Origin of the sequence: Thioalkalivibrio halophilus (assembly GCF_001995255.1) — a bacterium.
In the GTDB taxonomy this organism is placed as follows: domain Bacteria; phylum Pseudomonadota; class Gammaproteobacteria; order Ectothiorhodospirales; family Ectothiorhodospiraceae; genus Thioalkalivibrio; species Thioalkalivibrio halophilus.
In genome coordinates this window covers 1-54,724 of sequence record NZ_MUZR01000035.1, presented here as the reverse complement: position 1 = coordinate 54,724, position 54,724 = coordinate 1, and the positions used below count along the sequence as shown (strand labels likewise).

Genomic DNA, 54,724 nt, shown 5'->3' with positions numbered 1-54,724 from the left:
ATCAACCGGTTTCCGGACAGGACCCCCACCCGGACAATCTGGCGTTTGCCGAGACGCTGCTGGAGCGTTTCCGCGAGGATCCGTCTTCGGTCCCGGCGGCCTGGGCCGACTATTTCCGGGCCCTGGAGGATGCGGCACCGCAGGCGCGTGCGCCGGCGCGGGGCGAGGAGCGCCGCCGGCATACCGACCGCCCCGACCTCGAGCACGAGCGCCTGCAGATCCGCGTGCTGCAGTTCATCAACGCCTATCGTTACCTCGGGCATTTCGGCGCGCGTCTGGACCCGCTGGAGCGCGAGGCCCCGGTGGCGCCGCGCGAGCTGAGCCGCGAATACCACGGGCTGGAAGGCGTGGGCCCGGACATGACCTTCGACCCCGGCTCGCTGTTCCTCGACGGTCCGGCACCGCTGGACACCATCGAACAGGTCCTGCGCGAGACCTACTGCGCCAGTATCGGCGCGGAATACATGCACATCACGGCCACCGACGAGAAGCGCTGGCTGCAGGAGCGCCTGGAATCGGCGCACGGGCGCTTCGGCTTCGGCGACGACACGCGCCTGGCGATCCTCGAGCGCCTGACCGCTGCCGAGGGTCTGGAGCGTTATCTGCACAAGCGCTACGTGGGCCAGAAGCGTTTCTCGCTGGAGGGCGCGGAGAGCCTGATCCCGCTGCTCAATGCCCTGGTCCAGCGCGGTGGCGCCCGCGGCCTGACCGAGCTCGTGCTGGGCATGGCGCATCGTGGCCGTCTCAACGTGCTGGTGAACCTGCTGGGCAAATCGCCGGGCGAGCTCGCCGACGAGTTCGAAGGGCGCCCGCGCGACGATCGGGGTACCGGTGACGTCAAGTACCACATGGGGTTCTCCTCCGACGTGGAGACCCCCGGCGGGGCGGTGCATCTGGCGCTGGCCTTCAACCCCTCGCATCTGGAGATCGTGACGCCGGTCGTCGAGGGTTCGGTGCGCGCGCGTCAGGTGCGCCTGGGCGACCGCCAGGGCAACCGGGTGATGCCGGTGGTGATCCACGGCGATGCGGCCTTCGCCGGGCAGGGCGTGGTGATGGAAACCCTCAACATGTCGCAGACCCGCGGGTTCTCCACCAAGGGCACCGTGCACGTGGTCGTGAACAACCAGATCGGATTCACTACCAGCACGCTGAAGGATGCGCGTTCGACGCATTACGCGACCGATGTCGCCAAGATGGTGAATGCGCCCATCCTGCACGTGAACGGCGACGACCCCGAGGCGGTGGTCTTCGTCACCCAGATCGCACTGGATTACCGCATGCGGTTCGGCAAGGACGTGGTTATCGACCTGGTCTGCTATCGCCGTCAGGGGCACAACGAGGCCGACGAACCCGCCGCGACCCAGCCGCGCATGTATCACCGCATCCGCGACCTGCCGACTACCCGCGAGCGCTATGCCCGTCAGCTGATCGAGGAAGGCCTGACCGACGCGCAGCAGCAGGAGCAGATCCTCGCCGCCTACCGCGACCGGCTGGATGCCGGCGAGGCGGTGGCCGACTCGCTGCTGCGCGATCGCACCCGCGAGATCCGCGCGGGCGGCACCAACTGGGGCCCGTATCTGCATCAGCCCTGGGATCAGCCGGTCGATACCGGCGTCGACCGCGAGCGTCTGGCGACCGCGCTGGAACACCTGTCGACCCCGCCCGAGGGTTTCGAGCCGCATCCGCGAGTGCACAAGATCCTCGAGGCGAGGCGCCAGATGGCGCGCGGCGAACAGCCGCTGGACTGGGGTGCTGCGGAGACCCTGGCCTACGGCAGCCTGATCCAGGACGGCTATCGCGTGCGCCTGTCCGGACAGGACTCCGGGCGCGGGACCTTTTTCCATCGTCACAGCGTGCTGCACGAACGCAACACCGGCGACACCTACGTCCCGCTGCGCCGCCTGGACCCGGACCATCCGCGCTTCCTGGTCATCGACTCGCTGCTGTCCGAGGAGGCCGTGCTCGCGTTCGAATACGGTTATGCCACCGCGGCCCCCGAGGCGCTGGTGATCTGGGAGGCGCAGTTCGGCGACTTCGTCAACGGCGCTCAGGTGGTGATCGACCAGTTCATCTCCTCCGGCGAGCAGAAATGGGGGCGGCTGTGTGGCCTGACCCTGTTCCTGCCGCACGGCTACGAGGGCCAGGGACCGGAGCATTCCTCCGCGCGGCCCGAGCGCTTCCTGCAGCTGGCGGCGCAGGAGAACATGCAGGTCTGCGTGCCGACCACGCCGGCGCAGATCTTCCATCTGCTGCGCCGGCAGATGGTGCGCCCCTACCGCAAGCCGCTGGTGGTCATGACCCCCAAGAGCCTGCTGCGGCACCGCCAGGCCGTGTCCTCGCTGGAGGACCTCGCCGAAGGACGGTTCGAGACCGTGCTGGACGACCCGGAGGTGACCGATCCGCAGCAGGTCCGTCGGGTCCTGCTGACCAGCGGTCGCATCCACTACGATCTGGTCTCCACCCGCCAGACCGACGAACGCGAGGATGTCGCCGTGGTGCGCCTGGAGCAGTGCTACCCGTTCCCCTGCGACCGCATGCGCGAGGTGCTGGAGCGTTATCCGCAGGCCGAGGAATTCGTCTGGATCCAGGACGAGCCGGAAAACCAGGGCTATCTCGGCTTCGTGTATCCGCGCCTGGCCCCGCTGCTGGCCGAGCGCGGTCATGCCCTGCACGCGGTTGCGCGCCCGCCGGCGGCGGCCCCCGCGGTGGGCTATCCCGAGGTCCATCGTTCCCAGCACGAGGAGCTGCTGGAGCGCGCCTTCGGGCCGCTGAGTACCCGGGATCTCCCGCACCCGACCCCCTGAGTCCGTCCCGCAAAACCGCCGAACAAGGAAGCCCGATGTCCGCCGAGCAGACCCCGATCCAGGTTCCGCAACTCCCCGAATCCGTGGCCGATGCCACCGTGGTCGCCCTGCACAGGAAGCCGGGCGATGCCGTGCGCCGCGACGAACTGATCGCCGAGCTGGAGACCGACAAGGTCGTGCTGGAGGTCAACGCCCCCGCCGACGGAACCCTGGTCGACCTGGCCGTGGCCGAAGGCGACACCGTGCACGCCGATGACGTGCTCGGCCATCTGGGCCCGGCCCCGGCACAGGCCGCGGAAGAAGCGCCGGCGGCCGGGGAGCACGTCGAGCCCGAACCCGACCCCGCCTCGGCCGAGGCCGACGAGGCCGACGCGGGGGACGAAGGCCCCGAGCCCGAACCGGTCGCGGACGCCGGCTCGCCGCCCCCGCCGAGCCCGGCGGTACGCCGCCTGCTGCAGGAGGCCGGCCTGAGCGAGGATCAGGTGCGCGGCACCGGGCCCGATGGCCGTATCCAGCGCGAGGACGTGGAGCGCGCGCAACTGGCGGCGGGTTCCGGGGTCGGGGGCAAGGGCGATGACACGTCTCGTCGCCCGGCGGCCGACGACGCCGGACGCGACAGCGCGCGGGCTGCCGCTGGCGCGGAACCGCCCGCCGGCGGCCCGCGTGCGGCCGGCGAGCGCGGCACCGAGCGGGTGCCCATGAGCCGGCTTCGGGCGCGCATCGCCGAACGCCTGCTGGAGGCCAAGCAGTCCACCGCGATGCTGACCACCTTCAACGAGATCGACATGTCGCAGGCCATGGCCCTGCGCGGGCGCTACAAGGACCGCTTCGAGCAGACCCACGGCATCAAGCTCGGCTTCATGGGGCTGTTCGTGGTGGCCGCGACCCGGGCCCTGCAGCGCTTCCCGGTGATCAATGCCGCCCTCGACGGCGAAGAGATCGTCTACCACCACTACACCGATATCGGCATCGCGGTGTCGTCCCCGCGCGGGCTGGTGGTTCCGGTGCTGCGCGATACCGGCAACGCCTCCATTGCCGACATCGAACGCCGTATCCGCGACTTCGCCGAGCGAGCCGGCAGCGGCAAGCTGGATATCGACGAGCTGCGCGGCGGCACCTTCACCATCACCAACGGCGGGGTGTTTGGCTCGCTGTTCTCCACGCCCATCGTCAACCCGCCGCAGAGCGCGATCCTCGGCATGCACGCGATCCAGGAGCGCCCGGTGGCGGTGGATGGCGAGGTGGTGATCCGGCCGATGATGTACGTCGCCCTGTCCTACGACCACCGTCTGGTCGACGGGGCCGACGCCGTGCAGTTCCTGGTGGCCATCAAGGAGGCCATCGAGGACCCGGCGCGTCTGGTGCTGGACGTCTGAGGGAAACACTGATCAATATACACGCTCGCGCTCGAGTCGCTTTTGCGCGCGAACAAGGCGCGGTGACCGCCGTGCAGTCATTCTGCACAAGGGAGCCGCAACGCCGTGCGCGCACAAAAGCGGCCGAGCCCCTTCGGGGTTGGCACCCCGGGTTCCCCGATCCTGCGTTGCGGCCCTTGCCGGTAGAACCACTACCAGCTGTGCACCGCGCCTTGTCTCGCGGAACCCGGGGTGCCAACGCGAGCGTGTATATTGATCAGTGTTTCCCTGAGTCCGAACGCGGTTCAGCCCCGGGGCCGCGCCTGCAGCCAGAAGGTGACCGGCCCGTCGTTGGTCAGGCTCACCTGCATGTCGGCGCCGAACCGCCCGGTCGCGACCGGTTCGTGGCGCCGCTGCGCCCGCTGCAGCAGGTGGTGGAACAGGGCCTCGCCGCGTTCCGGCAGGGCGGCCGTGGTAAAGCTGGGGCGCATGCCCTTGCCGGTATCCGCCGCCAGGGTGAACTGCGGCACCAGCAGCAGCCCGCCGCCGGTCTCCCCCAGCGAGCGGTTCATGCGCCCTTCCTCGTCCGGGAACACGCGATAGCCCAGCAGGCGGTCGAGCATGCGCTCGACCGCCGATTCGTCGTCGTCCGGTTCCACCCCCACCAGCGCCAGCAGCCCGGTGCCGATCTCGCCGGTGATCTCCCCGGCGACCTCCACCCGCGCCCGGCTGACCCGCTGGATCAGGCTGATCATGCCCGCGCCCTGCCGCTGCCCGGTTCCAGCCCGCCCGCCAGGTGGGTCAGGCGATCGGTGGCGGCGACCAGCGCCCGCGCGATCCCCGGTTCGGCGGCCGAGTGCCCGGCGTCCGGGATGATCTGCAGATCCGCCTCGGGCCACGCCTGCGCGAGCGCCACCGCCTGCTCCACCGGGCACACCACGTCGTAGCGCCCGTGGACGATGAAGCCCGGGATGTCGCGCAGGCGTCGGGCATCGCGCTGCAGCTGGTCGGGTTCCAGGAAGGTGTCGTGGCTGAAGTAGTGGCACTCGATGCGTGCCAGGCTCAGGGCCACCTCCGGGTCCTCGAAGTGGTCGATCACGTCGTCGTTGGGGATCAGGCAGGAGGCATGCCCCTCCCAGGCCGACCACGCCTGCGCGGCCGCCTCGCGCACCGCCGGGTCCGGGTCGGTCAGGCGCCGGTGGTAGGCCGCCACCAGGTCGTCGCGTTCCGCCGCGGGGATGTGATCGCGATAGGCCGCCCAGGCCTCGGGGAACAGGCGGTCGGCCCCCGACTGGTAGAACCACTGGATGTCGCGCGGCCGGCACAGGAAGATCCCGCGCAGCACCAGGCCCAGCACCCGGCCGGGGTGCGTCTGCGCATAGGCCAGCCCCAGGGTGGAGCCCCAGGAGCCGCCGAACACCACCCAGCGCTCGATCCCCAGTTCCTCGCGCAGACGTTCGATGTCGGCCACGGCGTGCCAGGTGGTGTTGGCCTCCAGGCTGGCGTGCGGGGTGGAACGCCCGCAGCCGCGCTGGTCGAACAGCACGATGCGATAGCGCGCCGGATCAAAGAACCGCCGGTGCCACGGTTCGCAGCCGGAGCCGGGGCCGCCGTGCAGGAACACCGCCGGGATGCCCTCCGGGTTGCCGCATTCCTCGTAATACAGGCGGTGGCCGTCGCCGACCTCCAGGGTGCCGGTGGTATGGGGTTCGGTCGGGGGGTAGAACGCGTCCATGGCGAGCCTCGAATAACACCAGCCCCAAGTCTGGCCAAAAACGGCGCGGCTGTCAGTCGTCGTCGATCACCTTCCCGCGATAGACCCGGCGACCCTTCTTCTTTTCGGGTTCGGCGACATCGGTCGTACCCGGGGCGTCCGGTGTCTCCCCCGGCTCTGCGGCCGAACCTCCTTCCTGCGTGGTGTCGGCGTCCGCATCGGCCGCGGGGCGCGGGGACGCCGCCGGGGCGTTCAGATGCCCCCGCAGGGTCATCGCCGCAGCCTGCACCATGCTCGAGCGGCTGCGGCCGGCATAGTCCAGCAGAACCTCCATGAAATCCGGATCGGCGAACGAGAGGCGACCCGCCGCCGGGAACTCGCTGCGCAGGGCACGCTTGAGCTCGCCGGCGAGGGTCAGGGTCTTGCGGTCGTACATGTCGAGGTTCCGCGCGGTGTCCGTCCCGGTGCGCATGCAAGCCCGATGCCACGGCGACCGGTCCCGCTCATGACGGCCGGGTGCCCGATAACCGAGCGCGCGGGTGAATCGAGCTGGTGCAGGAGCCCGCGCGCTCAAGGGCAACCGCACCGCCCCGGTGCATCCCTCGCGGTCGGCGTCGGGGCTTGCGCGGGCCGCGCCCCGTCCCTATGTTGCGGGCATGGAAACACCGTCCGTTCCCCGCTCCATCCGTCGTCTGGCCGGCCAGGCGATCCGTGAGTTCGACATGATCCGCGACGGCGACCGCGTGCTGGTCGGCCTGTCCGGTGGCAAGGACTCGCTGACCCTGCTGTGGCTGCTGCACGAGCTGGCGCGTCGCGCGCCGGTGCATTTCGAGGTGGGCGCGGTGACCATCGACCCGGAGATCGACGGCTTCGACCCGGAGCGCCTGCAGGACTACCTCGGTGGCTACGGGATCCCGTACCACTTCGTCTCCGAGCCGATCGCCGAGCTGGCCGGCGAGCACATGGACAACGACTCCTTCTGCTCGTTCTGCTCGCGCATGAAACGCGGCCTGATGTACCGCACCGCGCGCGAGCACGGTTACAACGTGCTGGCGCTGGGGCAGCACCTGGACGACCTCGCCGAGAGCTTCCTGATGAGCGCGTTCCATGGCGGTCAGCTGCGCACCATGAAGGCCCATTACCGCATCGATGCCGGCGACCTGCGCGTGATCCGGCCGCTGGTCTACGTGCGCGAGCGCCAGACCCGCGACTTTGCCGAGGCGGCCGGACTGCCGGTCATCCTCGACAATTGCCCGGCCTGCTTCTCCATGCCCACCCGGCGCGAGCACATGAAGGCCCTGCTGGCACGCGAGGAGGGCGAGTTTGCCGAACTGTTTCGCAACCTGCGCACCACCCTGCGGCCACTGATGACCGAGGGGGGGATCCCGGGGCCGGATGATGCACCCGATGCCGCCGATGCTTCGCGGGCCGTGGATCCGGTGGCATCCGGGGAAACGGCCGATGGCTGAGCGACGGCAGCTGCGCGACCGCCTGATCGGGGTGATCCTGCGGGTGCTGGGGCGCCTGCCGCTGCGGGTCAACCACGCCCTGGGCGGTGTTCTGGGTACCCTGGTGTGGCTGCTGCCCACGCGCTCCGCACGGCTCACGCGCATCAACCTGGCGCTGTGCTTTCCGGACAAGGACGCGGCCTGGCACCGGCGCACCGCACGCCGTTCGCTGCAGGCCATGGCGCGCTCGCTGACCGAGTCGCCCTGGCTGTGGCGGGCCGGGCCCGAGCGCCTGGCGGGGCTGGCGGAGGCGCCGCCGTGCTACGCCCGGCTGCAGAGCCGAGAGCCCGGCCGTGCGCTGTTCCTGGCCACGCCGCATCTGGGCTCCTGGGAATTCGCCGGCCTGCACGCGGCCATGCACGGGCCGATGGCCTCGCTGTACAGCCCGCTTCCGACCCCCGAGATCGACCGGTGGGTGCGCAAGGCCCGTTCCGCCACCGGGGCGAAGCTGGCGCCGGCCGACCGCTCCGGGCTGCGCATCCTGCAGAAGGCGCGCGATGCCGGCGAGATCATCGGCGTGCTGCCCGACCAGAGCCCGAAGGGGGCGTCGGGCGTGCACGCGCCGTTTTTCGGCCGCCGGGCCCTGACCATGACCCTGCTGCCGCGCCTGCTGCGCGGGCGCGACGACCCTGTGGTGTTCCTGTTCGCCGAGCGCCTGCCGCGCGGGCGCGGCTTCCGCTACCACGAGATCGAGGCCGGCCCCGAGGTCCGCGACCCCGATTTCGTGCGTGCCGCCGCGGCGGTCAACCGCATCGTCGAGGACCTGGTAAGGCGCTGCCCGGAGCAGTACAACTGGGCCTACAAGCGCTTCCACCCACCGCCGCCGGGACATCCCCCGGTGTATGCCCGTCGCTGACGCGTCATGTCGTTCCCTGATTCCGTGGCCCGTCTGACCGCCCGCATCCCGTTGTCCCGCTGGCTGGCGCCGGGCTGGGCGCGGCGCCAGGCCGCCTCGCTGTCGGTGCCCGGGCTGCTGCTGGGCACGCTGTTCTTCGCCGCCTCGCTGTCGCCCAGCCTGATCCCGCGGACCTGGGAGATGCAGGGCATCCTGTCCGGGATCTCCCTGTCGGCGGGCTATCTGCTCGGGGTTTTCCTGCACTGGCTGTGGGCTTACCTCGAGCTGCCGGAGGCGGGCGAACGGGTGCACCGGATCATGGTGATCGTGGCCGCGGCGCTGTGTGCGGTGATCGCCGTCGGGTTCCTGATGCAGGCCGCCCAGTGGCAGAACTCGATCCGCGAGCTGATGGAGATGGACCCGGTGGACAGCGCCCATCCGTTCCGTACGGGCGTGATCGGTCTTGCGGTGTTCGCGGCGGCGCTGGCGGTGGGGCGGCTGTTCCTGCTCAGTTTCCGATTCGTTGCCGTGCGCCTGCGCCGCTTCATCCCGCGGCGGCTGGCGAACGTGACCGGCGTGATCGTAGCGCTGGCACTGTTCTGGGCGGTGATCGACGGGGTGCTGCTGGAATACGGCCTGCGCACCGCCGACAACACTTTCCGCCAGTTCGACGTGCGCATGGAAGCGGACGTGGAGCATCCCGGTGACTCGCAGCTCTCCGGCAGCGAGGAATCGCTCATCCGCTGGGAGGAGCTGGGGCAGCACGGCCGGCGCTACGTCGGCTTCACGCCCGACACCGAACAGATGAGCGAGTTCTTCGGCGAGCCCACGCCGGCCCCGTTGCGGGTATACGTGGGGCTGAACGCCGCGGAGACCATCGAGGAACGCGCCCGCCTGGCCCTGGACGAGCTCAAGCGTACCGATGCCTTCGACCGCTCGGTGCTGGTGCTGGCGACCCCTACCGGGCGCGGCTGGGTGGATCGCGATGCGATGCAGGCGGTGGAGTACCTGCATCGGGGCGACGTGGCCTCGGTGGCGGTGCAGTACTCCTACCTGCCGAGCTGGCTGTCGCTGATGTCGGAGTCGTCCTACGGGCTGGAGACCGCGCAGGCGGTCTTCGCCGAAGTCTATGGCCACTGGCGTGAGCTGCCGGTCGACGAACGCCCCGAGCTGTATCTCTACGGGCTCAGTCTGGGGGCACTGAACTCCGAACGCGCGGCGGATCTCTACGACATCGTCGGCGATCCGTTCTCCGGCGCCCTGTGGAGCGGCCCGCCGTTCCGCTCCGAGGCCTGGCGCGAGATCACCGCGCAGCGCGAGCCGGACTCGCCCGCGTGGCTGCCGCGTTTTCGCGACAGTTCCATCGTGCGGTTCACCAACCAGGATCCGCACCTGGAGATCCCCGGTGCCGAATGGGGGAGCATGCGCATCGTGTACCTGCAGTACGCCAGCGACCCCGTCACCTTCTTCGAGCCCGAGGCCTTTTACCGCCAGCCGGAATGGATGGAAGAACCGCGCGGCCCGGACGTGACCGACAAGCTGCAATGGTACCCGGTGGTGACCATGCTGCAGCTGGCGATCGACGTGGCCGCCGCGGATGATGCCCCGGTGGGCTACGGCCATGTGTATGCCCCGGAACACTATGTCTACGCCTGGCGCCACGTGACGGATCCCGAAGGCTGGTCGGAAGACGAGCTGCAGCGGCTGAAGGACCACCTGGGTGGTGGCTGAGCCGACGGTGTGGCGTCAGCCGACCTGGCCGTAGCGGGTCGCATCCCCCAGCCAGCGATCGATCAGCGCCCCGCCGCGCGGCGGGTCCTGCAGCAGGCCCTCGGCGATCCGGGTGGCGCGTGGCAGAAGGTCCTGATCGCGTGACCAGTCGGCCACGCGGAAGCTGCGGTCGCCGGTCTGGCGCGTGCCCAGCAGTTCCCCCGGGCCGCGCAGCTTCAGGTCCACCTCGGCAATCTCGAAACCGTCGTCGGTGCGGCGCATCGCCTCCAGTCGTTCGCGTGCGGTCTCGCCCAGCGGCGGGCGATACAGCAGCACGCAGGCGCTGGCGGCATTGCCGCGCCCAACCCGTCCGCGCAGCTGGTGCAGCTGCGACAGGCCCATGCGTTCGGCGTTCTCGATGACCATCAGGCTGGCGTTGGGCACGTCCACGCCGACCTCGATCACCGTGGTAGCCACCAGCAGGTCGATCTCGCCGCGCCGGAACCCCTCCATCACCTGATCGCGCTCGCTGCCCTTCATGCGGCCGTGGGCCAGCCCGATGCGCAGCCCCGGCAGGGCCTCGGCCAGGCGCTCGCGGGTGGCCTCGGCGGATTCGGCCTCCAGCTGCTCCGAGTCTTCCACCAGCGGACACACCCAGTAGGCCTGGGTGCCGTCGCCGCAGGCCACGCGGATGCGCTCGATCACCTCGTCGCGGCGCTCGTGGCTGATCAGCGCGGTGCGCACCGGCGTGCGCCCGGGCGGGCGCTCGTCGATGATCGAGGTCTCCAGCCCGGCATACAGGGTCATCGCCAGGGTGCGAGGGATGGGCGTGGCAGTCATGATCAGCTGGTGCGGGGTGCCCCCGTTGCCCTTCTCGCGCAGCGCCATGCGCTGATGCACGCCGAAGCGGTGCTGCTCGTCCACCACCGCCAGGCCCAGCCGGTGGAAGCGCACGTCTTCCTGGAACAGGGCGTGGGTGCCCACCGCGACCGGGCGGTCGCCGCTGGCCAGTTCGTTCAGCAGCTGGCCGCGCTCCCCGCGTGCCTGGCGCCCGCCCAGCCAGGCGATGGGGATGCCCATGGGCTCCAGCCAGGCCGCCAGGTTGCGGGCGTGCTGGCGTGCCAGCAGTTCGGTGGGGGCCATGAACGCGACCTGGTAGCCGGCCTCCACCGCGGCCAGGGCGGCGGCCACCGCCACCAGGGTTTTGCCGGAGCCCACGTCGCCCTGCAGCAGGCGGTTCATCGGCTGCTGGCGGGCGAGATCCGCGCGGATCTCGCCGATCACGCGCTGCTGGGCGCCGGTCAGCGGGAACGGCAGTCCGGCATGCAGGTGTTCCCACAGGTCGCCGGGCGGGTCCAGCGCCGGGGCGTGTTCGTCGGGTTCGGCACGGGCATGCTGCAGGCGCGCTAGCTGGTGCGCGACCAGCTCTTCCAGCGCGAGGCGGGTCTGCGCGGCGGAGCGCCCGTCGATGCCGGGTTCGAGCGCCGGGGCCTGCGCGTTGGGTGGCGGCTGGTGGAGGTCCTGCACGGCCTGCTGCAGCGGCGGCAGGCCTTCACGCTCCAGTTCCGGCAACAGGTCGGGCAGCTGCCGGATGCCAAGCAGGGCCTGGCGCACCAGCTTGCGCAGCAGCGGCTGGGACACACCCTCGGTGACCGGGTAGACCGGGGTCAGGCGCTGTTCCAGCGCCGGCGGGGCGTCCGGATCGACGATCTCGGTCTCCGGGTGCACGCATTCCAGCGCCCCGGGCACGCCGCGCGGTTCACCGAAGGCGCGGACCCGGGTACCGCTCGCCAGGCGTTTCTGCTGCGCGTTGCCGAAATGAAAGAAGCGCAGGGTAATGACGCCCTGACCGTCCCCCAGGGTCACCACCAGCATGCGCCGACGGCGGATCACGACCTCGCTGCGCTCGACCACGCCCTCGAACAGGGCGGCGCGGCCCGGGCGCAGACGGTCCAGCGGGGTGATGCGGGTGCGGTCCTCGAAGCGCAGCGGCAGATGGAACAGCAGATCCCCGCAGACGTGCAGGCCCAGCCGCGCCAGGCGTTCGGCCTGGCGCGGACCCACGCCGGTGAGTTCGGTCAGCGGGGCCTGCAGGTCCATCTGCAGTGCTCCGGGGCGCGGGGCCTCAGCCCCGCGGACACCAGGCGATGGCGTCCATCTCCACCTGTGCCCCCTTGGGCAGGGCGGCCACGCCGATCGCCGCGCGCGCCGGATAAGGCTCGCTGAAGTATTCGCTCATCAGCTCGTTGACCAGCGGGAAATGGGTCAGGTCGACGAGGTAGATGTTGAGCTTGGCGATATCGCCCAGGCGCGCGCCGGCGGCATCCAGCACTGCCGCCAGGTTGTCGAACACCCGGCGGATCTGCGCCTCGATGCCGCCGTCCACCAGGTCCATGGTGGCCGGGTCCAGCGGGATCTGGCCGGAGAGGTACAGGGTGTCGCCGGTGCGCACCGCCTGGGAGTAGGGGCCGATGGCGGCCGGGGCGGCGTCGGTCTGGATTACTTCGCGGGACATGGAACCTCCTGGTTATTCAGCGCCGGGAACCATACCGCGTCAGCCGCGCGGGCGCGAGATCCGCAGCACGTCCGGCAGGCGCCGCAGGCCGCGCATGATCTGCGCCAGGTGCTGGCGGTCGCGCACTGTCAGCTGGAAGGTCATGGCGGTGGAGTGGCCGTCCTGCTCGTTGAACGAGATGTGCTCGATGTTGGAGCCCTGGTCGGCGATGCAGGCAGCCATCTCGGCCAGCGCGCCGCGGCGGTTGGCAGTACGCGTGCGCACCGCAGCGGTGAACTGCAGGCCCGGTTCGTGCGACCACTCGAGGTCGATCCTGCGATCCGGACGTTCGCGGCCCTCGTGCAGGTTGCGGCAGTTTTCGCGATGGACCACCAGGCCGCGCCCGGCGCTCAGCTGACCGATGATTGGATCACCCGGGATGGGATAGCAGCAGCGGCCGTAGTTCAGGACCATGCCCTCGGTCCCGCGGATCGCCAGGGATGCGGTCTCGTGGCCGTCGGTCTCGCCCTCGATCTCGGCCGCCTCGCCGTCCAGGCCCACCAGCTGGCGTGCCACCAGCGAGGCCATGCGATTCCCCAGACCGATCTCGGCCAGCAGATCATCCAGCTCGGTGAGTTTCATGTTGTCCAGGAGCTGGTCCAGCTGTGCCGGGGAGATCCGCGCGAGGCTGGAATCCAGTGCCGCCAGGGATTTTTCCAGCAGGCGGCGGCCAAGGGCCCGCGCCTCGTCCTTCTGCATGGATTTCAGGCAGTGGCGGATGCCGGTGCGGGCCTTGCCGGTGACCACGAACGACAGCCAGGCCGGGTTGGGCCGGGCACCCTGCGCGGTGACGATCTCCACCGTCTGGCCGCTTTGCAGCCGGCTGGAGAGCGGCGCCAGCTGGCGGTCGATCTTGGCGGCCACGCAGCGGTTGCCGACGTCCGAGTGCACGGCATAGGCGAAGTCGATGGGCGTGGCGTTGCGCGGCAGGACCAGGATGTCGCCACCCGGGGTGAAGGTGTAGACCTCGTCGGGGAACAGGTCGACCTTCACGTTTTCCAGGAACTCGATCGAATTGCCCACGCTGTTCTGGATCTCGAGGACATCCTTGAGCCATTCGCGTGCGCGGCTCTGCGCCGTCTGCGCCAGCTCGCCCCCCGACTTGTACTGCCAGTGGGCGGCGATGCCGCTTTCCGCGACACGATCCATCTCGGTGGTGCGGATCTGCACCTCGATCGGGATGCCCTGCGGGCCGAACAGCACGGTGTGCAGTGACTGGTAGCCGTTGGACTTGGGGATCGCGATGTAGTCCTTGAAGCGCCCCGGCACCGGCTTGTACAGGTTGTGGACCACCCCCAGCGAGCGGTAGCAGGTGTCCATGTCGTCGACCACGATGCGGATCGCGAACACGTCGAACACATCTTCGAAGGTGTGCCGCTTCGAGCGCATCTTGCGGTAGATGCTGTACAGCGATTTCTCGCGTCCGGAGATCCGGCCCTCGATGCCCGCGGCCTCCATGCGCGAGCAGATCGCCTGCTCGATGTTGCGCATCGGCTCGCGGCGGTTGCCGCGGGCGTCCTGCATCGCGCGTTCCAGGACCGCGGACCGCCAGGGATGCCTGGCGACAAAGCCGAGGTGTTCCAGCTCGCGGCGCATGGCGTTCATCCCCAGGCGCTGCGCGATGGGGGCGTAGATCTCCAGGGTCTCGTTGGCGATGCGGCGCTTCTTGTCCGGGCGCATCACGCCCAGGGTGCGCATGTTGTGCAGGCGGTCGGCCAGCTTGACCAGGATCACCCGAATGTCGCGGGTGATCGCCAGCATCATCTTGCGGAAGTTCTCCGCCTGCGCCTCGGCCTTGGACTGGAACTGCAGGTGGGTCAGCTTGGAGACCCCGTCGACCAGCTCTGCGACTTCCTCGCCGAACTCGGCGTGGATGCGGTCCTTGCTGGTGGGGGTGTCCTCCATCACGTCATGGAGGATGGCCGCGCAGATCGCGCGGTGGTCCATGCGCATCTCGGCCATGGTGCGGGCCACGGCCAGGGGGTGGTAGATGTACGGCTCGCCGGTCTTGCGCGTCTGGCCCTCGTGGGCCTCGGCGCCGAATAGATACGCGCGATAGATCTCCTCGACCTGCTCGGGCTCCAGGTACGCCTCCAGCTCAGCGCACAGGTCGCTGATCAGGAAACGCGCGGAGCCCGAGGAAGCCGAGGAGACGGCCCCGGGCGCTGAAAGCCCAGCGGCCAAGGGCTCCACCTACCGTTCGTCGGCTTCGAGCTGTTCCAGGTGCCGGATCGTGGAGAAATCCAGCATCTGGTTCTGCGGACGCTCGTCGTGCTCGTCGAACACCTCGGCCCCGACCACGCCCGCTGCGATCTCGCGCAGGGCGATGACCGTTGGCTTGTCGTTGTTCTCGGGCACTCGGGGTTCCTTGCCGTGGGCGATGTGACGCGCGCGACGGGCGGCCATCATCACCAGCTCGAAGCGGTTGTCGACTTTTTCGAGGCAGTCCTCGACGGTTATGCGGGCCATGGTCTTGCTCCGGCTGTTGCGTCTGTTGCGTATGTCAGGCCGATGCCCGGGCACCGGCCAGCAGGTTGTTCAGGGTGTCCGCAGAGCGGATCTCCTGCTCCACCGTGCGCAGCCGGTTGGAGCGGAAGATGCTGGCGAGATCCCGCAGAGCCTGATCAAACTCCGCGTTGACCACGGTGTAGTCGTATTCGCGGTAATGCGTGCAGTCCGACTCGGCATCACGCAGGCGGCGTTCGATCACCTCCTCACTATCCTGACCACGGCCGCGCAGCCGACGTTCCAGTTCGGTGCGCGAAGGCGGCAGGATGAAGACCGAGCGGCAGTCCGGCACCGCGGCGCGGACCTGCCGGGCACCCTGCCAGTCGATCTCCAGGATCACGTCGAAACCGGCGTCCAGGCGTTCGTTCACGCTGGCCAGTGCGGTGCCGTAGAAGTTGTCGAACACCTTGGCGTGTTCCAGCAGCTTGCCGTCCTCGATCATGCCGAGGAAGGTCTCCGCCGAAACGAAATGGTAGTCGATGCCGTCGACCTCGCCCGGGCGCGGCTGACGCGTGGTGTGCGAGACCGAGACCTCGACGTCCTCGACGCTGTCCAGCAATGCGCCGACCAGACTGGTCTTGCCGGCACCCGAAGGTGCGGAAACGATGTACAGCGTGCCACGTGCGGGCCGGGAAGAAACGCTCATGCAGGCATCCGCCGAAGGAAGGACCGGGCGGTGCCGGATGCACCGCCCGACCGGAGAAATCGGGAAATGGTCGGAGTGAAAGGATTCGAACCTTCGACCCCTGCCTCCCGAAGGCAGTGCTCTACCAAGCTGAGCTACACTCCGACGCTGAGCTCGATATTATGCCGTGTTTGTTCGGGGTTGTCCATGCCCCGGGCGAACGCGGTGTCAGTGATCGCGGCCCACGGCGAAGCGGGCGATGTCCGCCAGGGCGCGGCGGTGGGGGGTGTCCGGCAGCCCGGCGATGGCGTCGATCGCCGCGTCGGTTTCGGCCTCCGCCCGCGCCCGGGCGTACTCCAGCGCGCCGGTGGAGTGCATGGCCGCGATCACCGCGTCGGTTTCCTCGCGCCCGCCCTGTTCGATCGCCCGGCGCACCACGGCCTTTTCGGCGTCGCTGCCCTCGCGCAGCACGTGGATCAGCGGCAGGGTCGGCTTGCCCTCGGCGAGGTCGTCGCCCAGCTGCTTGCCGGTCACCTCGGGGTCGGCCGAATAGTCGAGCACATCGTCGATCAGCTGGAACGCGGTGCCCAGGTGCATGCCGTAGCGCGCCAGCGCGGCCTCGTCGGCGGCGTCGCGCTGCGCGAGGATGCCGCCGATCTGGCAGGCCGCCTCGAACAGCTTGGCGGTCTTCGACTGGATCACGTCCATGTAGCGCGCCTCGTCGACATCCGCGTCGTGGCAGTTCATCAGCTGCATCACTTCGCCTTCCGCGATGACGTTGGTCGCGCGCGACAGGATCTCCATCACCCGCATCGAGTCGATCTCGACCATCATCTCGAAGGCGCGGGTGTAGAGGAAGTCACCCACCAGCACGGCGGCCTCGTTGCCGAAGATGTGGTTCGCGGTCTCGTTGCCGCGGCGCATTTCCGAGGCATCCACCACGTCGTCGTGCAGCAGGGTCGCGGTGTGGATGAACTCCACCAGCGCCGCCAGGGTGACGTGCTTGTCGCCCTCGTAACCGCAGGCCCGGGCCGACAGGGTCGCCAGCAACGGCCGCAGTCGCTTGCCGCCACTGTGGATGATGTAGTGTCCGAGCTGGTTGATCAGCACCACGGGGGAGCTGAGCCGGTCGCGGATGCAGGCGTCGACTGCCTGCATGTCGTCGGCAGCGAGCTCTCGGATGGCGTCTATGGACATGCGGTTCGGCAGGCCGGTGAGGGTGGGGTCGGTTTCGGCAGGCCCGCACGCGCGCGCCGCCTCCAGCAAATGAAGAGCCCGGCATGCTAGAAAGGGGGTGGCGGGGTGTCAAGCAATACGGGTGGCCGAAACGTTGACCCCCGGCGGGGGTGCTGCTAGCATTGCCGCCCTTTCGCGAGACCAGTCATCAGCACCTGGTCCATACAGGTCATCGCAACGGAGTCCCAGGGAAATGTACGCGATCATCGCAACAGGTGGTAAACAGTACCGCGTCGCCGAAGGTGACGTGATCCGCATCGAAAAGCTCGACGCCGAAGTCGGTTCCGAGGTCGATTTCGACCAGGTGCTGATGGTGGGTGCGGGTGACGATGTCCGCGTCGGGGCCCCGGTGGTCGATGGCGGCAAGGTCACCGCCAAAGTCGAGGACCACGGCCGCGGCGACAAGGTCCGCATCATCAAATTCCGGCGCCGCAAGCACAGCATGAAGCAGGCGGGCCACCGGCAGCACTACACCACCGTGCGCATCACCGGCATCGCCGGCTGAGCTGCGGCACGACAGTACTCGGGAGAACGAGAACATGGCACACAAGAAGGCAGGCGGCAGTTCCAAGAACGGGCGCGATTCCGAGAGTAAACGCCTTGGCGTCAAGCGGTTTGGCGGCCAGATCGTGAGCGCCGGCAACATCCTCGTGCGTCAGCGCGGTACGCAGTATCATCCCGGCGAGAACGTGGGTTGCGGCAAGGACCACACGCTGTTCGCCAAGGTGGATGGCGAGGTCGTGTTCAAGAAGGGCGGTCGTTTCAACCGCCGTTTCGTGACGGTCCAGCCGCAGCAGTAATCCGGCTGACCGCTACGCGGATCGCCGTAAAGCCCCGTTCTGCGGGGCTTTTTTTGTTTCTATCCCCTCCGGAGGCGAAGGATGCAGTTCATCGACGAGGCGAACATCGTGGTCAGGGCCGGCGATGGCGGTAATGGCTGCGTGAGCTTCCGCCGCGAGAAGTACATCCCCTTCGGCGGGCCGGATGGCGGCGACGGCGGGGACGGAGGTTCGGTGTGGCTGGTCGGGACCGAGCGCCTGAACACCCTGGCCGACTTCCGCTACCAGAAGCGTTTCGACGGGCCGCGCGGGAAAAACGGCATGGGTCAGAACCGCACCGGCGCGTCCGGCGAAGACCTCGAGATCGCGGTGCCGGTGGGCACCGTGGTGCGTGACGCGGAAACCGACGAGCTGCTGGGCGACATCACCGCGGACGGCCAGCGTCTGCTGGTCGCCCAGGGCGGCTATCACGGGCTCGGCAACACCCGCTACAAGAGCTCCACCAACCAGGCCCCGCGCCAGAGCAAGCCGGGCACGCCGGGCGAGCAGCGTCGCCTGCAGCTGGAACTGCGGGTGCTGGCCGACGTGGGGCTGCTGGGGCTGCCGAATGCCGGCAAATCGACCCTGCTGTCGCGCGCGTCGGCCGCGCGTCCGCGGGTGGCCGACTACCCGTTCACCACGCTTTATCCGCAACTGGGCGTGGTCAGCGTGGGGCCCGAGCAGAGCTTCGTGATGGCCGATATACCCGGGCTGATCGAGGGCGCGGCCGAGGGTGCCGGGCTGGGCACCCGCTTCCTCAAGCACCTGGGGCGCACCGAGCTGCTGCTGCACCTGGTGGACGTGGCCCCGCCGGACCCCGAAGCGGACCCGGTCACCGACATGCAGACCGCGCTCACCGAGCTGCAGCGGCACAGCGAAGAACTGGCGGCGCGCCCGCGCTGGCTGGTGCTCAACAAGTGCGAGCTGCTGGACGCGGAGGCGCTGGACGCGCTGGGCGAGCGCATGCAGGCGGCGCCCGGCGGCGACGTGCCGCAGTACCGCATCTCCGCCGCCACCGGCGACGGCGTGGACGGTCTGCTGCAGGCCGTGATGCGCGAAGTCGAGCGCCGGCGTCTCGACCCGGCGGAGGGCGAGCCGGAGGGCGAAGCATGAGCCGCGCCCTGCCGCAGGCGCGGCGCGTGGTGGTGAAGATCGGCAGCGCGCTGATTACCGCCGATGGCACCGGCCTCGACCGCCCGGCCCTGCAGGCCTGGGCCCGGCAGATGGCCGAACTGCGGGAGCAGGGGCTGGAGGTGATCCTGGTGTCCAGCGGGGCGGTGGCCGAAGGCATGTATCGCCTGGGCATGACCGAGCGGCCGCACCAGCTGCATCAGCTGCAGGCCTCGGCCGCGGTCGGTCAGATGGGGCTGGTGCAGGCCTACGAGCAGGAATTCGCGGCGCACGGGCTGCACGCCGCCCAGGTCCTGCTGACGCATGACGACCTGGCCGACCGCGAGCGCTACCTGAATGCGCGTTCGACCATGCAGGCCTTGCTGACCCTCGGCACCATCCCGGTGGTCAACGAGAACGACACCGTGGCCTACGAGGAGATCCGGCTGGGCGACAACGACACCCTGGCGGCGCTGGTCGCCAACCTGGTGGTGGCCGATCTGTTGCTGATCCTGACCGATCAGGAGGGCCTGTTCGACGCCGATCCGCGGCGTGACCCGCAGGCCCGGCGGATCGCCGAAGGCCGCGCCTCCGACGTGACGCTGCAGCAGTTCGTGGCTCCGGAGTTCGGGCGGCTGGGACGCGGCGGCATGGCCACCAAGCTGTACGCCGCGGAGCGTGCCGCGCGTTCCGGTACTCATACCGTGATCGCCTCGGGGCGCGAGGAGCGCGTGATGGCGCGGGTCCTGGCCGGCGAAGACGTGGGGACCTGGCTGCAGCCGGACCGCGAGCCGCTGGCCGCGCGCAAGCGCTGGATCGCCGACCAGCTGCATTCGCGCGGTGTGCTGCATCTCGACGAGGGTGCCGCGCGGGTGCTGCGCGAATCCGGTCGCAGCCTGCTGGCGGTGGGCGTGGCGCGGGTCGAGGGGGAATTCCGCCGCGGCGAGGTGGTGACCTGCGTGGCCCCGGATGGCTCCGGTGTTGCGCGTGGACTGGTCAACTACTCGGCGGCCGAGGTGGAGCGCATCCGCGGTCTGCGTGCCGATCAGATCGAGGCGGAGCTGGGCTATCAGTTCGAGCCGGAGCTGGTGCACCGCGACAACATGGTGCTGCTGTAGCGACACGCGCACGACATACGCACGCAAACGGGCCCGCCCCTTTGCACTGGGGCGGGCCCGTTCGGTCTTCAGGCTGCCGGCCGGGGCCCGCAGGCCCGGGGATCTTACGCCTGCAGGGCGCGGATCCGCTGGTTCAGGCGGCTCTTGTGCCGGGCCGCCTTGTTTTTGTGGATCAGGCCCTTGTTCGCGGTCTTGTCGATGATCGGGACCGCCTGGCTATACGCCTCGCGGGCAGCCTCGACGTCTCCCTGACGCAGCGGCTTGAGGACCGCCTTCATGTACGTACGGAAACGCGACCGCAGCGCCATGTTGTGGGCGCGGTTCTTCATGGACTGACGGGCCCTTTTACGGGCAGAAGCAATATTCGCCAAAACTCTATCCCTCGCGTGATTCGCCGGGTTCTCTGAAAGGCGACAAAGCATACTCGGGGCGCCGGTCAGGGTCAAGCTCGTCTTCGCCTGCAAGCAGGCTCCTACGCGAACCGGCCCCGGTCGCCCCCCGGAATGGAATCCCGGAGCCTGTGCGTCTACATTGCAGGCATCACAACACAAAAAGGAGCATGGAGATGAAATACCCCGCCGCCCGCAACAACGCCGTGGTCCCCGGCTTCGTGCTGGTGCTGCTGGCCCTGTTTGCCGCCAGCCTGGTCCTGGTCCCGCAGCAGGCGCGTGCCTTCGAGCCCGAGGCCAAGGTCGCCTACCACGCCGATTTCGCCGACCCGCGGCGCTTCTCGGCAATGCTCACCAGCATCAACAACATGGTCACCCATTACGAGCGCGAGTTCATCGAGGCGGACGTGCGGATCGTGTTCGTGTCCCACGGCATCCGTTTCATCGCCGATGATGACCTCGAAGACACCCCGTTCGAGGCCGACGAGGAATTGCTGGAGGAGCGCGAACGGCTGCAGAGCCGCCTGCGCACCCTGGCCAACACCTATGGTGTGACGCTGGAGCTGTGCGACATCACCCGCGGTGACATCGGCCTTCCGGAAGAGGATCTGATGGATGGCGTGGACATCGAGCTGGTGCCCTCCGGCGTGGTGCGCCTGACCGAGCTGCAGAACGACGAAGGCTTCGCCTACCTGAAGATCGAGTAATCCTCCCTTCCTCCTGACGGCTGCCCGCGGTTCCCCGGGACAGCCGTCGCCGGGCCTGGCGACGGGCGAGTCGGTTACACTCCGGTCCGCTCATTGTCTGTGTGGTGCCGGCTTCCGCATGAACCGACTGTTCCGATCCACCGCTGTGGTCAGCGGCATGACCATGATCTCGCGGATCATGGGCTATCTGCGCGACATGGTGCTGGCGGTGACCTTCGGGGCCAGCGCGGCCACCGACGCCTTCTTTGTCGCCTTCCGCATCCCCAATTTTCTGCGCCGGCTGTTCGCCGAGGGGGCCTTCAACCAGGCCTTCGTGCCGGTGTTTGCCGAATTCCGCGAGAAGCGCGGGCGCGAGGCCCTGCGCGATTTGCTGGACCATACCGCCGGGGCGCTGATGGCGGCAGTCTCGGTAATCACGCTGCTGGGCATCCTCGCGGCCCCGCTGCTGATCTGGGTCTTCGCGCCCGGGCTGGCGCAGGCGGAAGGCCGCCAGGACCTGGCGGCGGACATGCTGCGCATCACCTTCCCGTACCTGCTGTTCATCTCCCTGACGGCGATGGCGGCGGGCATCCTCAACAGCATCGGGCGCTTCGCGGTGCCGGCGTTCACTCCGGTGTTTCTCAACCTGGCGCTGATCGGCGCCGCGCTGTGGCTGGCGCCGATGTTCGCCGAACCGGTGGTCGCGCTGGCCTGGGGCGTGTTCATCGCCGGGGGGCTGCAGCTGGCTTTCCAGATCCCGTTTCTGTGGCGGGCCGGGCTGCTGCCACGGCCGCGTTTCCGCCGGGCGCACGAGGGCGTGCGCCGGATCGTCAAGCTGATGCTGCCCGCGATCCTCGGGACCTCGGTGGTGCAGATCAACCTGCTGGTGGACACCCTGATCGCCTCGTTCCTGGTGGCGGGTTCGATCTCCTGGCTGTATTTCGGCGATCGCTTCGTCGAACTGCCGCTGGCGCTGTTCGGCATCGCCATCGGCACGGTAATCCTTCCGCGCCTGGCGAAACAGTTCAACGAGGAGCGGCCCGAGGCCTTCGGCCGCACCCTGGACTGGGCGCTGCGCACGGCGATGCTGGTGGCCCTGCCGGCGATGGCCGGGCTGGTGGTGCTGGCGGTGCCGATCCTCGCGACGCTGATCCAGTATCAGGAGTTCACCCCGCACGACACCCACATGACCGCACTGGCGCTGGCCGCCTATTCGCTGGGGCTCCCGGGCTTCATCCTGATCAAGGTGCTCGCGCCGGGCTTCTTCGCCCGCCAGGACACGAAAACCCCGGTGCGCATCGCGATCATTGCCATGCTGTGGAACATGCTGCTCAACGGCCTGTTCGTGCTGCCGTGGTATCTGTCCGGGGTGCCGGGTGCGCATGCCGGGCTGGCGCTGGCGACCTCGGCCTCGGCCTACATCAACGCCGGGCTGCTGTACCGCGGCCTGCTGCGCGAAGGGATCTACCGGCCGGGACCGGCCCTGCGGCGCCTGCGCTACGGGCTGCCCGTGGCCCTGGCGGTGATGGTGGCGGTGCTGGTGGTGCTGTCGCCGGCGCTGGACGCGTGGACGGACTGGTCCATCCCCGAGCGCGGGACCGCGCTGACCGGGCTGATCGTCGCCGGGGTGGCCAGTCTCGGGGTGACGCTGTGGCTGGCCGGGCTGCGTCCGCGGCATTTCCTGTTGCGCGAGGCCTGATCTCGCGGGGCACGCCGGGTTATACTTGCCGTTTTTCCTGGATACGGGGCAATGCGGCTGATTCGAGGGCTGGGAAGGCCCGACGGTACGGATTCCGGGCTGACCGCGGTGCGTGGCGCCGTGGTGACCATCGGCAACTTCGATGGTCTGCACTGCGGGCATCAGGCGGTGGTGGATCGCCTGCTGGCGGCCGCGCGCGAGCATGCGGCGCCGTCGGTGCTGATGACCTTCGAGCCGCTGCCGCGCGAATATTTCGCCGAACACGCCGGGGCGCCCACGCCGCCGGGGCGGCTGCAGCGCCTGCGCGACCGTCTGGTGGCGCTGGACGGCCGCGGCCTGGACGCCGCCTGGGTGCTGCGTTTCGATGCCCGCCTGGCGGGGCTGCCGGCGCGCGACTTCCTCGAGGAGGTCCTGTACCGGCGGCTGGGCGCGCGCCACGTGCTGGTGGGCGATGATTTCCGCTTCGGCCGCGGGCGCGAGGGCGACAGCGCCCTGATGCGTGCCGAAGGGGAGCGGCTGGGCTTCAGCGTGGAGTCCACGCCCACGGTCAGCGATGCCGACGGGCGCATCAGCAGCACCCGGGTGCGCGCCGCCGCGCGCGAGGGCGGCTTCGACGAGGTCGCGCGGCTGCTTGGACGGCCGTACCGGCTGCATGGCCGGGTGGCGCATGGCGATCGCCTTGGGCGCACCATCGGCTTTCCCACCGCCAACGTGCGCCTGGGCCGCTGGCCGCTGGCGCTGCGCGGGGTGTATGCCGGCTGGCTGCAAGGCGCGGGCGGCGAACCGCTGGCTGCGGTGGCGAACATCGGCTGGCGGCCCACGGTGCAGGGCACCGAACAGCGCCTGGAGATCCATGTGCTGGACGCCGCCCCCGAGCTCTACGGCGCGCGCGTGGCGTTCGAACCGCGCGCGCTGGTTCGCGGCGAACAGCGCTTCGACGGGCTGGATGCCCTCAAGGCGCAGATCGCACGGGACGCCGACACGGCGCGTGAATGCCTGGCGGGCGATGAACCGGGCCGTGTGCCCCGTACCGTCTGCTGACACCGGTCGAAACTGCCGAATCCTTCAACTCCACAGCAACCGGCCCCGCGGGGCCCATCCGGAAGAGCCATGGCCAAGAAACAGGCACCGCCGAATCCCTACAAGGATACGCTCAACCTGCCGCAGACCGCCTTCCCCATGCGGGCGAACCTGGCAAAGCGCGAGCCGGAATGGCTGGAGCAGTGGCGGGCGGAGGACCGTTATCGCCGCCTGCGCGAGCACTGCGCCGGACGCCCGCGGTTCGTGCTGGCCGACGGCCCGCCGTACGCCAACGGCTCGATCCACGTCGGCCACGCGGTCAACAAGATCCTCAAGGACATTATCGTCAAGAGCCGCACGCTGGCGGGCTTCGACGCCCCCTACGTGCCGGGCTGGGACTGCCACGGCCTGCCGATCGAGCTGCAGGTGGAGCACAACATCGGCAAGCCGGGACACGAAGTGGACGCGGCCTCCTTCCGCGAGGCCTGCCGGGCGTATGCCGCCGAGCAGGTAGCGGGGCAGTCGGCCGACTTCCAGCGCCTGGGCGTGCTGGGGGACTGGGAGAACCCGTACCTGACCATGGACTACCAGGTCGAGGCGGACACCGTGCGCGCCCTCGCCCGTATCTACGAACGCGGCCATGTGCAGATGGGCGAGAAGCCCGTGCACTGGTGTGTGGACTGCGGTTCCGCACTGGCCGAGGCCGAGGTGGAGTACGAGGACAAGATCTCGCAGGCGATCGACGTGCGCTTCCGCGTGGTGGACGACGTGGACCTGGTGCGGCGTTTCTCCGGGGCGGATGCCGACGGTCCGGTGAGCGTGGTGATCTGGACCACCACGCCGTGGACCCTGCCGGCCAACCAGGCGGTGGCCGTGCACCCGGAGCTGGATTACGCGCTGGTGGAACTGGAACACGAGCGCCTTCTGCTGGCGGAGGGGCTGCTGGAGGACTGCCTGGCCCGCTACGACCTGGGCGAAGGCCGCGTGCTGGCACGCGTGAAGGGTGCCGCGCTGGAAGGCCTGGTGCTGCAGCACCCGTTCCTGGAGCGCGAGGTGCCGCTGATTCTCGGCGACCACGTGACCACCGAGGCTGGTACCGGCTGCGTGCATACCGCCCCCGGCCACGGTCAGGACGACTACGCCGTGGGCCTGCAGTACAACCTGCCGGTGGACAACCCGGTGGGCCCCGACGGGGTGTTCGTGGAGGGCACGCCGTATTTCGCCGGGCAGAACGTGCACCAGGCCAACGGCCACGTGATCGACGTGCTGCACGAGAAGGCCGCGCTGATCGTGGCGCGCAAACTCCACCACAGCTACCCGCACTGCTGGCGGCACAAGACCCCCATCATCTTCCGCGCCACGCCGCAGTGGTTCATCAGCATGGACCGCGAGGAACTGCGTGCCGACGCCCTGCGCGCGATCGGCGAGACCCGCTGGATGCCCGACTGGGGACAGGCGCGCATCCACGGCATGGTGGCCAACCGGCCCGACTGGTGCATCTCGCGTCAGCGCCACTGGGGCGTGCCAATCCCGTTCTTCCTGCATCGCAAGACCGGCCGCGTGCACCCGATGACCCCCGAACTCACCGAGCAGGTGGCTCGGCGGATCGAAGAGGAGGGTATCGAGGCCTGGTTCCGCCTGGAGCCGGAAGAACTGCTGGGCGAGGAGGCCGCCGAGTACGTCAAGCTCACCGACACCCTGGACGTGTGGTTCGACTCCGGCGTGCTGCACAGCACGGTGGTGGAGAAGCGCCCCGAGCTGGGCGGCCTGCCGGCGGATCTGTTCCTCGAGGGTTCCGACCAGCACCGCGGCTGGTTCCAGTCCAGCCTGCTGACCAGCGTGGCCATGCGCGGTGAGGCGCCCTACCGCGGGGTGCTGACCCACGGCTTCACCGTGGACGAGAACGGCGAGAAGATGTCGAAGTCGCGCGGCAATGTCGTCGCGCCGCAGGAGGTTGTCTCCACCCTGGGCGCGGACATCCTGCGCCTGTGGGTCGCGGCGACCGACTTCTCCGGCGAGATGGCGATCTCCGACAACATCCTCGACCGTACCGCCGATGCCTATCGCCGCATCCGCAACACCATGCGCTTTCTGCTCGGCAACCTCAGCGGGTTCGATCCGCAGGAGCACGCGGTGCCGCTGGACGAACTGCTGCCGCTGGACCGCTGGATCGTGGCCCGCGCGCTGCAGGTGCAGGAACAGGTCACCCGCTCGTACGACGAGTTCCTGTTCCACCCGATCTACCAGCGGGTGCACAACTTCTGCTCGGTGGAGCTGGGCAGCTTCTACCTCGACGTGATCAAGGACCGCCAGTACACCACGCCGGCGGACTCGCACGCGCGGCGTTCCGCGCAGACCGCGCTGTACCACGTGGCCGAGGCCCTGACCCGGTGGATCGCGCCGATCCTGACCTTCACCGCCGAGGAGATCTGGGAGCTGCTGCCGGGCGAACGCGCGGACTCCGTGCTGTTCGCCACCTGGTACGAGGGCCTGGCCCCGCTGCCGGAGGACGCGACGTTCAGCAGTGCCGACTGGGACCGTATCCTGGAGATGCGCACCCACGCCGCCCGCGCGCTGGAAACCGCCCGCAACGAGCAGCGCATCGGCGCCTCGCTGACCGCCGAGATCGACCTGCACGTGCCTGCCGATGCCCCGGTGCGCGCCCCGCTGGAACGCCTGGGTGACGAGGTGCGGTTCGTGTTCATTACCTCGGAGGTGCGCCTGAGCACCGAGCCCGCCCCGGCCGATGCGCATGTCGCGACCCTGGAGGACGGCACCGCGATCGGCGTGGTGGTGCACCGCAGTGAACACGCCAAGTGCGTGCGTTGCTGGCACCTGCGTCCCGATGTGGGCGAGAACCCGGCGCATCCGGAACTGTGCGGGCGCTGTGTGACCAACGTGGAGGGGCCGGGCGAGACCCGGCGGTTCGCATGAGACTGCCGGGGCATTCCGGACTGGCGCCGGGGCTCGCCCTGGCCGCGGTGGTGCTGGTCCTGGACCAGATCACCAAGTTCTGGGCCGAGCGCGCGCTCACCCAGTTCGCCTCAGTGGAAGTGGCCCCGTTCTTCAACTTCACCCTGCTGTACAACCCGGGGGCCGCGTTCAGCCTGCTGGCCGATGCCGGCGGCTGGGGCCGCTGGCTGCTGTCCGGGATCGCGATCGCCGCCGGGGTGCTGATCACCGTCTGGCTGGCGCGTCTGCCGCGCAATGCCTGGCTGACCATCGCCTCGCTGGGGCTGATCGTGGGCGGGGCCATCGGCAACCTGGTGGACCGCCTGCGCATCGGCAAGGTGGTGGATTTTCTCGATTTCCACTGGGCCGGTTATCACTGGCCCGCATTCAACGTCGCCGACATGGCGATCACCGTGGGCGCGGTGCTGCTGATCGTTGCCGCCTTTACCGAAGGCGAGGCCACCCGCCGCAGCTGACCCGCCCCGCGTCTGCAAGCGAACTGGAGCAAAGATGACGACCGTAGTAAAAGAAAAGCGCGTACGCATGCATTACCGGCTGGTGCTGGAAAACGGCCTGGTGGTGGATTCCACCGGCGAGGAACCCACCGAGCTGGAGGTCGGCGCCGGCGAGATCCTGCCCGGGCTGGAAGACCTGCTGATCGGCCTGCAGCCGGGCGATCAGCGGGAATTTGCGATCGAGGCCGGGACCATGTTCCCTTGGCCCGAGAAAGAGGCTTTCCAGTCGGTGCCCCGCAACCAGTTCCCGCCCGAGGCGGAGCTGGCAGAGGGTCAGATCTACGAGTTCACCAGCCCTTCGGCCGAGGCCGTGCCCGGCCGCATCAGCGAATTGAGCGAGGAGACCGTGACCGTGGACTTCAACCACCCGCTGGCGGGCAAGAACTTCACCTTCGAGGTGGAGATCCTGGAAGTGCACCCGGCGGACGAGTGATCCGCGAGGAGAACAGGCCATGAACATGCAGGTCCGGCTCGCCAACCCCCGCGGCTTCTGTGCCGGCGTCGAACGCGCCATCGAGATCGTGGAACGCGCCCTGGAGATCCACGGCGCCCCGCTGTACGTACGCCACGAGGTGGTGCACAACCGCCACGTGGTCGGGCGCCTGGAAGACGCCGGCGTGGTGTTCGTGGAAGAGCTGGACGAAGTGCCGGACGGGAACGTGGTCATCTTCTCCGCGCACGGCGTACCGCGCCGCGTGGAGGAAGAGGCCGAGCGCCGCGGCCTGACCGTGTTCGACGCCACCTGCCCGCTGGTGACCAAGGTCCACCTCGAGGTGTCGAAGCACGCCCGCGAGGGGCGCGAAGTGGTCCTCATCGGCCATGCCGGGCACCCCGAGGTGGAGGGCACCCTGGGCCAGTTCGACACCTCGAAGGGCGGGCGCATGATGCTGGTGGAAACCGTGGAAGACGTGGAACGCCTGGAGGTGAGCGAGCCCGACCGCCTGGCGTTCGTTTCGCAGACCACGCTGTCGATGGACGACACCGCCCACATCATCGACGCCCTCACCGCGCGCTTCCCCAACATCGAGGGGCCGCGCAAGATGGACATCTGCTACGCCACGCAGAACCGCCAGGACGCGGTGAAGACCCTCGCCGACGACTGCGACCTGCTGCTGGTGGTCGGCTCGAAGAACAGCTCCAACTCCAACCGCCTCGCCGAGATCGGCGCGCGCGCCGGCGTGCCGTCGTATCTGGTGGATGGAGCCACCGACATCGACCCCGCCTGGCTCGAAGGCCGCGACCGAATCGCCGTGACCGCCGGCGCCTCCGCCCCCGAACTGCTGGTGCAGGAAGTCATCGACTACCTGCGCGAGCGCGGCGTGAACGAGGTCAGCGAAGTCGCCGGCCAGGAAGAGACCATCACCTTCTCCATCCCCCCCGGCCTGCGCGACACCGCCTGACCCCGGTAGGAGCGGCCTCGGCCGCGAACAGGCTGCTCACCATTCGCGAGCAAGCTCGCTCCTGCAGCCCCCGCCCCGTAGGAACGGCCTTGGCCGCGAACTGGAGTTGTCCTAATCTGGACCCTTTCGGATTCGCTGCCCCGGTGCCCCATGCTTTCTCCCGAACAAACTTCGCAGCTCGAGCACCTCGCCAGAGAGCATGGCTGGGAGCTGCTGGTCCTGTTCGGCTCCACGGCGCGGGACGGCACCGGCCGGGACATCGACCTTGCCGTTCAGCCGGCGGAGATGCCAGGCCTGATGACCCAGGGCCGCTGGCAACGGCAACTGGAAGAGATCCTGGAACCCTGCCCGGTTGATCTGCTGGTTCTGAGCGAGGGTACTTCCCCGCTGACCCGGTTCGAGGTCTTCCGGGATGGCGTCTGCCTGTACGAAGCACAGGCCGGGCGCTTCCACGCCGAGCAGGACCGGGCCTTCTTCCTGCACGCCGACTCCGTACTCTTCCAGCAACACCGGATGGAGGGCACGGATGCCTCCTGATACCGCCGAGGTGATCGGGCGCAAGCTCGACATGCTCCATCGTTTCCTGACGGACATGGAGTATTACGCAGCTCTGGACGTGTCCGTGCAGAGGCAGGAGCACTATGCGATCGAACGCCTGCTTCAGCTTTTGTGTGAATCGGCGGCCGATATCGGGCTGCAACTCCTGCGCAGGGATGGAGACCGGCTGGCCTCGGCCTATCGCGAAGTTTTCATCGCTCTGCGCGACCGCCATGGCCTGGATGCCGGGCTGGCCGATCAGCTGGTGGACGCCTGCGCGATGCGCAACGTACTGACGCATCTTTATGACACGATCGATCTGGATCGCGTGATCGGCGCCGTGCCCGACGCCCTGGAGGTGTATTCCGCCTTTGCCAGCTGGGCCGGGGAGCGCGTCCGGTCGAGCCCGTAGTCATTCCTGCCGGGTATCGGTCTCCCGGGCGCCCCGGTGTACCCTGACCGCTTCAATCTCCCCGGAATATCTCGACCATGACCGAAACCACGCCCGCGCGCCACGACTTTCGCCTCAGCATCGTCTGCCCCGACCAGCACGGCATCGTGGCCCGGGTGGCCGAGGCCATTGCCGGCACCGACGGCTGGATCACCGAGGCCGCCCAGCACACCGACGCCGAGGCCGGCTGGTTCTTCATGCGCTGGGTCTTCGCCCTCGACCCCGCGCGCGAAGGCGAACTACGCGACCGCCTGCTGCATCTGGGCGAAGACATGCGCATGGACTGGGTCCTGGCCGACTCGCGCAGCCGCCAGCGCGTGGTGCTCATGGTCAGCCGCGAAGGACACTGCCTCAGCGACCTGCTCGCCCGCTGGAACGCCGGCGAGCTGCCCATGGACATCCCCGCCATCCTCTCCAACCACACCGACCACGAACCCCTGGCGCGCTGCTACGGCATCCCGTTCGAGCACATCCCCGTCCCGCGCGATGACCGCGCGAGCGCCTTCGCCCAACTGCAGGAACGCCTTGACGACCTGCAGCCCGACACCGTGGTGCTCGCCCGCTACATGCAGATCCTCCCGCCGTGGATGTGCGAGCGCTACCCGCAGCGCATCATCAACATCCACCACAGCTTCCTGCCCTCGTTCTCCGGCGCGCGCCCCTACCACCAGGCGCACACCCGCGGGGTCAAGCTGATCGGCGCCACCAGCCACTACGTGACCGAAGAACTGGACGCCGGCCCCATCATCGAACAGGACGTCACCCGGGTACGTCACGACGACAGCGTGCAGGACATGATCCGCAAGGGCCGCGACGTGGAACGCTGGGTCCTCGCCCGCGGCCTGCGCTACCACCTCGAAGGCCGCGTGCTCACCCACGGCAACAAGACCGTCGTCTTCGACTGAGCGCCCATCCTCGCGTTGTTCATTGTTTGGTTTTGTTCAATAATATTGAACAAGCTTAATCTTTGAACAGGCGCCCGGTCATGGATGGTTTACAGGAACAACAGCTTCTGGAACAGGCATGCGAATGCCTGGAAGGCGCGACCGGGCTGCACCCGCAGATCGAACGTGCATCATCCCTTTACCTGCGGGTTGCCCCGGAACGCACCCAGCGGTGCTTCGAGGTCCACACCGTGCCCCGTCTCACCCCGGCCAGCGTGAGCTGGATCGCCGCCCGTCTCGAGCCCGAATACCCCGTACTGATCGTCAGCGAGTATGTGAACCCGCGCCTGGCCGAACGCCTGAAGAGCATGGATATCGGCTATCTGGACCTGGCCGGAAACGCCTACATCAATGCCCCGCCGGTGTACGTCTACGTCCGGGGCAACAAGCCGGTGGCCGCGGAATCGGTGGACCGCGACCCGGCAGGCCGCGCTGCCTTCCAGAGCGCCGGCCTGCGCGTCGTCTTCGCCCTGCTGTGCGCTCCCCGTCTTCTCCACGCGACCTACCGCGAGATTGCCGATGCCGCCGGCGTCTCGCTCGGCAGTGCCAGCCGCAGTCTTCAGGCACTGCGCGACCAGGGCTTTCTCCTCGAAACGGGATCGCGAACCCGCCGTCTGCACAACCATCATGCCCTCATTCAACGGTGGACCCTCGCATACCCGGAACAACTGCGGCCCAGGACGTTACTCGGGCGTTACCGCGCCCCCGGGCCCGGGTGGTGGGAGCACGCCGACCTGGAACCGTACGGTGCCGTCTGGGGAGGGGAGGTCGCGGCCGCAAGGCTGACCGGATACCTGATCCCGGAGCGGGTTTCCATCCACACTCGCATGACCCCCAACCGGCTGATGGCCGCCTTCGGCCTGCGCAAGGATCCGGATGGAGACATCGAACTCCATCAGACCTTCTGGCCGCCGGAATGTCACACCGAGGGCCCGGAACTCGCGCCGCGACTGCTCGTCCATGCCGAACTCATGGCGAGCGGCGACGAACGCAACATTGAAACTGCAAGGATGCTGTATGAGCACGGTCTGGCTGGACGTCTCGAACCGGATTGACCCATTACTAGCCGAAGTGCTGGGTGAGGTGGGTCGCCTGGCCGCCGAGCTGGGTATCCCATTTGTAGTGGTCGGGGCCACCGCGCGGGATATGGTTCTCCATCATGGTTTTGGCCTCGAGGTCCGGCGGGCCACTCGGGACATCGATCTCGCGCTGGAGATCGCACACTGGGATACATTCCAGGGTCTCGAAAAAGGTCTCCTGGCCACTGGTCGTTTCCGCACGGATCGTGCCGCGCAGCGCCTGCTGTACATTGCTGCGCAACAACCTGTGCGGGTCGATCTTATCCCGTTTGGCGGGATCGAAAGGCCGGCTCATACCATCAGCTGGCCACCCGACCACGTGTTCCATCTGAATGTGCAGGGGTTCGCCGATGCTTCCAGGACCGCCCGCCTAGTGCGGGTCAGGAGCGACCCACCAACTGACACGCAATGCATCTCTCCAGCGGGTCTGGCCCTGCTCAAACTCATCGCCTGGGATGACGGCCGGCAGGATGGCCGTCGACGGCGCGACGCGGAAGACCTCCGGTATCTTGTCGAGACGTATCTGGATGCCGGCAATCGTGATCGGTTGTTCCGTGAATATGTCGGCCTGCTTGACCACGAAGACTTCGACTATCTGGAAGCCGGAGCGTACATTCTCGGTGGGGATCTGGCCTCGATCATGGCGCAGGCAACCCGGGCCAGTGTCATCAAAATCCTGGAACAGGAGACAGCACCGGACGGGCGGCTTCAGCTTGTCGGCGACATGGTCGCCAACCTGCCGCATGATCCTGCGGGCACCGCCAGCATTCTCAGACTGCTCGAAAAGATGCTTGTCGGCATCCGGGCTTCCGAGACCGGGACGCCCAACACCGAGTGAAATCGATGGTAGCGGCGACCTGGTCATCGGAGAGCGTGCTCGCACGGAGGCCGCCTTTTACCTCCCTATCCGGTCGGGCGACCGTATTCCGCTGCCACATCCTCGGCAGGGCGTTCTGCTCCACCCCGGGGCTTTGCGCGCTTTGTCTCCTCGTCACGGGAAAGATCGGCCAGAGCCTGCAGGTGCTCCTCCCCGATCTCCTGTCCTGCCTGCAACCGTTCGAGCAGGCTGGTTCCGTCCAGAGCCGGTCGGCGCACCAGACGCGCCGGGCGGGAAAGCGAATAACGCTGTGCCCGGCTGGCCAGTTGTTCCATCTCCCGCAAGCGGAGCCAAAGCTCGGAGCGCGGCTCGGTTTCACCCTTCATCCAGGCGTAGATCGTGGGCCGCGAGACATCGAACGCCCGAGCAAGGCCGGTGATCGACAATCCCAGCGACTCGCGCAACGCGGCAAGGACCCGAGAAGCGTCCCGCGCTTCGTTCGCAATGGTGCCGGTCTCTCCCTGCAGCAATGGTACGTATTCGGCCATCTCGCGAACGGGGGTGAAACGCGCCTTGGCCAAGGCATGGCGCAACGGCATGCTTGCTGACGGGCGACTCATGGGGTGGCTCCTCATGCGGGGGTGCGCTTTACATCGAACTGTACGCTCGGACCCGAGGCTTGTCAGCAACCCCGGATGCTATAGTCCTCCTGTACTCAGGGGACGGCCGGAGCATGGAAACAGCGGGTTACGCCAACATCCCGAAGGCCGAAGAGGCGCAGTCGCCGCGCGAGCGGGTGACCGGGCTGGCGCATGACGCCGCGGCCATCGTGCGTGAGGAATTCGGCGACGATGCCCGGGTGATCTGGTTCGGCTCCTGGCCGCGTGGCACGGCGCGCTGGAACTCCGACATCGACCTGGCGATCGTGCCGGCCCGGCACGTTTCCGTCAGCGACTGGGGCCGGCTGCGCGGCCGCATCGAGGACCTGCGGACGCTCTACACCTTCGATCTGGTCGATCTGACCGAGGCCGGCGACGAACTGCGCCGCGACGTCGAAGACCACGGACAGGCCCTCTGAGCAAAGCAGTCGAACAGAACTGCTCCCGGCTGCCGGATCACCTGCCCGCTTTCCACCACCTGAACTCGCCGCTGAGCGCTACAGGACCGTGCGGCGGGCGAGGTGCAGGAGGCGGGCGGGCAGTTCGTAATCCAGTTCCCAGATGATGCTCATCGGCTTGCTGCCTTCATGGCGCTGGTAGCGCACCGGGCCGCAGAAGGTGAACGGCTGGCTCAGTCCGGTGGCGTCGCGCTTGGCCGGGCGTATGAACAGCATGGGGGTGTAGCCGAGCTGTTCGTGGTGGATGTAGCGCTGCCCGGTCTCCGAGGTGGGTGAGGTGCCGGACTGCGACTGCCAGTGGAACCGCCGCTCGTTGAGGGCATAGTCCTCGTACATGGTGGTGGGCGAGAACTCCTGCTCGGATTTCTCCAGGGTGACGAACAGCGCATCCACTCGCCGTTCCGGCACATGCCGCACACCCTCCTGCTGAGTAATCGGCTTCTCCAGGCTCCCGAGGCCCAGCGCCAGCAGGATCTGCTCGCGGGTGTAGGACGCATGCAGCTCCAGCGGCCCCGTCTGCTCCGGGAATGTGATGCCGCTGGCCGGCACCATGCGCTCGCGCCGCCATTCGGCGACCTCCTGAAGATCCCGGTAGAGCGGGCGTTGTTCGCGGACGAAGCGGTCCACCGACGAGAGGTCGCCGTTCCCCGGGCGCGACTTGCCCCATAGCGTGCTGTGGATGAGGGCCAGCCGGAGTCGTTCTTCCTCGCTGAGCTCATCCACGTTCGACGCGGATTCCGCCAGATGGCTTTGCAGGGTTTCCAGCAACTGCTGGTCATCACAGCGGACCAGGCGTTGCAGCCCGCGCTTGAGGCCGTTGGCATACGGTTTCAGTGCCTCGGTCGACTCCCCACCGCAGTCCGCGCGCAGCCGTGAGGGCAGGTCCTTGCGCAGCAGGTCCTCGGCGTCGTCCATATGCAGGCAGTCGAGCATCTTGGGCAGGCTGGCGGAGTCGATGTCCTCCTGGAAACAGCCCTTCAGCTCGCGCACGATCTGCGGGCGCTGGCGGTTGATCTGCGCGCGGATGTTGTCGAGGACCCGCTGGGTGGCCAACCGGTCGAGGTGGATCAGGCAGCCGCTGGGCAGCCAGGGGAAGCCCTCCTCGATCTGGTGATCCACCCGCTTCTCCGGCCGCGCGCTGAGCGCACGGAACCGCGCGGCGTAGCGAAAGCGCCGATCCTGCGGCGCGACGAAATCCAGCACCGTGAGGTGCGGCTTGTCTTCATGCAGCCGCAGCCCGCGCCCGAGTTGCTGCAGGTAGACCGTCAGGCTCTCGGTCGGGCGCAGCAGCAACAGGGTGTCCACCTCCGGCAGATCCACGCCCTCGTTGTAGAGGTCCACGGTAAAGATGAAGCGGATGCGCCCCTCGCGCAGGTCGCGCTGCACCGATTCGCGCTCGTGGTCCGGGCTCTCGCCGGTCAGCACCGCGCTGGGCACCTGCTTGGCTGAAAAATGCTCGGCCATGAACCGCGCATGGGCGCGGCTGATGCAAAACCCCAGACCCCGAACCGAGCCCAGGTCGGTCGCGTGTTCATGGGCCTGCCGCAACACCCAGTCGGCGCGCGCTTGGTTGCCGGTGAAGACGCCCTCCAGTTCTTGCGCGTCATAGCCCCCGCGCTGCCAGCTCACCCGGCTCAGGTCCACGGACTCGTGGTCGGCCACGCCGAAGTAATGGAACGGCACCAGCAGGCGACGCTCGATCGCATCCGGCAGGCGGATCTCGTGCGTGTAACGCTGGCCGAAGTGCTGGCGGATGTCGTCGGCATCCGTGCGCTCCGGGGTCGCCGTCAGGCCCAGCAGGCATTGGGGCCGCACATGGTCCAGGATGCGCTGATAGCTCCCGGCGCTACTGTGGTGAGCCTCATCCAGTACCACGTAATCGAAATGCGCCGGGTCGAGGCGATCGAGGTCCCGCGCGTTCCAGCTCTGCACCGTGCAGAACAGGTGGCGGTCCTGACTCGGGCGCGCCCCGCCCACCAGCACGTCGCCAAATTCGTTGTCCTGCAGCACCTGACGGAAGCTGGCCATCGCCTGACGCAGGATCTCCTCGCGGTGGGCGATGAACAGCAGCGACGGCCGCCCCTTGTCCGCCTGCTCGCGCGCAAACCGGCGATAGTCGAACGCCGCGATCATGGTCTTGCCGGTCCCGGTGGCGGCGATCACCAGATGGCGGTCGATCCCCGAACGGCGCTCGCGCTGGATGTCCTCCAGGATCTCCTGCTGAAAGGCATACGGCCGCAGATCGAAGAATGTGGCAGCGTCTTTCTGCGCGGCTGGCCCTGCGCTGGATTCCGACTCCAGCGCCTGCTGCAGGCGAGGCAGGTCTTCCGCGGTTAGAGGCTCAAACTCGGCCGGGTCTGCCCAGTGCGCCTCGAACGAGGCCTCGATCTGGCGCCACATATGCGGCAGCTCGTACTCGCTGACCTTGGCCGTCCACTCCAGCCCCTCATCCAGCGCCACCCGCGAGACATTCGCCGAGCCGATGTAGGCACTGCCAAACCCCGTGTTCCGATGGAACAGGTAGGCCTTGGCGTGCAGGCGCGTGCGATGCGTGTCGTACGAGACCCGAATCTCGGTGTTCGGCAGGCCCAGCAGAAACTCGATCGCCTTCAGATCCGTGGCCCCGAGGTACGAGGTCGTCGCGATCCGCAGCCTGGGCGAGCCATCGGCCGTCGGGGTCTCGGTAAAGCGCTTCAGCGTCTCGCGCAGGGCGCGAATCCCGCTCCACTTGATGAACGACACCAGCCAGTCCGCCCGCTCCGCACTGGCCAGTTCCTTCTCGATCTGCGTCACCAGACTCGGCGTGCGATCGGACCCGGTGAGCAGGCTGGACAGCGCCAACGGTATATCCGGCCGCGGTGTCTCCTGCTGCCCAACCTGGTCGGCGGTCGGAGAGCGCACCTCCAACAACTGCCGAAACGGCGGCAGCGGAAGGTCTTCCTCAATGCCCGACAGCGGATGCCCAGCCGCCGCCAGCGCATCCGCCAGGATCTGCACGGCCCGGGTCCAGTCTTCATGCCCCTTCTCGCGCAGTTCCCCGGCGCGCTCGGCGAGGCGCTGGGCCAGTTCCGCCGCCAGGGTCATGGCCAGATCGTCGCCTTCCAGCCCCTGGCTCCAGCGGGCATGGTCCTCCAGCCCCAGGGCTTCCAGCGCCTGCCGCACCCGCGGCGTATCCAGCCGTTCATGCAGGCCAACCCATTCGGCCCCGGGCAGGGACTTGGCGGCGCAATCCCGGCTCATGCGGACCGTCCTGCAATAAAGGCTTCGAGCAACGGGATGTCCGCGGGCGCGAGGTCGAGCCCAGGCGCCTCCGCCGGCGACACCCAGCACCAGCGATCGTGCACCGTCAGCACCGGGCTCTCGTCATCCGTCCACGCTCGCAGCGCCACCAACTCAAGGATCCCATTACCCGGAATCGGCGTGCGCCCGATCTCTTCCCCGACTCGAAGCTCCAGCGCCAGCTCTTCGCGGAATTCGCGGCACACCGCGGCCTCCAGGCTCTCACCCGGCTCCGCCTTGCCACCGGGGAACTCCCAATACCCCGCCAGCGCCTGATCGGCCCCGCGACGCGCCACAAAGATCCGGCCCTGCGCGTCCTCCAGAATGCCGCAGACCACCACCGCCTGATTCGCTTCCTTGAGCGTTTCCAACACCGGCTCCCGGTTCGTCTCTGGCCGGATCGTACCAGGGAACGCCGCCACAGCTCCCGGCGGAAGCCCAATTCTCGGGCCACGCGTGGTGCCTCCGCTCGCCACGCTACGCTGCAATAACCGTGATATACCGATTCTGTATAGCACCGCGCTCTGTCACGCCCGAGCCCCCGCTTCCCATGTCTCGCCCCGAATCAGTCCACCCGCAAGCCTTTAACGTGGGCCCCTACGTCTCCCCTACGTTGACCGATAGGGCCCCTGTAAGACTTTGACCAAGAGACGAAAATCGTTCGTCCCAGCGCGCGGGGCGCCCTGCCACTCGACGCGACGTCCACTACCATGATAAAAGCATGGTTTACCGCATTGGTGTGCCACCGAGAGGAGAACGCCAGGATGATATGCAGAATCTGTATATCACCAATATGACAGATTCTGTCTAATCTACTGTTATGTGCTCATGGGGAGGTAATTGTGGATCACAATAGAGAACGGTTGGCTGCCCATATTCTCCCCCCTGTCAGTGGCAAGCGATTTTGATACTGCGAGAACGGAGTGGGCGCTCATTGGCGTGGAAGTCAGCGAAGAATTTGATAGCTGTCCCTGCGGTCAGGACATCAAAGAGCATTGCTACATTCGCAATCAGATCAATGGCAACACAACTTACGTCGGTAATGTCTGTATTAACCGATTTATCGGTATTGAGACCGGGAACCTCTTCGCCGGGCTTCGCCGAATAGCAGTCGATGATACCGCCAATGCGAACGAAGATTTGATCTATCATGCTTTCAAGCTTGGTTACATCTTCGATCAAGAATACAAGTTTTTGATGGATACCCGAAGGAAGCGGAAATTATCGCCCAAGCAAACCGCCTGGAAGCAGAAAATCAATCGACGTATCATCAATAAAACCGTGGTGCAGCGCCGTAGCAGCACATAACCAGTGGCTGTTGTCGGACGCACCTACGCTGGCGCTCCGGCGCGCCGCAAAGCCAGGCGTTAGGAGTAAGAGGTTGATTTCAGAAGATTACGTGAAAACGACCATGGCAGACTGGCTTGTGCGTCAGGGCTACATTGATGTTATCCCGCGCATGGGAAAAGCAAATGGGATCGATGTGGAGGGGAAGGATCCGACGTCAGGGGTTCGTCTTGCGATCGAGTGCAAGGGTGAGAGCAACGCAAAGAACCAGTGGGATAACGCATGGAGAAACCTGTCGCACGGTTTGTTCAACCTTATAAAAGATACCGAAGACCCGGAGAATGGAGACGAAATCGCTTTAGCTATACCTGATACCTCTGATTACCGGAGACGCATGGACGGCCTCCGTGATTTCTGTAGGAGGCAGGGGATCACTGTGTATTGGGTATCCGCGTCGGGGGAAGTCAATTCTTGGGGTACCAGCTCCTAACTCGGCGCTCAACCGGACGCTCGTACCTCGCGCCGGTTAGCTTTGCGTTACAGCAGCCCAAGAGCGCAGTGACGGTGCCATGGGCAGGCCCATTGAGCCATCTTGCCTCAGTTCGGCCTGTCGTCTGGCGGGGTGGCCTCTTCTTCCTGTTCGGTCTCGGATGCCGTGTTCACTGGGTCAGATTTCATTTTCGGCGGCGGTGGCACCCATGCCCGGAGTCGCTGGCCAACCTGTTCGTAGAAATGGGGCACGGCACGCTCAAGTTCCTCGATGAACACCTTGTTGCCGGAGAAGCGGGAGGCTTGATCGGTCACATAGCGCACTTCGAAGGCAGTTGGAACGGCTTCGGTATTCTCGGACTCGAGGTGTTCAGGGTCTTCCAGTACGAGGCCGAGAGGGGCCTGCGTGGATTCGGCCTTGCCCGGACGGATCGCCTTCACGAAGAAGCCCTCGGATTCGACGTTGTCGAGCTGGCGGCGTAGCCAGTTGACGCGGGCGCTGGTCTTCTTTTTGTCCTTCGGTGCGTCGAGCCGCATGCTCGTGACGATCACGCGCTTCTCCAGGTTCGCTTCCACGTGAAGCTCGGCCGCGGCGTGCGGGATGTCCAGTTCGCAGCGCAGTACGTGTTCGCAGGCGAGGAGCTCGCAATCACTTTTCAGGCGGGCCTGCGGGTCGGTGCGGTGTATCCGGCTCAGCCGCAGTTTGACGGCCTGACCGAGTTTCCGCGAAAGAACCAGGCTCAGATCGCGTTGTTCCTGGTGCCAGCTGGAAACCGTGTTTTCGACCTCTTCGGAGTTCTTGTTCAGCTTCGCGCCATTCTTGACCTTGGCGACGACGTCCTTCCATTCCCGGTTCATGCTGTCGAAGCGGCTGACGCCGCTCGAGTCATGATTCAGATACCGGGTCACTTCCGCGAGGATGAAGCGCTGGTCGGGTGAGCTGATCCCGTCGGCCTCCAGCAGGAGGGTGGCTTGCGTGAGGATGTACATCCAGGACCAGTGATAGAGCTCGACGTTGCGCGTCTGGTTTTTCGGCAGCTTGATCGGGTGGTGGGTAGGCTGGGCCACGAACTGGTTGGTGATGGTGATCACCGCATCGATCTTGTGAGCGCGGGCCTGCTGCACGTAGGACTGGAGTTGTTCCTCGTCCACTTCGGCATTGCCGATCTTGGCTTCGATCAGGGCGGTCCAACGCTTCTTCCCGGTATCGAGGACCAGCAGGCCGTCGGGGCGGTCGTTCTTTTTGGAGCTCGATTTCGCGCTCTTCTCTTCCTTGAACGTGACTTCGGTCCAGGCGCCGAGCCTTGCACGGTTGCCTACACGGACGCCCAGGGAGCCCAGCATGGATTGGCGGAGCTCGTAGATGCTTCGCATGGCCGCCAGGACGATGGAGGCCGCTCGTTGTTCTTTGTTGGAGTCGGCGGTGACGGGGATCAGCCGGGCAGCTTCGCCTGACTCGATGAACTCGGGTAGCTCGGCCATGGTTGGTTCCTCCTGGCTCCGGGCGAATCGGTAACGCGGCATCCTTGCGTGCCAGCTTGTGGAAACCATAGCCTATGTGTGGTTCAGCGTCGATTTCGCTAGTGGCGCTTTGCCGGCGGGCCGGTCAGTGGGGCCTTTCGGGCCGGAGTGGGGGATAGAGATCGATTGCGGTGGCGGGGCTTTCGCGACAAGCGGGGGCCATTCCGCGCAACTTTGGGAGAGCCCCGGAAGTGACAACACTCATACCTTCGCTGAACAGCTGCCTGCCGCGGATGACGTCGGGCGAGAAGCGCTTTGCGCGGCGACTGGAGCACTTCCTGGAGGATGACTACCTGTGCTGGTACGACGTGCCGGTGGGCGGGCGGTCGGAGCATCCGGATTTCATCGTGCTGCATCCGCAGCGGGGTCTGCTGATCCTGGAGGTGAAGGACTGGCGGCTGGAGACCATCCGGCAGATCGATCGCCAGGAGGCGACCATCCTGACGGACCGGGGCCTGAAAGTGGTCCCCAACCCGCTGGAGCAGGCGCGCCAGTATGCCTATCAGGTCATCAAGCCACTGGAGCGCGATCCGCAGCTGGTGCATCCGCCGGGATCTTCGCTGCAGGGCCGGTTGATGCTGCCGTTCGGGCACGGGGTGGTGCTGGCCAACATTACCCGCGCGCAGTTCGAGCAGCAGGAGCTGGGCGAGGTGATTCCGGCCAATCGGGTCATCTGTCGCGACGAGATGACGGAGTCCCAGGATCCGGAGGATTTCCAGAAGCGGCTGTGGGACATGTTCACTGTGCAGTTCCCGCACCGGTTGTCGCTGCCGCAGATCGACCGCATCCGCGGCCATCTGTTCCCCGAGATTCGCATCCGCCAGGGCAGCCTGTTCGACGATGCGTCCGACGCGGACGAGACCGAATCCCCGGCCGAAGTGCTCCCGGACCTGATGCGGGTGATGGACCTGCAGCAGGAGCAGCTGGCCCGCAGCCTGGGAACCGGGCACCGGGTGATCCATGGCGCGGCCGGGGCGGGCAAGACGCTGATCCTGGTCTACCGCTGCCTGCATCTGGCGCGGGCGCTGCGCAAGCCGATCCTGGTGCTGTGTTACAACCGCACCCTGGCCGACCGCCTGCAGGCCATCCTGGCGGAGAAGGGCGCGGGCGATCAGGTGGTGGTGTACAACTTCCATCGCTGGTGCCACGCGCAGCTGCGTACCTACAACGTGCCGCCCCCGCCGAATAACACGGACAAGCGGGCCTTCTTCGACCAGCTGGTGCAGCAGGTGATCGACGGCGTCGACCAGGGGCAGATCCCCGGCGGGCAGTACGGCGCGGTGATGATCGACGAGGGCCACGACTTCGAGCCGCACTGGTTCCGGCTGGCCACGCAGATGGTCGACCCAGACACCAACTCGGTGCTCGTGCTGTACGACGACGCTCAGTCGATCTACGGCCGCAGCCAGAGCCGGTTCAGCTTCTCCAGCGTGGGCGTGGAGGCCCGCGGGCGCACCACCATCCTGCGGGTGAATTACCGCAACACCCGCCAGGTGCTGGACCTGGCCACCCGCTTCGCCCGCGAACTGCTGGACCCGCAGGAGGCCGAGGAAGACGGCATCCCGCTCGTGCCGCCGGAAAGCGCGGGCCGCGAAGGCCCGGAGCCCGCGATCATCCCCCTGCCCGCCCAGCCGCAGGAGATCGAATACATCGCCGGGCACTTCAAGCGGCTGCACGAACAGGGCCGCCCCTGGAGCGAGATGGCCGTGCTGCACCGCCGCGTGCCCGCCGCCGGCAAGATCCGCGCGGTGTTCGAGCGTGCGGGCATCCCGCTGGAAAACCTCGGGGACCGCAATCGCCAGAAGTCGGCCACCCCGGCCGACACGGTCAAGATGGTGACCATGCACTCCAGCAAGGGCCTGGAGTTTCCCGTGGTGGCCCTGACCGGCCTGGGCGAGATGGACACCGCCGAGGAGCGCGAGGCCGAAGAGGCCCGCCTGCTCTACGTGGCCATGACCCGGGCCATGGACGAGCTGATCGTCACCGGCCCGCCGCAGGCCCCCTTCCTCCGCCGCATCGGCGAGGCCGCGCAGGCCTGAACCCGCGAGCCCGGGCGGGCGCTGGCGGTTACCCTCTATGCTGCGACGGGTTTAAAGGGGCGAGCATCCTCCACGACGAGACCATGACCCAGACTGGCGATCGCGGCGTGGACCGCCTCGATCCTGGAGCGGTGATCCACGTCGATTAGCCGCCGGATCGCACCCTCATGGCTGCCCATTCGGCGTGCCAGTTCCGAGTTGCTGACCCCTTCCGCCCGCATGGCGACCCGGAGCGCGAGTTTGGCGGCGATCAGGGGCGACACCGGCGCGATTGCCTCGCCCGGTTCCGCGTCGGTGGGGGAGGGGATGGGGCGCCCCTCCATGACGTAGCCAGCGAGCGCCGCGCCCAGGGCCTCGCCCATTTCGCGCAGCGCCTCCTCTTGAGATTCCCCGTCCGTCAGGGCCTCGGGCACGTCCCGGCACGTCGCCAGGTAGTGGCCGCCTTCGTCGCGTTCGAGTTGTACGGGGTATGCGTAGCGCATGGCTCTGTCCTCAAATGTCGTTCGGGTCGATACCGAGCTGCTTGCACATGGCTTTCAGCAGCCCGGGGCCGATCTCCTTCTTACGGTCCTTCAGGGTCGTGAAGCGGTCACCGTAGTAGATTCGGCCATGGCTCCCTTTCCCTTGGTGCTCGACCAGTTGAACCGGCGTGCCGGTTTTCTTTCCCAGCTTCTGCAGCCGCTTCAGGTATTCGTTTCCATTCATGTTGCGGCCCACTAATCCCTTGCCCATAGACTCGTACATTTGTGTACGAGTCGTCAAGCTGTTGTGTAGCTGATGCTCGGTCCGGGCTCCAGTTTTTCACCGTAGTCAGGGACCTACGGCTCTCCATGCGCGTGGGCGGGCCCTTGAACCGACGTCCTGGACCGCCAAATAGCTTGATCGGGAGCGAGAACTTCGGGGGCAATTGCCGCTTGCCCTGCGGTGTGCCACCTGTTGAAGGAGTCCACCAAACGGTAATGGACCACACGAATCCTTCCCCATCGCCGCCGGGGTCACCTTTGACCGCCTCGTGGACGGCGTCTAGCGTCAAAGGAGAGGGGCAGGGAACGGCTCCGGCAAACCCGTTGCAACCTCGCGGAATCGCGAAGGAGGCACACCATGCGCAGCGTAGACAACATGCCGGCCCTGGATTGGGAAAACGGCAAGAACGCCATGCGGGCGAAGTTCCAGGTGATGCACGAGGAACCGGTGGTGCTGAATATGCCGGCCGACATGGACTGGTCGGTGGATGGCGGCGAGTTCGGCTGCACGCTGGACGACGGCGGCATGCCGCGTGACTGCGAGGGCGGCAGCCTGCTGCATCGTCTGGCGGAGCTCAATGACATGCCGGCTCTGAAAGACATCGCGAAGGCCTGCGACTACTCCAGTTCCCGCGTGGACATCGACGCCGCCGGCTCCCGCATCATCGTGCACGACTGACCGGTCCTGCACCGGGCGTGAGTCCTATGCTTCTGCGTGGAACTCGCGGTATTCCTCGAGGAAGGCGAGGCGGGTGGTGTCGGTCACCCGGTCGATGAACAGGGTGTCGTCGAGTGAGGGGGGCTGATAGTCAGCCTGGCGCCTCGGTTACCTGACGGGAACGATGCCGGCGATTCATGCAGGAAAGGAAAAATATCTGTGAAAACCACGAAATACTTCCGGGCGACTCGGGGCAGGCCGGACCGTGCGAGAATCAAGGACGAATGGATCCAGTACGTGGTGCAGCATCCCGAGAGAGAGCACGTGCAGGCAGATGGCCGAATAAGGCGATGGGCCAGGATCGAGGCAATGGAAGGCCGGTACCTGCGGGTGATTCTGCTGGACGATGGCGAGACGATTCACAATGCATTCTTTGATCGGGGGTTCCGGCCATGAAAGTCAGCTATTTCGATGACAGCGATACTCTGTACATCGAGTTCCGCAGCAGCGACATTGCGGAATCGAAAGACCTGGACGAAAACACCATTCTGGATGTGGATGCCAGCGGCAATGTCTGCGCGATCACCTTTGAACATGCAAGCCAGCGTACCGACGTTAGCCATCTCATTGTCGAGGGTATTGCGGCATAAGCTCTCCTTTTTTTGACGCCATAAAGCGCCCGGCGCCGTAAGCTGCACCGGGCGTGAGCCCTATGCTTCTGCGTGGAACTCGCGGTATTCGTCGAGGAAGGCGAGGCGGGTGGTGTCGGTCACCCGGTCGATGAACAGGGTGCCGTCGAGGTGGTCGATCTCGTGCTGGAACACGGTGGCGAGGAAGCCTTCGGGTTCCAGGTGGCGGGGCGTGCCGTCGGGCTCGTGGTAGTCGACGGCGATGTGGCGCGGCCGGGCGACTTCGCCGCGCAGGCCGGGCACGGACAGGCAGCCTTCCCAGTAGCGTTGCGGCGTCGGGTCCAGCACGGTGACCACCGGGTTCACCAGCACCAGGCGGCCGGTGGGTACGGCATCGGGGTAGCGCGTGTTGCCGGGCTGAATCTCGATCACGGCCACGCGTCGGGTGTCGCCGATCTGGGCGGCGGCGAGGCCGAGCCCTTCGCTGGCGTGCATGGTGTCCACCAGGTCGTCCACCAGGGCCTGCAGCCCGGCGCTGTCGAAGTCGCCATCGGCCACCGGGTGGCACACGCGACGCAGGTCGGGGTGCCCCATACGCAGGATACGACGAACGCTCATGGCATCGATGGTGCCACAGCGAAGAACAACGTTCGCAGCCTGGCGCGTTCGAAGCCGGCCAAAGGAGATCGCATGGGGCAGTGGATCGTCGGGGTGGATCTGTCCGGGCCCGGGAGTGCCGGGCAGACGTCCCTCGCCGTTTTCGCTGAACGCGGCGGGGCGCTCCGGCTGCGGGAGCTGCTTGCGGGGGCGGACGATCAGGCGATCCTGGAGCGTGTGCCGGCCGCGGCGGTGGTGGGGCTGGATGCACCGCTGTCGTACTCGCCCACCGGGGGCAGTCGCACGTCCGATCAGTCCCTGCGCCGCCTGGCGGTGGAGTGCGGCCTGCCGGCCGGCACCGTGATGGCGCCTTCCGCGCCGAGGATGAGCTACCTGACGCTGCGCGGTGTCGCGGTCAGCCGTATGCTCGCCTTCGAGCGCCCGGATGCACGCGTGGCGGAGGTGCACCCCACGGTGGCCATGGCGCTGGGCGGGGCTTCGGTCGAGACCCTGAAGGCGATGAAGCACGCGGCGGACGCGCGACGGGACCTGCTGGCCTGGCTGGATCGGCAGGGTCTGGACGGGGTGCTCGATCTCGCCGATGCCAGCGACCATTCGGTTGCCGCCTGCGCCGCGGCATGGGCCGCCTGGCAGTGGAGCCGGGGCCGCTCCGCATGGATCCACCCGGCCGAGCCACCGCAACACCCGTACGCTTTCGTCTGCTGAGCTTGTGGCTCAGCGCATTGTGGACGGACGTGGGCTGGTCAACGTGCCGGCGAGCCGAACGCCGGGGGTTCCCGTTCGGTCCCGGAAGCGGCAAAGTCGGGGTTTTCAGGGAACCGGTTTGTGGAGCATGCATGGACGAGAACTATGACGAGGCAGCCCGCCGCCACTGGGGAGATGCCCGTTTGCTGGACGAGCGGAGCCGGTGGGAGAACGCGGACCAGCTCTACGGTCTTGCGGCCGAGTGCGCCTTGAAATCGGCGCTGAAGAGGGCCGGGTATTTTCGTGAGGACCAGCACCGCAAGCACATCAACGTTCTGTGGAGGAAGATTCAGGCGACTGCATTCCGGAACCAGTTTCCGGGACTTGCTGGAGAGCTGGCAGGCGAGGAGCGGTTTGCGGACTGGGATGTCGAACAGCGGTACGTGGCAGACAGCGCGGTGCCGGAGGCCGCCGTGGAGCGGCACTGCGAAGGGGCGCGCCGCTTGTTGGTGGCAACTGGCCTGTTCAGGGGGTAATGGATGGTTCGATTCCACGATGCGCTCCAGATTGCGGAATCGTTCGCGTGTGAACGACTGGCCCGCTTCAAGTGTGTGTACGCCATTCGGGATTTGCTGGGTCGGGTCTCTCTGGCGGTGAACGTGTCCGCGGAAGAGCTGCCGGAGCGCGCGCAGCTCTCCGGTGACCTGAATGCGCGCCTCGGACGGTTTGCCCCCGGTGCCGACGAAGCCGTGCAGACGCGCGACGACCTGCTCATGCCGGAGGAAGTATTCGAGTCGCCGGAATGGGTCGGGCTCGACGGTGACGACACCCTCGAAATTCGTCTGGTGGACCGCCTGATGAACAACCAGGACTGGTTGCGAACGCCCGTCACCGACCAGCCCCCGCTGCCAACGGCGGTGGCCTTCAGCCTGAAGGGTGGGGTGGGACGGTCAACCACGCTGGCGGCCTGGGCTCATCATCTGGCGGGCCGGGGCATGAAGGTGCTGGTGGTGGACCTGGACCTGGAGGCTCCCGGGGTCCAGAACTTCCTGCTGGGACCGAGGCGCGAGGCTGCGTCCCCCTGGCCGGATTACGGCGTGGTGGACTGGCTGGTCGAGGGCCGAGTGGGGCAGGCTGATCGCGAGTTGTTCGAAGGGATGCTGGGAAGCGTCGAGCTGGCACCCGGAACGCCCGGGGAGATCCGGCTGGCTCCGGCCTTTGGTTCCCGGACTCGGGATTATGTCGCCAAGCTGGGGCGTGCGTATCTGTCGGTCAGGGTCGACGGGGCGGAATACGGGTTCGCGGAGGCGGTGCATGCGCTTTTGCAAACTGCGGCCGACCGCATCGAGCCGTTCGACGTGGCGTTGCTTGATGCGAGGGCCGGCATGCACGACATCGGCGCGGCGGCGGTGACCCGCCTGGGGGCGCATGCGTTTCTGTTCGCCCGGGACGATCCGCCGACATGGGCGGGTTATGAACAGCTGTTCCGGCACCTGCGCTGGTCACCCGCCATCACGTTCAACATGCCGGATACGGATCTGCGCTGGCGGTTGAGCACGGTCGGTGCCATGGCGGGGTCCACGCCGAAGGCACAGGCCGCGTTCCGGGAGCGTTCCTACGAGACCTGGCAATGGCTCTACGATGAAGAGGCCGAAGCCGGACCGTCTGCACCGGAGGAGGAAGACGAGGGTATGCCGCACTGGCCGATCCCGGTGTACGCCGATACATCGATGTCAGGCGCCACGTTCAATATGCCTGCGGAGATGCCGGTGGCCCAGGTTCTGGACAAGGTCTACGGCGAGTTTTTCCGCGTGGCCGGGGAGCGCCTGAAGCTCGGTGTCCGGAGGGGTGAGGAGTGACCGGCACGCAATCGGAAGTGGAGGCCCTGCGGGCGGCGTTGTGTGAATTGCCCGATGTCTCCGCTCAGGAGAACCTGACGCCACCCGGCCCGGGGGAGCTATACGTGCCGGAAAGCCACACCCGTGCCCTGAGTCTGGACACGACGGTCGTGATCGGCATGCGGGGTTCCGGCAAATCGGTGTGGACGGCGGCCCTGTTCGATCAACCGACCCGCCAGCGTCTTGTGGGGTCGGGGGGGCCGAAGGCTCTGGAGAACACCGTGGTGCGGATCGGTTTCAGTACGGATCCGCACATGGGTCAGCATCCCGACGCGGAGACCCTGGAGCAGCTTCTGGCCGAGGGGCTGGAGCCCCGTCACATATGGCGCGGGTTGCTGGCACGGCAACTGGCCGAAGTTTGTGGCATGCAGGCGCCGTTTGGCCGTGCGACGGAAGCGGCCCGGTGGGCGCAGGCCGACCCTGAGGCCTTCGCCGAGTTGCTGGCTGCGGCCAGTCGCGAACTGACGCGCAGAGAACAATACCTTCTGCTGGTGTTCGACTCGCTCGATACGATCGCCCGGGGCGGCTGGGAATCCGTGCGCGCATTGACTCGGGGCGCCCTCGAAGTCGCGCTCGCTTGTCGACCCTATCCGAACATCCGCCTGAAGTTTTTTCTGCGGCCCGATATGGAAGAAGACGGGGGCATATTCGGTTTCCGCGACAGTTCCAAATTGCTGCATAACCGGGTCGACCTTGCGTGGCGCCCGGTGGATCTCTACGGGTTGCTGTTTCACCTGCTTGCCAACGGGGCGGCGGGTGATGTGTTTGCCGCCCGGGCGCAGCAGCTCACTGGTGAGTCCTGGGAGCATGCGCAGGGCGAACGGCGGGTGCCGACAGTCGTGCGTGCCGGCGAATCGCTTCAATGGCCGTTGCTGGAGTATCTGGCTGGGCCGTATATGGGAACCAACCGCCGTCGAGGCTATACCTATACCTGGATTACGGGGCATCTGGCGGATGCCCACGGCCGTATCGCCCCGCGAAGCTTGCTCCTGGCGCTGCGCGAGGCGGCCCACCGCACCCACGAAAAGTATGCCGATCACACCAGTCCGCTTCACTATGAAGCGATCAAGCACGGCGTGGCCGAAGCCTCGGAGACCCGTGTGGCGGAGCTGGGCCGCGAGGATTACCCGTGGGTCACCCCGCTTCTTTCGGGCCTGCGAGATGCAACCGTGCCGCTGGAAGTCGACGATCTGCGCCGCCACTGGTCGGAGGAAATCCTGCAGAGGGTTCTCGAGGTTTCGCGCGAGAAGCTGCCGCCGCGCCGTTTTTCGTCCGAACCGGAAGGAAGGGCGGATATCGAACTGCTGGTCGACGATCTCGAGGAACTGGGGGTGCTCTACAGAACCGTAGAAGGCCGGATCAACATTCCGGACATCTTTCGAGTGGGATTCGGGATTCGCCGCAAGGGAGGCGTCAGACCACCCAGAAGCTGATGGAACGTGGGAGAAGGAATGGTGGCCGGGGACGGAATCGAAAGACCTGGACGAATCTGCGTGCCCCATACGCAGAATACGACGAACGCTCATGGCATCGATGGTGCCATAGTGCAAACGGGGCTTCCCGGCGAGTCGATGCCGTGGCCTGTCCCGTAAATTGTACATTTGGGCTGCTCGCCCTATACTTGTACGGGTGACTGTACAGGAGGGCTCCATGAAGATTGTGTCATTCACTGAGGCTCGCAACGGCCTCAAAGCCGTACTCGATGGCGTGGTCGATGATGCCGACACCACGGTGATTACGCGCCGCGATTCGGAAGACGCCGTGGTAATGTCGCTGGATTACTACAACAGCCTGATGGAGACCGTGCATCTTCTGCGTTCCCCGGCGAATGCCGAGCATCTCAACAAGTCCATTGCGCAATACAAGGCAGGAAAGGCCACCGAGCGTGAGCTGGTAGACGGGGATGAGTAGTCGGCTCCTTTGCTGGACGGACGAAGCATGGAACGACTACATCTACTGGCAAGCCCAGGACCGGAAGACCCTCAGGCGGATCAACAAGTTGATCGCGGATGTGAAGCGGTCACCACTGGAAGGCATTGGCAAGCCGGAACCTCTCAAGGAGAACCTGGCTGGTTTCTGGTCGCGCCGTATTGATGACACCCATCGCCTGGTCTATGCCGTGGACGGTTCGTCCATCACCATCATCTCCTGCAGATACCACTATTGAGCGCGATTGATGGGGCCGCTGGCCCTCGCCGAACGGGGCATGCGGACGCGAGAGGACGACTGCGGACAGGGAAATGGTGGCCGGGGACGGAATCGAACCGCCGACACGGGGATTTTCAATCCCCTGCTCTACCGACTGAGCTACCCGGCCAGTACTGACTTGTTGCGGGGTTCGCCGTGAGGCGAAGAGCAGTATTAAAGCGGTCCGGGGCGCTCACGTCAAGGGCGCGCCCCGGGGCCGGCTTCAGGACTGGTTGGGGTCGACGAAGCCTTCGGGTTTTTCGGAGCCGTCGCCGAACAGGAACTTCTCCATTTCCTCTTCCAGGAACTTGCGCGCCTTGGGGTCCACCGGGGTCAGGCGATACTCGTTGATGAGCATGGTCTGGTGGCTCAGCCAGGCGTTCCAGGCTTCCTTGGAGACGTTGAGGTAGATCTTCTTGCCCATCTCGCCCGGGTAGGGCGGGACGTCCAGGCCTTCGGCCTCTTTGCCGAGTTTTACGCAGTTAACGGTTCGTGCCATGGCCGGAATCCTTTTCGCTTTGCAGTAAGCCTTGTATGGGGGCCGGGATGCCTGCCGGCCGCGACTGGCCCGGTTTATACCAGATCACCCCGGGGGCATCCATGATCCCGCACTCACCCGCCGGGAGCCGGTAGCGCTGCACGCGCAGGTCGAGCTGGTAGTGGCTGAAGCCGTGGTTGAGCGCATCGCCTGCCAGTGCCTCGGCGCGTGGCCAGTGGGTGTGCACCCAGGCCTCCAGATGCTCCGGGTCTTCGGCCTCGGGCAGGGTGTACAGCCCGCCCCAGATGCCGCTGGGCGGGCGCTGTTCCAGGTAGATCCCTTCGGGGGCGTGCAGCAGGGCGGCCCAGCGCGTGCGTGTCGGGCGTTCGCGCTTCGGCCGCGGGTGCGGCAGCTCGGCGGTCCGTTCCTGCAGGCGGGCGCCGCAGTCCACGGCTACCGGGCAGGCGGCGCAGTCGGGGCGGCTGCGGGTGCACACCAGCGCGCCCAGATCCATGATCGCCTGGGTGTAGTCGGCGCAGCGGCTGGCGGGCGTGCGGGCCTCGGCTTCGCGCCACAGGGTCTTCTGGCTGGCGGTGCTGCCGGGCCAGCCGTCCACCGCGGCGTGGCGGGCGAGCACGCGCTTGGCGTTGCCGTCGAGGATGGCCTCGGGGGCGTCGTGTGCCTGGGCGACGATGGCGGCGGCGGTGGAGCGGCCGATGCCGGGCAGGGCCTCCAGCGCCACGCGTTCGCGCGGGAAATGGCCGTTGTGGTCTTCCACGATGGTCCGGGCGCAGCGGTGCAGGTTGCGGGCGCGGGCGTAGTAGCCGAGGCCGGCCCACAGGGCGAGGACGTCGTCCACGGGGGCGGCGGCCAGGCTCTGCACGTCCGGGAAGCTCGCGGTGAACCGCTCGAAATACGGGATGACGGTCTCGACCCGGGTCTGCTGCAACATGATCTCGGAGACCCATACGCGGTAGGGCGTGCGCGGGTGCTGCCACGGGAGATCGTGACGACCGTTGCGGTCGAACCAGTCCAGCAGGCGTTGGGCGAAGGGTTGCATGATGGCGGGGGAGGAGGCACCGACGCCCGGGGCGATGTGCCCGGGCGTCGGTGTTCGCGGTCGGGTTGAACGAGTGCGGGTGACCCGGGTTCCCCGGTTTACTCGAGGAGTTCCCGCATGCGGTCTTCCGCTTCCTGCTCGAGGCTGCGTTCGGCCTCTTCGTCTTCTTCGTCTTCCTCGTCTTCCTCGTCTTCGTCAGCTTCTTCGGCTTGTTCGTCGTTTGCTTCTTCCTCGTCCGCTTCGTCGCGCGAGAGGCCGAGGCGCTCCATCAGGCGCCGGGTGGCCTCGTCACGCAGTTCGTCCTCGTCCACGCCCAGCTCTTCGGCGGCGCGTTCACGCAGGATGGACTCGAGGTCGAGGCGGAAGCTGGGGTCGTCGAACGTGCCGCTGATGCGGATCGGCAGGCGGACGCCGCGCAGGTCTTCCAGCGAACGTCCGCCCTGGCCTTCCAGGGTGCCGACGAGGGTCGTGTCCACGCGGTAGTCCAGCGACTCGTCGTTGAGGTCGGCCGAGCCCTGGCCGCGGACGCGCAGCAGCGGGGAGTTGCCTTCCAGGTCGTTGTTGGAGACCACGCCGTTCTCGATGTCGAAACTGCCGGAGATCTCGCTGAAGTCCGTCTGCCGCGGCTCGTCCGACTCGTATTCACGGCCGCGGATGCGGGCCTCCGCGCGGCGGATGATGTCGGCGACATTGATGCCGCGCACCGCGCCGTCCTCGAAGCGCATGTCGCCGTCGCCGTTGAGGTTGGCCCGCAGGTCGGACAGCGCCTCGCCTTGCGTGGTGATGTCGAGCGTGAGGTTGCCGGTGCCCAGCAGCATGGCGTCGTCACCCTGCAGGTCGTCCAGCAGGGCGCCGATATCCAGGCCGGCCAGGTCGGTGGTGAGGCCGTAGCGCGGCTGGCTGCCCGAGGCGTCCAGCTGGATGCGGCTGGTCAGTTCGCCGTCGTAGCCGGTGGCGGACAGCGGGTCGATCACCCAGTCGCCGCCGCGCGCCCGGATGTCCAGTGCGATGTCGCGCAGCTCCAGGCCCATCAGGATCAGGCGACCATCGAGGGCCAGGCTGCCGTCCACGTCGACGGAACGCAGGGCTTCCATCGGCAGTTCGATACGCAGCTCCTCGGCTTCTTCCTCGTCGGGGGCGCCGTTGGCTTCGCCGGTGCGCGCCTCTTCGACCTCCGGCGGGAGGTAGCGGTCGACATTGAGCTCGTTGCCGCGCAGGTCGAAACCGAAATGCGGGCGCTCGCCGGTGGTGTCCAGCGTGGCGTCACCGCTGAGGGTCGTGTCGTCGAGGGTGAACAGGAACGGCGACAGTTCCAGGTTGCCCGGCGTACCGGCCGCGGAAAGGTCGAACGCGACCCGCTGCAGGGCATCCGGATCCGCGGTGGCCGGGGCTTCCAGCCCCAGGTCGTCCATGACCGAGCGCAGGTTGAAGGTGTTGGAGCGCAGTTCGCCACGCATCTGTGGCTGGTCGCCCTGCAGGTTGCCCAGTTCGGCAAACCCGGTGAGGGTTACCCTGGAGGCCTCCACCGTCAGGCGTTCCATGCGCAGGCGGGTGTCGTCTTCGTCCACCTCCAGCGCCACGTCGCTGCGGAAGACGACGGCCATCGGCTGCGGCACCGGGCCGCCTTCCACGTCGAGGTTGAGGTCCAGGCGACGCACTGCATAGCGATTGTTCAGCAGGTCGAGGTTGACCAGTCCGGTCAGGTCCATGGTGGTGCTGAGCGGCTGCTCCAGCGGGCCGCCCTCGGCCTCCAGCGCGGCGGACATTTCCAGCCGGGTCTCCACGCCGGGCTGGAAGCGGCCCACCTGCAGGCTGAACGGGTCCAGCACGGCACGCATCCCGGTCTCGCGGTCGTCCCACACCACGCGGGCGTTGGTCAGGCTGATGCCGGCGATATCGATCCGCTCCATGGCCAGGCGCGATTCGGTGGCGGTCCGTTCTTCGTCCTCGTCGCCGGTCACGGCCTCGTCGCGGGCTTCGTCGGCGCGCGCAGCGAGGTCGTCCCAGTTGTTGCGGCCGTCCTCGTCGCGCGCCAGGTTCAGGCGCACGCCGTCGCCTTCAACCCGTTGCACTTCCAGCTCGCGGCGCAGCAGCGGCATGACCGCGACGGCCACGTCGACCACGTCGACCTCGGCGAAGGGTTCGTCGCCGAAGCCCTCGGCGTTGCCGAAGCGCACGTCTTCCAGGCGCAGGCCGAGGGTGGGGAACAGCGTCAGGCTGACATCGCCGGCCAGTTCCAGATCGCGCCCGGTCTGTTCGTGCACCTGGGCCTCGATGCGCTCCTTGTAATCGTTGGCGTCGAACGTCACCAGCAGATACGCGGCGACGACGATCACCACGAGGATCAGGATGCCGATCAGGCCAAACAGGCGCTTGATCCATTTCATGTTCGGGAATCTCCTTGCGGGTCGGGGGCCTTCCAGCTGCCGCTGCGACCGCCGTGTTTTTCCAGAAGCCGGACCGTTTCCAGCACCATGCCCCGGTCCACGGCCTTGCACATATCGTAGATGGTCAGAAGGGCGGTGGAGACGGCGGTCAGGGCCTCCATCTCCACGCCGGTGACTGCATGCACCTCGCAGGTGGCCCGGGCCACGACCGCGTCATCTTGCAGATCGAATTCGACCGCCACGCGGCTGAGTCCGATGGGATGGCACAGCGGGATCAGGTCACCCGTTCTCTTGGCACCCATGATACCGGCGATGCGGGCAATGCCCAGAACATCCCCTTTGGAATGATTGCCTTCGCGGACCTTTTGCAGGGTTTCCGGCTGCATGCGGATGCGGCCCTCGGCGATGGCCACGCGGTGGGAGACGGCCTTGTCGCCGACATCCACCATGTGCGCGTGGCCCTGAGAGTCAAAATGAGTGAAATTGTTCATGCTGGCTATAATGCTTGTTTGAGCGACACACGTGTAGGGGCCGTATGACGGTAAAAGTGCTGTATTTCGCGCGGCTGCGCGAGGAACTGGGCCGCGATGGCGAGCAGGCCGAGCTGCCCGCCGAAGGGTGCACGGTGGCCGGTCTGTGGGAAAACCTGCACGGTGAACCCCCGCCGCAGCGCCTGATGACGGCGGTCAACCAGTCCCAGGCGGGCCCGGACACCCCGGTGCGCGACGGCGACGAGGTGGCCTTCTTTCCGCCGGTCACCGGAGGCTGAGCATGACGGTGATGATCCATCACGAGGACTTCGACCCCTGGGACGCGCTGCGCGCGGCGGAGCAGGGCATTCCCGTCGAAGCACGTGGCGCGGCCAGCGTGTTCGTCGGCCGCATGCGCGACTTCAACGAGGACGACACGGTCACCGGGCTGTTTCTGGAGCACTACCCGGGAATGACCGAGCAGGAGCTGGAGCGCATCGTGGAGGCCGCCCAGCAGCGCTGGCCCCTGCTGGGCGTGCACGTTGCGCACCGCGTGGGCGAGGTGCGGCCGGGCGATGCGCTGGTGCTGGTGGCGACCTGGTCGGCCCATCGTGCGGCCGCCCGCGATGCCTGCAGCGACATCCTGGAGCGGCTCAAGCACGAGGCCCCGTTCTGGAAACGCGAGCGCCTGGCCGACGGCAGCAGCCGCTGGGTGGAGCGCAACACGCCCGGCTGAATCCCGCGCGTCGCGCGCGAGCGGGATCAGCCGGCCAGCAGCTCGCGCGGGTTGAAGCTG

At 67.3% G+C, this 54,724-nt stretch carries 57 protein-coding genes, 2 tRNA genes and 1 pseudogene (1 of these 60 cut by a window edge); 36 read left to right on the top strand and 24 right to left on the bottom strand.

Annotated features, from left to right (window positions below; genetic code table 11):
• Positions 1-2,804, top strand: partial view of a 2-oxoglutarate dehydrogenase E1 component gene (locus B1A74_RS09145; protein ID WP_077244447.1) — the 3' portion only. It extends 31 nt beyond the left edge of the window; the window shows 2,804 of its 2,835 coding nt (coding positions 32-2,835); its start codon lies beyond the left edge, outside the window; its stop codon occupies positions 2,802-2,804.
• A gap of 35 nt (positions 2,805-2,839) precedes the next feature.
• Complete coding sequence (gene odhB / locus B1A74_RS09140; protein WP_077244446.1) at positions 2,840-4,180, top strand: 2-oxoglutarate dehydrogenase complex dihydrolipoyllysine-residue succinyltransferase; 1,341 nt, start codon at positions 2,840-2,842, stop codon at positions 4,178-4,180.
• Between the two features lie 284 nt (positions 4,181-4,464).
• Here odhB and dtd read toward each other — a convergent pair whose 3' ends face one another.
• Genes dtd through B1A74_RS09125 form a run of 3 tightly spaced genes read right to left on the bottom strand, consistent with a single transcriptional unit; the run spans position 4,465 to position 6,345 of the window.
• Complete coding sequence (dtd, locus tag B1A74_RS09135) at positions 4,465-4,914, bottom strand: D-aminoacyl-tRNA deacylase (protein WP_077244445.1); 450 nt, start codon at positions 4,912-4,914, stop codon at positions 4,465-4,467.
• The gene (gene pip / locus B1A74_RS09130) at positions 4,911-5,894 is read right to left on the bottom strand and encodes a prolyl aminopeptidase (protein WP_077244444.1); all 984 of its coding nucleotides are present in this window, start codon (positions 5,892-5,894) and stop codon (positions 4,911-4,913) included. The genes dtd and pip overlap by 4 nt, the downstream gene beginning before the upstream one ends.
• Positions 5,895-5,946: 52 nt before the next feature.
• Positions 5,947-6,345, bottom strand: coding sequence for a hypothetical protein (locus tag B1A74_RS09125; protein WP_077244443.1), 399 nt, complete (start codon positions 6,343-6,345; stop codon positions 5,947-5,949).
• Positions 6,346-6,529: 184 nt separating this feature from the next.
• Between B1A74_RS09125 and B1A74_RS09120 the strand changes: the two genes are divergently transcribed.
• Genes B1A74_RS09120 through B1A74_RS09110 form a run of 3 tightly spaced genes read left to right on the top strand, consistent with a single transcriptional unit; the run spans position 6,530 to position 9,947 of the window.
• Positions 6,530-7,342 carry a tRNA 2-thiocytidine(32) synthetase TtcA gene (locus B1A74_RS09120; protein ID WP_018947193.1) on the top strand — a complete coding sequence of 271 codons (813 nt, stop codon included), beginning with the start codon at positions 6,530-6,532 and terminating at the stop codon, positions 7,340-7,342.
• The gene (locus B1A74_RS09115; RefSeq protein ID WP_077244442.1) at positions 7,335-8,237 is read left to right on the top strand and encodes a lysophospholipid acyltransferase family protein; all 903 of its coding nucleotides are present in this window, start codon (positions 7,335-7,337) and stop codon (positions 8,235-8,237) included. The genes B1A74_RS09120 and B1A74_RS09115 overlap by 8 nt, the downstream gene beginning before the upstream one ends.
• A 6-nt stretch (positions 8,238-8,243) precedes the next feature.
• A complete protein-coding gene (locus B1A74_RS09110) occupies positions 8,244-9,947 on the top strand; it encodes an alpha/beta hydrolase (protein ID WP_077244441.1) in 1,704 nt (567 codons plus the stop codon).
• Positions 9,948-9,962: 15 nt separating this feature from the next.
• Here the strand turns inward: B1A74_RS09110 and recG are convergent, their stop codons facing one another.
• The 7 genes from recG to ispB form a co-directional block, all read right to left on the bottom strand.
• Positions 9,963-12,026 (bottom strand): ATP-dependent DNA helicase RecG, encoded by a 2,064-nt coding sequence (gene recG, locus B1A74_RS09105; RefSeq protein WP_077244440.1) that lies wholly within the window; start codon positions 12,024-12,026, stop codon positions 9,963-9,965.
• A gap of 25 nt (positions 12,027-12,051) precedes the next feature.
• Positions 12,052-12,441 (bottom strand): RidA family protein, encoded by a 390-nt coding sequence (locus B1A74_RS09100; RefSeq protein ID WP_018947189.1) that lies wholly within the window; start codon positions 12,439-12,441, stop codon positions 12,052-12,054.
• 39 nt (positions 12,442-12,480) lie between these two features.
• On the bottom strand, positions 12,481-14,664 hold the full coding sequence (gene spoT / locus B1A74_RS09095; protein WP_026288994.1) for a bifunctional GTP diphosphokinase/guanosine-3',5'-bis pyrophosphate 3'-pyrophosphohydrolase: 2,184 nt from the start codon (positions 14,662-14,664) through the stop codon (positions 12,481-12,483).
• 9 nt (positions 14,665-14,673) lie between these two features.
• A complete protein-coding gene (gene rpoZ, locus B1A74_RS09090; protein WP_018947187.1) occupies positions 14,674-14,949 on the bottom strand; it encodes a DNA-directed RNA polymerase subunit omega in 276 nt (91 codons plus the stop codon).
• Between the two features lie 34 nt (positions 14,950-14,983).
• The gene (gmk, locus tag B1A74_RS09085; RefSeq protein WP_018947186.1) at positions 14,984-15,634 is read right to left on the bottom strand and encodes a guanylate kinase; all 651 of its coding nucleotides are present in this window, start codon (positions 15,632-15,634) and stop codon (positions 14,984-14,986) included.
• Between the two features lie 67 nt (positions 15,635-15,701).
• Positions 15,702-15,778 (bottom strand) — tRNA-Pro (locus B1A74_RS09080).
• A gap of 63 nt (positions 15,779-15,841) precedes the next feature.
• A complete protein-coding gene (gene ispB, locus B1A74_RS09075; protein WP_026288993.1) occupies positions 15,842-16,810 on the bottom strand; it encodes an octaprenyl diphosphate synthase in 969 nt (322 codons plus the stop codon).
• Between the two features lie 232 nt (positions 16,811-17,042).
• On the opposite strand from ispB, the gene rplU reads away from it, so the two are divergent.
• From rplU to proB, 4 genes are all read left to right on the top strand, one after another.
• Complete coding sequence (rplU, locus tag B1A74_RS09070) at positions 17,043-17,354, top strand: 50S ribosomal protein L21 (protein ID WP_018936343.1); 312 nt, start codon at positions 17,043-17,045, stop codon at positions 17,352-17,354.
• Between the two features lie 34 nt (positions 17,355-17,388).
• On the top strand, positions 17,389-17,649 hold the full coding sequence (rpmA, locus tag B1A74_RS09065) for a 50S ribosomal protein L27 (protein ID WP_018947184.1): 261 nt from the start codon (positions 17,389-17,391) through the stop codon (positions 17,647-17,649).
• Positions 17,650-17,730: 81 nt separating this feature from the next.
• Positions 17,731-18,780, top strand: a complete 1,050-nt coding sequence (cgtA, locus tag B1A74_RS09060) for an Obg family GTPase CgtA (protein ID WP_077244439.1) — start codon at positions 17,731-17,733, stop codon at positions 18,778-18,780.
• Positions 18,777-19,895, top strand: a complete 1,119-nt coding sequence (gene proB / locus B1A74_RS09055) for a glutamate 5-kinase (protein WP_018947182.1) — start codon at positions 18,777-18,779, stop codon at positions 19,893-19,895. The genes cgtA and proB overlap by 4 nt, the downstream gene beginning before the upstream one ends.
• Before the next feature lie 104 nt (positions 19,896-19,999).
• On the opposite strand, the gene rpsT is transcribed toward proB, so the two are convergent.
• The gene (gene rpsT, locus B1A74_RS09050) at positions 20,000-20,266 is read right to left on the bottom strand and encodes a 30S ribosomal protein S20 (protein WP_024329453.1); all 267 of its coding nucleotides are present in this window, start codon (positions 20,264-20,266) and stop codon (positions 20,000-20,002) included.
• A gap of 194 nt (positions 20,267-20,460) precedes the next feature.
• On the opposite strand from rpsT, the gene B1A74_RS09045 reads away from it, so the two are divergent.
• From B1A74_RS09045 to B1A74_RS08990, 12 genes are all read left to right on the top strand, one after another.
• A complete protein-coding gene (locus B1A74_RS09045) occupies positions 20,461-20,991 on the top strand; it encodes a DsrE family protein (RefSeq protein ID WP_024329452.1) in 531 nt (176 codons plus the stop codon).
• Between the two features lie 118 nt (positions 20,992-21,109).
• A complete protein-coding gene (gene murJ, locus B1A74_RS09040; protein ID WP_077244438.1) occupies positions 21,110-22,669 on the top strand; it encodes a murein biosynthesis integral membrane protein MurJ in 1,560 nt (519 codons plus the stop codon).
• Positions 22,670-22,720: 51 nt separating this feature from the next.
• The gene (ribF, locus tag B1A74_RS09035) at positions 22,721-23,710 is read left to right on the top strand and encodes a bifunctional riboflavin kinase/FAD synthetase (protein ID WP_018947179.1); all 990 of its coding nucleotides are present in this window, start codon (positions 22,721-22,723) and stop codon (positions 23,708-23,710) included.
• Between the two features lie 69 nt (positions 23,711-23,779).
• Entirely contained in the window at positions 23,780-26,623 is a 2,844-nt protein-coding gene (gene ileS / locus B1A74_RS09030) for an isoleucine--tRNA ligase (RefSeq protein ID WP_077244437.1), read from the top strand.
• Complete coding sequence (lspA, locus tag B1A74_RS09025; RefSeq protein ID WP_077244436.1) at positions 26,620-27,117, top strand: signal peptidase II; 498 nt, start codon at positions 26,620-26,622, stop codon at positions 27,115-27,117. The genes ileS and lspA overlap by 4 nt, the downstream gene beginning before the upstream one ends.
• A 34-nt stretch (positions 27,118-27,151) precedes the next feature.
• Entirely contained in the window at positions 27,152-27,589 is a 438-nt protein-coding gene (locus tag B1A74_RS09020) for an FKBP-type peptidyl-prolyl cis-trans isomerase (protein ID WP_018868985.1), read from the top strand.
• Positions 27,590-27,608: 19 nt separating this feature from the next.
• The gene (gene ispH / locus B1A74_RS09015; RefSeq protein ID WP_024329450.1) at positions 27,609-28,556 is read left to right on the top strand and encodes a 4-hydroxy-3-methylbut-2-enyl diphosphate reductase; all 948 of its coding nucleotides are present in this window, start codon (positions 27,609-27,611) and stop codon (positions 28,554-28,556) included.
• A gap of 150 nt (positions 28,557-28,706) precedes the next feature.
• Positions 28,707-29,093 carry a nucleotidyltransferase family protein gene (locus B1A74_RS09010; RefSeq protein ID WP_018947174.1) on the top strand — a complete coding sequence of 129 codons (387 nt, stop codon included), beginning with the start codon at positions 28,707-28,709 and terminating at the stop codon, positions 29,091-29,093.
• Positions 29,083-29,505 (top strand): type VII toxin-antitoxin system HepT family RNase toxin, encoded by a 423-nt coding sequence (hepT, locus tag B1A74_RS09005; protein WP_018947173.1) that lies wholly within the window; start codon positions 29,083-29,085, stop codon positions 29,503-29,505. The genes B1A74_RS09010 and hepT overlap by 11 nt, the downstream gene beginning before the upstream one ends.
• A 77-nt stretch (positions 29,506-29,582) precedes the next feature.
• Complete coding sequence (gene purU, locus B1A74_RS09000; protein ID WP_077244435.1) at positions 29,583-30,449, top strand: formyltetrahydrofolate deformylase; 867 nt, start codon at positions 29,583-29,585, stop codon at positions 30,447-30,449.
• Between the two features lie 80 nt (positions 30,450-30,529).
• Positions 30,530-31,543: a type IV toxin-antitoxin system AbiEi family antitoxin gene (locus B1A74_RS08995; protein ID WP_018947171.1), complete on the top strand. Its 1,014-nt coding sequence runs from the start codon at positions 30,530-30,532 to the stop codon at positions 31,541-31,543.
• Positions 31,506-32,405: a nucleotidyl transferase AbiEii/AbiGii toxin family protein gene (locus tag B1A74_RS08990; RefSeq protein WP_077244434.1), complete on the top strand. Its 900-nt coding sequence runs from the start codon at positions 31,506-31,508 to the stop codon at positions 32,403-32,405. The genes B1A74_RS08995 and B1A74_RS08990 overlap by 38 nt, the downstream gene beginning before the upstream one ends.
• 65 nt (positions 32,406-32,470) lie before the next feature.
• Here the strand turns inward: B1A74_RS08990 and B1A74_RS08985 are convergent, their stop codons facing one another.
• Complete coding sequence (locus B1A74_RS08985) at positions 32,471-33,004, bottom strand: helix-turn-helix domain-containing protein (RefSeq protein ID WP_158076022.1); 534 nt, start codon at positions 33,002-33,004, stop codon at positions 32,471-32,473.
• Between the two features lie 113 nt (positions 33,005-33,117).
• Here B1A74_RS08985 and B1A74_RS08980 point away from each other — a divergent pair, with 113 nt between their 5' ends.
• On the top strand, positions 33,118-33,462 hold the full coding sequence (locus tag B1A74_RS08980; RefSeq protein ID WP_077244432.1) for a nucleotidyltransferase family protein: 345 nt from the start codon (positions 33,118-33,120) through the stop codon (positions 33,460-33,462).
• Between the two features lie 78 nt (positions 33,463-33,540).
• On the opposite strand, the gene B1A74_RS08975 is transcribed toward B1A74_RS08980, so the two are convergent.
• Together B1A74_RS08975 and B1A74_RS08970 are read right to left on the bottom strand one after the other, a co-directional pair.
• Positions 33,541-36,741 carry a DEAD/DEAH box helicase gene (locus B1A74_RS08975; protein ID WP_077244431.1) on the bottom strand — a complete coding sequence of 1,067 codons (3,201 nt, stop codon included), beginning with the start codon at positions 36,739-36,741 and terminating at the stop codon, positions 33,541-33,543.
• Entirely contained in the window at positions 36,738-37,151 is a 414-nt protein-coding gene (locus B1A74_RS08970; RefSeq protein ID WP_077244482.1) for a (deoxy)nucleoside triphosphate pyrophosphohydrolase, read from the bottom strand. Before B1A74_RS08970 ends, B1A74_RS08975 begins: the two co-directional genes overlap by 4 nt.
• Before the next feature lie 568 nt (positions 37,152-37,719).
• On the opposite strand from B1A74_RS08970, the gene B1A74_RS08965 reads away from it, so the two are divergent.
• Together B1A74_RS08965 and B1A74_RS14175 are read left to right on the top strand one after the other, a co-directional pair.
• Positions 37,720-38,088, top strand: coding sequence for a hypothetical protein (locus B1A74_RS08965; protein ID WP_208855990.1), 369 nt, complete (start codon positions 37,720-37,722; stop codon positions 38,086-38,088).
• A gap of 73 nt (positions 38,089-38,161) precedes the next feature.
• The gene (locus B1A74_RS14175; protein ID WP_143592248.1) at positions 38,162-38,557 is read left to right on the top strand and encodes a hypothetical protein; all 396 of its coding nucleotides are present in this window, start codon (positions 38,162-38,164) and stop codon (positions 38,555-38,557) included.
• Between the two features lie 107 nt (positions 38,558-38,664).
• Here the strand turns inward: B1A74_RS14175 and B1A74_RS08960 are convergent, their stop codons facing one another.
• Complete coding sequence (locus tag B1A74_RS08960) at positions 38,665-40,038, bottom strand: hypothetical protein (protein WP_077244430.1); 1,374 nt, start codon at positions 40,036-40,038, stop codon at positions 38,665-38,667.
• 272 nt (positions 40,039-40,310) lie between these two features.
• Between B1A74_RS08960 and B1A74_RS08955 the strand changes: the two genes are divergently transcribed.
• Positions 40,311-42,116 (top strand): DEAD/DEAH box helicase, encoded by a 1,806-nt coding sequence (locus tag B1A74_RS08955; RefSeq protein ID WP_077244429.1) that lies wholly within the window; start codon positions 40,311-40,313, stop codon positions 42,114-42,116.
• Positions 42,117-42,151: 35 nt separating this feature from the next.
• Here the strand turns inward: B1A74_RS08955 and B1A74_RS08950 are convergent, their stop codons facing one another.
• Both B1A74_RS08950 and B1A74_RS08945 read right to left on the bottom strand, forming a co-directional pair.
• Positions 42,152-42,598: a type II toxin-antitoxin system HicB family antitoxin gene (locus tag B1A74_RS08950; protein WP_018868994.1), complete on the bottom strand. Its 447-nt coding sequence runs from the start codon at positions 42,596-42,598 to the stop codon at positions 42,152-42,154.
• Between the two features lie 10 nt (positions 42,599-42,608).
• On the bottom strand, positions 42,609-42,821 hold the full coding sequence (locus B1A74_RS08945; protein WP_019583291.1) for a type II toxin-antitoxin system HicA family toxin: 213 nt from the start codon (positions 42,819-42,821) through the stop codon (positions 42,609-42,611).
• Between the two features lie 396 nt (positions 42,822-43,217).
• Here B1A74_RS08945 and B1A74_RS08940 point away from each other — a divergent pair, with 396 nt between their 5' ends.
• Positions 43,218-43,538, top strand: a complete 321-nt coding sequence (locus tag B1A74_RS08940; RefSeq protein WP_024329432.1) for a hypothetical protein — start codon at positions 43,218-43,220, stop codon at positions 43,536-43,538.
• Between the two features lie 24 nt (positions 43,539-43,562).
• Here the strand turns inward: B1A74_RS08940 and B1A74_RS14075 are convergent.
• Positions 43,563-43,652, bottom strand: a pseudogene (locus B1A74_RS14075) (peptide deformylase); the annotation flags it as partial.
• An 84-nt stretch (positions 43,653-43,736) separates the two neighbouring features.
• Between B1A74_RS14075 and B1A74_RS08935 the strand changes: the two are divergent.
• Positions 43,737-43,973 (top strand): hypothetical protein, encoded by a 237-nt coding sequence (locus B1A74_RS08935; RefSeq protein ID WP_019570591.1) that lies wholly within the window; start codon positions 43,737-43,739, stop codon positions 43,971-43,973.
• On the top strand, positions 43,970-44,167 hold the full coding sequence (locus B1A74_RS08930; RefSeq protein ID WP_019570592.1) for a DUF2283 domain-containing protein: 198 nt from the start codon (positions 43,970-43,972) through the stop codon (positions 44,165-44,167). The genes B1A74_RS08935 and B1A74_RS08930 overlap by 4 nt, the downstream gene beginning before the upstream one ends.
• A gap of 60 nt (positions 44,168-44,227) precedes the next feature.
• On the opposite strand, the gene def is transcribed toward B1A74_RS08930, so the two are convergent.
• Positions 44,228-44,764: a peptide deformylase gene (gene def, locus B1A74_RS08925; protein ID WP_077244428.1), complete on the bottom strand. Its 537-nt coding sequence runs from the start codon at positions 44,762-44,764 to the stop codon at positions 44,228-44,230.
• A 72-nt stretch (positions 44,765-44,836) separates the two neighbouring features.
• On the opposite strand from def, the gene B1A74_RS08920 reads away from it, so the two are divergent.
• The 6 genes from B1A74_RS08920 to B1A74_RS08895 all read left to right on the top strand — a co-directional run bounded on the left by B1A74_RS08920 (position 44,837) and on the right by B1A74_RS08895 (position 49,513).
• A complete protein-coding gene (locus tag B1A74_RS08920; protein WP_077244427.1) occupies positions 44,837-45,469 on the top strand; it encodes a DUF429 domain-containing protein in 633 nt (210 codons plus the stop codon).
• Positions 45,470-45,600: 131 nt separating this feature from the next.
• The gene (locus B1A74_RS08915; protein ID WP_077244426.1) at positions 45,601-45,984 is read left to right on the top strand and encodes a hypothetical protein; all 384 of its coding nucleotides are present in this window, start codon (positions 45,601-45,603) and stop codon (positions 45,982-45,984) included.
• 123 nt (positions 45,985-46,107) lie between these two features.
• The gene (locus B1A74_RS08910; RefSeq protein ID WP_208855989.1) at positions 46,108-47,307 is read left to right on the top strand and encodes a KGGVGR-motif variant AAA ATPase; all 1,200 of its coding nucleotides are present in this window, start codon (positions 46,108-46,110) and stop codon (positions 47,305-47,307) included.
• Positions 47,304-48,779 (top strand): AAA family ATPase, encoded by a 1,476-nt coding sequence (locus B1A74_RS08905; RefSeq protein ID WP_143592247.1) that lies wholly within the window; start codon positions 47,304-47,306, stop codon positions 48,777-48,779. Before B1A74_RS08910 ends, B1A74_RS08905 begins: the two co-directional genes overlap by 4 nt.
• A gap of 217 nt (positions 48,780-48,996) precedes the next feature.
• Positions 48,997-49,257: a type II toxin-antitoxin system Phd/YefM family antitoxin gene (locus B1A74_RS08900; protein ID WP_018868998.1), complete on the top strand. Its 261-nt coding sequence runs from the start codon at positions 48,997-48,999 to the stop codon at positions 49,255-49,257.
• Positions 49,250-49,513, top strand: a complete 264-nt coding sequence (locus tag B1A74_RS08895; RefSeq protein ID WP_018947160.1) for a Txe/YoeB family addiction module toxin — start codon at positions 49,250-49,252, stop codon at positions 49,511-49,513. Before B1A74_RS08900 ends, B1A74_RS08895 begins: the two co-directional genes overlap by 8 nt.
• A gap of 74 nt (positions 49,514-49,587) precedes the next feature.
• Here B1A74_RS08895 and B1A74_RS08890 read toward each other — a convergent pair.
• From B1A74_RS08890 to moaC, 5 genes are all read right to left on the bottom strand, one after another.
• Positions 49,588-49,663 (bottom strand) — tRNA-Phe (locus B1A74_RS08890).
• 93 nt (positions 49,664-49,756) lie between these two features.
• Positions 49,757-50,032 (bottom strand): oxidative damage protection protein, encoded by a 276-nt coding sequence (locus tag B1A74_RS08885; RefSeq protein ID WP_018947159.1) that lies wholly within the window; start codon positions 50,030-50,032, stop codon positions 49,757-49,759.
• Positions 50,016-51,071 carry an A/G-specific adenine glycosylase gene (gene mutY / locus B1A74_RS08880; RefSeq protein WP_077244423.1) on the bottom strand — a complete coding sequence of 352 codons (1,056 nt, stop codon included), beginning with the start codon at positions 51,069-51,071 and terminating at the stop codon, positions 50,016-50,018. The genes B1A74_RS08885 and mutY overlap by 17 nt, the downstream gene beginning before the upstream one ends.
• A 98-nt stretch (positions 51,072-51,169) precedes the next feature.
• A complete protein-coding gene (locus B1A74_RS08875) occupies positions 51,170-53,458 on the bottom strand; it encodes an AsmA family protein (protein WP_077244422.1) in 2,289 nt (762 codons plus the stop codon).
• Positions 53,455-53,949, bottom strand: a complete 495-nt coding sequence (gene moaC, locus B1A74_RS08870) for a cyclic pyranopterin monophosphate synthase MoaC (protein ID WP_077244421.1) — start codon at positions 53,947-53,949, stop codon at positions 53,455-53,457. The genes B1A74_RS08875 and moaC overlap by 4 nt, the downstream gene beginning before the upstream one ends.
• 44 nt (positions 53,950-53,993) lie before the next feature.
• Here moaC and moaD point away from each other — a divergent pair, with 44 nt between their 5' ends.
• The gene (gene moaD / locus B1A74_RS08865) at positions 53,994-54,227 is read left to right on the top strand and encodes a molybdopterin converting factor subunit 1 (RefSeq protein ID WP_077244420.1); all 234 of its coding nucleotides are present in this window, start codon (positions 53,994-53,996) and stop codon (positions 54,225-54,227) included.
• A 2-nt stretch (positions 54,228-54,229) separates the two neighbouring features.
• Entirely contained in the window at positions 54,230-54,664 is a 435-nt protein-coding gene (locus B1A74_RS08860) for a molybdenum cofactor biosynthesis protein MoaE (RefSeq protein ID WP_077244419.1), read from the top strand.
• Positions 54,665-54,724: the final 60 nt, after the last annotated feature.

Bases quoted from the DNA above. Each gene is read 5' to 3' on its own strand.
- recG (WP_077244440.1), bottom strand. From the start codon at position 12,026: ATGGACCTGCAGGCCCCGCTGACCGAACTCACCGGCGTGGGTCCGCGC.
- proB (WP_018947182.1), top strand. From the start codon at position 18,777: ATGAGCCGCGCCCTGCCGCAGGCGCGGCGCGTGGTGGTGAAGATCGGC.
- B1A74_RS08955 (WP_077244429.1), top strand. From the start codon at position 40,311: ATGACGTCGGGCGAGAAGCGCTTTGCGCGGCGACTGGAGCACTTCCTG.
- B1A74_RS08995 (WP_018947171.1), top strand. From the start codon at position 30,530: ATGGATGGTTTACAGGAACAACAGCTTCTGGAACAGGCATGCGAATGC.
- mutY (WP_077244423.1), bottom strand. From the start codon at position 51,071: ATGCAACCCTTCGCCCAACGCCTGCTGGACTGGTTCGACCGCAACGGT.
- rpmA (WP_018947184.1), top strand. From the start codon at position 17,389: ATGGCACACAAGAAGGCAGGCGGCAGTTCCAAGAACGGGCGCGATTCC.
- murJ (WP_077244438.1), top strand. From the start codon at position 21,110: ATGAACCGACTGTTCCGATCCACCGCTGTGGTCAGCGGCATGACCATG.
- dtd (WP_077244445.1), bottom strand. From the start codon at position 4,914: ATGATCAGCCTGATCCAGCGGGTCAGCCGGGCGCGGGTGGAGGTCGCC.
- B1A74_RS09020 (WP_018868985.1), top strand. From the start codon at position 27,152: ATGACGACCGTAGTAAAAGAAAAGCGCGTACGCATGCATTACCGGCTG.
- def (WP_077244428.1), bottom strand. From the start codon at position 44,764: ATGAGCGTTCGTCGTATCCTGCGTATGGGGCACCCCGACCTGCGTCGC.
- hepT (WP_018947173.1), top strand. From the start codon at position 29,083: ATGCCTCCTGATACCGCCGAGGTGATCGGGCGCAAGCTCGACATGCTC.
- B1A74_RS08860 (WP_077244419.1), top strand. From the start codon at position 54,230: ATGACGGTGATGATCCATCACGAGGACTTCGACCCCTGGGACGCGCTG.
- lspA (WP_077244436.1), top strand. From the start codon at position 26,620: ATGAGACTGCCGGGGCATTCCGGACTGGCGCCGGGGCTCGCCCTGGCC.
- rplU (WP_018936343.1), top strand. From the start codon at position 17,043: ATGTACGCGATCATCGCAACAGGTGGTAAACAGTACCGCGTCGCCGAA.
- B1A74_RS08960 (WP_077244430.1), bottom strand. From the start codon at position 40,038: ATGGCCGAGCTACCCGAGTTCATCGAGTCAGGCGAAGCTGCCCGGCTG.
- pip (WP_077244444.1), bottom strand. From the start codon at position 5,894: ATGGACGCGTTCTACCCCCCGACCGAACCCCATACCACCGGCACCCTG.
- ispB (WP_026288993.1), bottom strand. From the start codon at position 16,810: ATGTCCATAGACGCCATCCGAGAGCTCGCTGCCGACGACATGCAGGCA.
- B1A74_RS08885 (WP_018947159.1), bottom strand. From the start codon at position 50,032: ATGGCACGAACCGTTAACTGCGTAAAACTCGGCAAAGAGGCCGAAGGC.
- gmk (WP_018947186.1), bottom strand. From the start codon at position 15,634: ATGAGCGTTTCTTCCCGGCCCGCACGTGGCACGCTGTACATCGTTTCC.
- cgtA (WP_077244439.1), top strand. From the start codon at position 17,731: ATGCAGTTCATCGACGAGGCGAACATCGTGGTCAGGGCCGGCGATGGC.
- B1A74_RS08990 (WP_077244434.1), top strand. From the start codon at position 31,506: ATGAGCACGGTCTGGCTGGACGTCTCGAACCGGATTGACCCATTACTA.
- ileS (WP_077244437.1), top strand. From the start codon at position 23,780: ATGGCCAAGAAACAGGCACCGCCGAATCCCTACAAGGATACGCTCAAC.
- purU (WP_077244435.1), top strand. From the start codon at position 29,583: ATGACCGAAACCACGCCCGCGCGCCACGACTTTCGCCTCAGCATCGTC.
- B1A74_RS09125 (WP_077244443.1), bottom strand. From the start codon at position 6,345: ATGCGCACCGGGACGGACACCGCGCGGAACCTCGACATGTACGACCGC.
- B1A74_RS09010 (WP_018947174.1), top strand. From the start codon at position 28,707: ATGCTTTCTCCCGAACAAACTTCGCAGCTCGAGCACCTCGCCAGAGAG.
- B1A74_RS08930 (WP_019570592.1), top strand. From the start codon at position 43,970: ATGAAAGTCAGCTATTTCGATGACAGCGATACTCTGTACATCGAGTTC.
- B1A74_RS08985 (WP_158076022.1), bottom strand. From the start codon at position 33,004: ATGAGTCGCCCGTCAGCAAGCATGCCGTTGCGCCATGCCTTGGCCAAG.
- ribF (WP_018947179.1), top strand. From the start codon at position 22,721: ATGCGGCTGATTCGAGGGCTGGGAAGGCCCGACGGTACGGATTCCGGG.
- B1A74_RS08895 (WP_018947160.1), top strand. From the start codon at position 49,250: ATGAGTAGTCGGCTCCTTTGCTGGACGGACGAAGCATGGAACGACTAC.
- B1A74_RS08945 (WP_019583291.1), bottom strand. From the start codon at position 42,821: ATGAATGGAAACGAATACCTGAAGCGGCTGCAGAAGCTGGGAAAGAAA.
- B1A74_RS09045 (WP_024329452.1), top strand. From the start codon at position 20,461: ATGAAATACCCCGCCGCCCGCAACAACGCCGTGGTCCCCGGCTTCGTG.
- rpoZ (WP_018947187.1), bottom strand. From the start codon at position 14,949: ATGGCCCGCATAACCGTCGAGGACTGCCTCGAAAAAGTCGACAACCGC.
- B1A74_RS08940 (WP_024329432.1), top strand. From the start codon at position 43,218: ATGCGCAGCGTAGACAACATGCCGGCCCTGGATTGGGAAAACGGCAAG.
- B1A74_RS08900 (WP_018868998.1), top strand. From the start codon at position 48,997: ATGAAGATTGTGTCATTCACTGAGGCTCGCAACGGCCTCAAAGCCGTA.
- B1A74_RS08980 (WP_077244432.1), top strand. From the start codon at position 33,118: ATGGAAACAGCGGGTTACGCCAACATCCCGAAGGCCGAAGAGGCGCAG.
- odhB (WP_077244446.1), top strand. From the start codon at position 2,840: ATGTCCGCCGAGCAGACCCCGATCCAGGTTCCGCAACTCCCCGAATCC.
- B1A74_RS08920 (WP_077244427.1), top strand. From the start codon at position 44,837: ATGGGGCAGTGGATCGTCGGGGTGGATCTGTCCGGGCCCGGGAGTGCC.
- B1A74_RS09110 (WP_077244441.1), top strand. From the start codon at position 8,244: ATGTCGTTCCCTGATTCCGTGGCCCGTCTGACCGCCCGCATCCCGTTG.
- B1A74_RS09100 (WP_018947189.1), bottom strand. From the start codon at position 12,441: ATGTCCCGCGAAGTAATCCAGACCGACGCCGCCCCGGCCGCCATCGGC.
- moaD (WP_077244420.1), top strand. From the start codon at position 53,994: ATGACGGTAAAAGTGCTGTATTTCGCGCGGCTGCGCGAGGAACTGGGC.
- B1A74_RS08975 (WP_077244431.1), bottom strand. From the start codon at position 36,741: ATGAGCCGGGATTGCGCCGCCAAGTCCCTGCCCGGGGCCGAATGGGTT.
- B1A74_RS08915 (WP_077244426.1), top strand. From the start codon at position 45,601: ATGGACGAGAACTATGACGAGGCAGCCCGCCGCCACTGGGGAGATGCC.
- B1A74_RS08950 (WP_018868994.1), bottom strand. From the start codon at position 42,598: ATGCGCTACGCATACCCCGTACAACTCGAACGCGACGAAGGCGGCCAC.
- ispH (WP_024329450.1), top strand. From the start codon at position 27,609: ATGAACATGCAGGTCCGGCTCGCCAACCCCCGCGGCTTCTGTGCCGGC.
- B1A74_RS09120 (WP_018947193.1), top strand. From the start codon at position 6,530: ATGGAAACACCGTCCGTTCCCCGCTCCATCCGTCGTCTGGCCGGCCAG.
- moaC (WP_077244421.1), bottom strand. From the start codon at position 53,949: ATGAACAATTTCACTCATTTTGACTCTCAGGGCCACGCGCACATGGTG.
- B1A74_RS08875 (WP_077244422.1), bottom strand. From the start codon at position 53,458: ATGAAATGGATCAAGCGCCTGTTTGGCCTGATCGGCATCCTGATCCTC.
- B1A74_RS09115 (WP_077244442.1), top strand. From the start codon at position 7,335: ATGGCTGAGCGACGGCAGCTGCGCGACCGCCTGATCGGGGTGATCCTG.